Raw genomic sequence first — 57671 nt, 5'->3', positions numbered from 1 at the left:
AAAAGCAGAGGCTTTAATCAAGTTGAAGGTTTGATAAAGGATACTGGATTAGCATATCTGGATATTTTGGTTAAAAAAGAAGTGGAGGCTAGTTCTTCAAAAAATCGATCGGATCGCTTACTTGCAGAATTTCCCTTTTTATTGAAAGATGGAGTGAAGCTTCCAGAAAATATCTTACTCTTTGATGATATTTACACGACTGGAACTACCTTGAATCGTCTTAAAAGTATGTTTTTAGAAGCTGGTTGTCAGAATATTAAAACTTTTTCCCTCGCAAGATGAGGAAAAAGTTTGCAAAAAAAATATGAAAGCGTTATAATATAATTAGAAAAACAAATATGTTTAGAAAGAAGGTACTTATATGATTAAATATAGTATCCGTGGTGAAAACCTAGAAGTAACAGAAGCAATTCGTGATTATGTAGTTTCTAAACTCGAAAAGATCGAAAAATACTTCCAAGCAGACCAAGAATTGGATGCGCGTGTTAACTTGAAAGTTTACCGTGAAAAGACTGCTAAAGTAGAAGTAACCATTCCGCTTGGATCTATTACTCTTCGTGCAGAAGATATTTCTCAAGATATGTACGGCTCTATTGATTTGGTGACAGATAAGATTGAGCGTCAGATTCGTAAAAACAAAACTAAAATTGAACGTAAGAACAGAAATAAAGTATCTACAAGTCAACTCTTTACAGATGTTTTAGTTGAGGACTTAGATGTAGCACAACCAAAAGTTGTTCGTTCAAAACAAATTGATTTGAAACCAATGGATTTGGAAGAAGCTATCTTACAGATGGATTTATTGGGACATGACTTCTTTATCTATGTAGATGTTGAAGATGAAACAACAAATGTTATCTATCGTCGTGAAGATGGAGATATCGGTCTTCTAGAAGTTAAATAATCTTAATAATTAGTTTGTAAAAGTGGTTTACACTAGTGTAAACCACTTTTTAGTTTAGATATTTTACGATTATCTGAATATAGGGTTCCCTCTTTAAAAGTCGCTTTTTGGCTACATTTGTGGTATAATAATGCGCAAGAGGTTTGTAATGAAAAAAAATGAAATAAATCCCTTTTTTATGTATCTGATTGCTATGGTAACCTTTACGATTATGACCATTTTGATTGTGTTAGTAAAGGATAATCTTATCACTATAGCAAGTCTATTTTTATTTATTGTATTCTATGTTTTGCTATTTAATTTCCAGAAAAAATATTACAAAAAAACAGATATCGAGCAAATCCAGTATGTCAATCATCAGGCTACGGATAGTTTGAGTGCTCTGTTGGAGCAAATGCCTGTCGGGGTTGTTAAATTAAATATGAACAGCAGTGAGATTGAATGGTTCAATCCCTATGCGGAGTTAATTTTGACAACCGAGGATGGAGAAATTGATTTTCCTCAATTTCAAAAGATTTTAAAGAGTTCGATTTCTTCCCCAGGGGCTTATGCCATTGTTGGGGAGAAACGTTATGCAGTGCATTTGGATAGAAATTCGGGTGTCTTATACTTTTTTGATGTTTCTGGTGAGTATGAGGCGACTGCTGAATTGGTAACAAGTCGTCCTGTAATTGGAATTATCTCAGTTGATAACTATGATGATTTGGAAAATGAAACGTCTGAATCAGATATTAGTCATATCAATAGTTTTGTTGCAAATTTTGTTTCAGAATTTGCTGGGAAACATGCCATGTTTTCTCGTAGAGTGAGCATGGATCGCTTCTATTTATTTACGGACTATACCGTACTTGATCACTTGATGCAGGATAAATTTTCCGTGATTGATACCTTTCGTGAGGAAGCTAAGCAACGAAATTTGCCACTAACTATGAGTATAGGAGTTTCCTATGGTGATGGGAATCATGACCAGATTGGGAAGGTTGCTCTCCTCAATCTCAACTTAGCGGAAGTTCGTGGTGGTGACCAAGTAGTTGTAAAAGAGAATGATGAAACCAAAAATCCAATCTACTTTGGAGGCGGTTCAGCAGCATCTGTTAAACGTACTCGGACACGAACTCGTGCTATGATGACAGCTATCTCAGATAAACTTAAAAGTGTCGATCGAGTTTTTGTGGTTGGTCACAAGAATCTGGATATGGATGCTCTTGGCTCAGCGGTTGGGATGCAGTTGTTTTCGAGTAATGTACTGGAAGATAGTTATGTGGTTTATGATCCTACACAGATGTCTCCAGATATTGCTCGAGCGGTTAATTATTTGGAAGATGAGGGTGTTTCAAAACTTCTTCCTTTAAATCAAGCGATGACAATGGTTACCAAACGCTCCTTACTGGTGATGGTTGACCATTCTAAGACAGCTTTAACCTTATCCAAAGAGTTTTATGACTTGTTTACCCAGACGATAGTCATTGACCATCATCGTCGTGACCAAGATTTTCCAGATAATTCGGTCATTACCTATATCGAGAGTGGAGCTAGTAGTGCTAGTGAACTTGTAACTGAGTTGATTCAATTTCAAAACTCTAAGAAGAAACGTTTGAGTCGTATTCAGGCTAGTGTTCTTATGGGGGGAATGATGCTGGATACTAAAAATTTCACCTCTCGGGTAACTAGTCGAACTTTTGATGTTGCAAGTTATCTAAGAACGAGAGGGAGTGATAGCGTTGTCATTCAGGAAATTTCAGCCACGGATTTTGAAGAATATCGATTGGTAAATGAACTCATTTTGCAGGGGCAAATGGTACAGCCATCAATCCTGGTTGCTCAAGCTTTGGAGGATAAAGAGTACGATACGGTTGTTATTAGTAAGGCTGCTGATGCTATGCTTGCCATGTCTGGTATAGAGGCCAGCTTTGTACTTGCTAAGAATAGTCAAGGAGCAATCTCTATTTCTGCGCGAAGTAGAAGTAAGATTAATGTTCAGCGAATTATGGAAGTGTTAGGTGGCGGTGGTCACTTTAACTTAGCTGCGGCACGTTTGACAGATATGAGCCTGCAAGAAGCAGGAGATAAACTAAAAACAGTTATTTTTAATGAAACAAAAGAAAAGGAGTCAGAAGAATGAAAGTAATCTTTTTAGCAGATGTTAAAGGTAAAGGAAAAAAAGGTGAAATTAAAGAAGTGCCAACTGGATATGCACAAAACTTTTTAATTAAGAAAAACCTTGCTAAGGAAGCGACAGCTCAAGCAATTGGTGAGTTGCGCGGTAAGCAAAAATCAGAAGAAAAAGCACATGCAGAAATGCTTGCAGAAGCTAAGGAAATTAAAGCAAAACTGGAAGCAGAAGAAACAATCGTTGAATTTGTCGAAAAGGTTGGTCCAGATGGTCGTACATTTGGATCTATTACCAACAAGAAAATTGCAGAAGAATTGCAAAAACAATTTGGTATTAAAATTGATAAACGCCACATTCAAGTTCAATCACCAATCCGAGCAGTTGGTTTGATTGATGTTCCGGTTAAGATTTATCAAGATGTAACAAGTGTAATCAATCTTCGTGTCAAGGAAGCTTAATTTACGATTGGTTGACAATATTGTAAAAGGAAGGAAAGTCTGATGGCAGAAGTTGAAGAACTGCGTGTTCAGCCTCAAGATATCCTAGCAGAACAATCTGTTTTAGGAGCCATTTTTATTGATGAGACTAAACTCGTTTTTGTCCGAGAATATATCGATTCACAGGACTTCTTTAAGTATGCTCACCGTTTGATTTTTCAAGCTATGGTTGATTTGTCTGATCGTGGAGATGCTATTGACGCAACCACAGTTCGGACGATACTAGATAGCCAGGGTGATTTACAAACTATTGGAGGCTTGTCTTATCTGGTTGAGATTGTCAATTCAGTGCCGACCTCTGCCAATGCGGAATACTATGCTAAAATTGTAGCAGAAAAGGCTATGCTTCGACGCCTAATCGCTAAGTTGACAGAGTCTGTAAACCTAGCCTATGAAGCTTCTCAGCCTGCTGACGAAATTATTGCTCGCGCAGAAAAAGGCTTGATTGACGTTAGTGAGAATGCCAATCGAAATGGGTTTAAAAATATTCGTGATGTATTGAATATCAACTTTGGGAATCTAGAAGCTCGTTCTCAACAGACTTCAGATATCACGGGTATTGCGACAGGTTATCGAGATTTAGATCACATGACGACAGGTCTCCATGAGGAAGAATTGATTATTTTGGCAGCTCGTCCTGCAGTTGGTAAGACGGCCTTTGCTTTGAATATTGCGCAAAATATCGGAACCAAACTAGACAAGACAGTTGCTATTTTCTCTCTGGAAATGGGTGCTGAAAGTTTGGTCGATCGTATGTTGGCTGCGGAAGGTTTGGTAGAGTCGCACTCTATCCGTACAGGTCAATTGACTGAGGAAGAATGGCGCAAGTATACGATTGCTCAGGGTAATCTGGCTAATGCAAGTATCTACATTGATGATACACCAGGGATTCGGATCACAGAAATTCGCTCTCGTTCTCGTAAACTGGCTCAAGAAACAGGTAATCTAGGCTTGATTTTGATTGACTATCTTCAGCTGATCACAGGGACTGGTCGAGAAAATCGTCAACAAGAAGTATCTGAGATTTCCCGTCAGTTGAAAATCTTAGCAAAAGAACTCAAAGTTCCAGTTATAGCTCTTAGTCAGCTTTCTCGTGGTGTAGAGCAACGTCAAGATAAGAGACCAGTTTTGTCTGATATTCGTGAATCTGGATCTATTGAGCAGGATGCTGATATCGTAGCCTTTCTCTATCGTGATGACTATTATGAGCGCGGTGGTGAAGAGGAGGAAGGCATTCCAAATAATAAAGTAGAAGTGATTATCGAGAAAAACCGTAGCGGTGCTCGCGGAACGGTAGAATTGATTTTCCAAAAAGAATATAATAAATTTTCAAGTATTTCGAAGATGGAGGAACCAAGATGACAGACGCATTTACAGATGTGGCTAAAATGAAAAAAATCAAAGAAGAAATTAAGGCGCATGAGGGACAAGTGGTAGAAATGACCTTAGAAAATGGTCGTAAACGCCAAAAGAATCGTTTGGGAAAACTAATTGAGGTTTATCCATCGCTCTTCATCGTTGAGTTTGGAAATGTTGAAGGAGACAAACAGGCTAATGTCTATGTTGAATCTTTCACCTATTCAGATATTTTAACGGAAAAGAATTTAATTCACTATTTGGATTAAGCTTGAAAGTGGGAAGTTTTCTCACTTTTTTCTTTTTCTTTCGAATAATATAGATGAGGTCAACCTCAAAAATCTAATTATTTGAAGGAGAATGAATGACATTTACTAAAGCAGGACATAAAAAGGGAACTTTTCTCAGAAAGACAGCTGTAGGATCAGCTTCACTATTACTAGCAGGAGCTTTTTTATTTGGTGGAGGAACTGTTCATGCCAACCAGGCAAACAATGGATCACAGGCGCGTGGAGATGATTATCCCTATTATTATAAAAATGGGAGTCAGGAGATTGATAAATGGCGCATGTATTCTCGTCAGTGTACTTCTTTTGCAGCCTTTCGTTTGAGTAATGTCAATGGTTTTGAAATTCCGGCGGCTTATGGAAATGCTAATGAATGGGGATATCGTGCTAAACGAGAAGGTTATCGCGTAGATCAGCGCCCAGCAATTGGTTCTATCGCTTGGGATACAAGTGGACAGTATGGTCATGTCGCTTGGGTATCCAATGTTTTTGGTGATATGATTGAAATTGAAGAATACAATTATGGAGTCAGAGAAAGGTACAATCGACGAACGGTAAAGGCCAATTCTATGACTGGATTCATTCATTTTAAAGATGTGGGGAATACTAGCTCAGGAAATTATCAGTTATCACTCGTATCTAGTGGGACACATGTTTTTACAGAAAAAGCAGCCATTATGGATCAGCCATCACTAACAGCAACGATTATCGATTATTACTATGCGGGAGAAAGTGTTCATTATGATCAAACTCTTGAAAAAGATGGGCATAAATGGATTAGTTATATTTCACGAAGCGGGAACAGACGTTATATCCCCTTAACTAAAACAAGTAGCTCTAAAAATGGTTGGGAAAAAGAAGGAACTGTTTGGTATTATTATGAAAATGGTCAGAAAGCAGTCGGTTGGAAGAAGATTAATGGAAACTGGTATCATTTGCAAGCTGATGGTACAATGACGACAGGCTGGTTAAAAGATGGTTCTAAGTGGTATTATCTGAAGTCGTCTGGCGAAATGCAGACAGGCTGGTTAAAGGATAATGGAACATGGTACTATCTTGAAAGCTCAGGTGCTATGAAGGCTAGCCAGTGGTTTCAGGTTTCAGGGAAATATTACTATGTGAATGCATCGGGAGCTTTAGCAGTCAATACGACTATCGATGGTTTCCAAGTTGATAGCAGTGGTGCACGAGTAGAAAATCCAGCATCATAAGTGTTATTCAGTATTTGGGCTCTTCCTAATGGTATTTTTCCCTGCTTTCCTTTATAATGGGTGTATGGACAAGAAAAAATTATTACTAATTGACGGCTCTTCAGTTGCTTTTCGGGCATTCTTTGCACTTTACCAGCAACTGGATCGTTTTAAAAATGCTAACGGTCTTCATACAAATGCTATCTATGGTTTTCAACTTATGTTGAATCATTTGCTAGAGCGTGTTGAGCCTAGCCATATCTTGGTGGCATTTGATGCGGGGAAGACGACTTTTCGTACAGAGATGTATGCAGACTATAAGGGTGGTCGTGCTAAAACTCCAGATGAGTTTAGAGAGCAATTTCCTTTTATTCGTGAGTTGCTAGACCATCTTGGAATTCGCCATTATGAGTTAGCCCAGTATGAAGCAGATGATATCATCGGGACTCTTGGTCGTTTGGCTGAAAAGGATTCATTTGATGTAACTATCGTCAGTGGAGACAAGGACTTGATCCAGTTGACAGATGAACATACAGTGGTTGAGATTTCTAAGAAAGGTGTAGCTGAGTTTGAGGCATTTACACCAGAATATCTCATGGAAAAGATGGGCATCACACCAGCTCAGTTCATTGATCTTAAAGCCCTCATGGGAGATAAGTCGGATAATATCCCTGGTGTAACTAAGATTGGTGAAAAGACGGGTATCAAGCTATTGTTAGAATATGGCTCGCTTGAAGGTATTTATGAAAATATTGATGAGATGAAGGCATCGAAGATGAAGGAAAATCTCATTAATGACAAGGAACAAGCCTTCCTATCTAAAACACTGGCTACCATCGACACGAAAGCGCCGATTGAGATTGGACTGGATGACTTGTTTTATAGCGGTCCAGATGTGGAAAATCTTGGGAAATTCTACGATGAGATGGGCTTCAAACAACTCAAGCAGGCTTTAAATGTATCATCAGCTGATGTGGCTGAGAGTTTGGACTTTACTATGGTTGACAAATTCAGTCAAGATATGCTAAGTGCGGACTCCATCTTCCACTTTGAACTCTTTGGAGAAAACTACCATACAGATGACTTGATTGGCTTTGCCTGGTCTTGCGGAGACAAACTCTATGCTACAGATAAGCTGGAACTTCTGCAGGAGCCGATTCTTAAGGATTTTCTAGAAAAAACACCTCTGAAAGTATACGACTTTAAGAAAGCAAAAGTCCTCTTAAATCGCTTTGGTTTGGACTTGCAGGCTCCTGCTTTTGACAGTCGTTTGGCCAAATACCTTCTCTCTACTGTCGAGAATAATGAAATTTCAACTATTGCTAGTCTCTATGGTCAAACTTACCTAGTCGATGATGAAACCTTCTACGGTAAAGGTGTCAAAAAAGCTATTCCAGAGCGAGAGAAACTCTTGGAACACTTGGCTCGTAAGGTTGCTGTATTGGTTGAGACAGAGCCTGTTTTACTTGAAAAATTAAGCGAAAACGGACAACTTGACCTTCTTTATGATATGGAGCAACCTCTAGCCTTTGTCCTTGCTAAGATGGAAATCGCTGGGATCAAGGTCAAAAAAGAAACCTTGCTTGAGATGCAGGCTGAAAATGAGCTTGTCATTGAAAAGCTGACGCAAGAGATTTATGACCTAGCAGGTGAGGAATTTAATATCAATTCACCTAAACAGTTGGGTGTCCTTCTTTTTGAAAAACTAGGTCTCCCTCTCGAATATACCAAGAAAACCAAGACAGGTTATTCGACAGCCGTGGATGTATTGGAGCGTCTAGCTCCTATTGCGCCGATTGTCAAGAAAATCCTCGACTACCGTCAGATTGCTAAGATTCAATCCACTTATGTGATTGGTTTGCAGGATTGGATTTTAGCGGATGGCAAGATTCACACGCGCTATGTGCAAGATTTGACTCAGACAGGTCGTCTGTCTAGTGTCGATCCAAACTTGCAAAATATCCCTGTTCGTTTGGAACAAGGGCGCCTCATTCGTAAGGCTTTCGTGCCAGAATGGGAGGACAGTGTCCTTCTCAGCTCGGACTATTCACAGATTGAGCTACGAGTTTTGGCCCATATTTCTAAAGATGAGCACTTGATTAAGGCCTTCCAAGAGGGAGCTGACATCCATACCTCAACAGCCATGCGGGTCTTTGGAATTGAACGTCCTGAGGATGTGACTCCAAACGACCGTCGTAATGCCAAGGCGGTTAACTTTGGAGTGGTTTACGGGATTTCCGACTTTGGCTTGTCTAATAATCTGGGCATCAGCCGTAAGGAAGCAAAAGCCTATATTGATACTTACTTTGAACGCTTCCCAGGTATTAAAAACTACATGGATGAAGTGGTGCGTGAGGCGCGTGATAAGGGCTATGTGGAGACCCTCTTTAAACGTCGTCGTGAGTTGCCAGATATCAATTCGCGCAACTTTAACATTCGTGGTTTTGCGGAACGTACAGCCATCAACTCACCTATCCAAGGATCAGCTGCAGATATTCTCAAAATCGCTATGATTCAGCTAGATAAAGCCTTGGTAGAGGGTGGTTATAAAACCAAGATGCTGTTACAAGTACACGATGAAATCGTTCTTGAAGTGCCTAAGTCAGAATTAGCTGCCATCAAAAAACTCGTCAAGCAAACCATGGAAGAAGCCATTCAACTTAGTGTGCCACTGATTGCTGATGAAAATGAAGGCGTAACTTGGTATGAGGCCAAGTAAAAAATAGACTATTAAACAAAAAGAAATCCCCTTGAACATCATGGTTCAAAGGGGATTTTTGGTGAGAAAATTTTTGTAAGCAAAGATAAAATCGATTTTATCTAACTAATAGTAGCATTATTTGATTTGTTTCTTTTGTTCTTTTTTGGCAAGTACTGGTAGAATCACACCTAATCCAATCAGGATAATTGGGGTTAAGATGTTTGTAAGAAGAGAGAATTGCCAAGCAGTTGGATTCTCAGCATAGCTAATTTTTGGAACCATACCTAGGATACAAGCAAAGGCAGTGAAGAGGAAGCACCAAGTACCGATCACAAAGCCAATTTTAGGATTATTCACAAACTTGTATTCGGCATTTTTGTATGTTTTCCAAGCACGATTGAGCATCATGTAGGCAAGGAATACCCAGAGGTAACGCATTGGCATTACGATAGAATTAAGGTTGGTCATCCATTTTACAAGTCCGTCAATCTCTTGGATACCAAAAATTGGAAGGATGATGATAAGGCTAACGAGGACACCTGTAAGGAGGTAACCGTTAATGAGGACACCCTTTTCAGTACGTTTGCGAAGCCAGCTTGGGATGTAGTTTTCGTCAGCGTTATTGAGTAGGATTTGTAATGGTGCGTCAATAGAGAAGGCAAGTGCCGCGATTTGTCCGACCATATTTGTAAGAGCGTAAATCACAACGAAAAGATTTCCAACTCCCCAAGAATTTCCTAACATTTGGAAGGCTTGATAAGCACCATTACGCATGAGGTCTTCAGGGATGTTATTACCATCAAATAGCATTCCCATGGCAACTGACCCGAGGATAGCAGAGAGCCCCACCATGATTGCCATGACAATCATACCTTTTGGAAATTCTTTTGCAGGATTGCGAGTTTGATTCACATAAGGGGAAATTTTTTCACAACCACCAACTGCAAAGACCAATAGTGAGATGGTTGTAAAATAAGAAAAATCAAAGTTTGGAATGTAGGTGCTCAGTTGATCCATGTGCGGTGTCGCAAATTGGATGTCTGGTTTAATGAAAGGCAGACCGACAGCCAAAAGCACAAAGAGTAAAGACATAATCAACATAGCACTTCCTGCCAAGCTACCAATGACTTTCAGTGTTGTCAATCCTTTTGTAGAAAGGTAGAGGAAAAGTCCAAAGATTAGTAAACAGAGAATAACAATCCAGTGGATGTCAATCTGTTTTAGAAACTGTCCGTTACCTTGTAAGGCCCATCCGAGTGGAATAAGGATCCCTTGAGGTTTTTGTGCGAGATAAGGGATATGCACAACCCAGTAGGTCCAAGCGGCAAAGTAGGCGAGACGTTTGGTTGATGTTTTTTCAACCCAGTCACTAACACCGCTTCCGCTTTCCTTGAAGGTAGAACCTAGTTGTCCGACGATGAGTGAATATGGGATAAAGTAGAGTGCGAGGATTAAAACCCAAGATACGACTACTGAAATCCCCTGTTGAGAATAGTTGTTGATGACGTTTCCTAGTCCCCAAACCATGTTGAAAGCAATAAGAGAAACCATCAGCCAATTAAGTTGGTGTTGATCTTTTTTCATAATGTCTCCTTTTCTTATAATTTCAGTATATCATGATTTTTTGAAAGCGCCTAACAAAATTTGAAATTTACTATAAAAAATGTAGGGGGAATTTATCAGATGGAGTTTGTACTTGAGTAAAAGTTATACACAATCTGTGGATAACTTTGTGAAATAAAAAATTGCTTTCCAATTGTTAGTTTAGAAAAAAGAAATAAAATGTGTGAGTTGGGTACTAAGCTAGTCGGTTATAAAGACTGATAGAACAGTCTATTGAGGGTGTTTTACTTTAGAATGTCAAAAAAATGGTTGAGAGAAATCGTTTGGAAATATATGAAATTGATTTGAAAGTTATGCACAATCTGTGGATAACTTTGTGGAAGATTTACTATAAATCAGAAAATCCCCTTGTATATGGCAAAGGGATTTGATCGATTAGTGATTTGGTAACCAGCTGAGGGTAAAGTTGAGAGTTTGAGCATCTAGCAAATCCTGGTGACGGACACTCTGAACTTCTTTCTCATCCAGTTGACAGTTTTTTACAAAGTGGAAGTATTCATGATTTTGTTGTGTACGAATATCAAGCCACTGATTTTTATCTGCCAGATAGACACGAAGGTGGTCAAAGAGCGGAATCCCAAGATCATAGCTTGCTTTTCCTGGGCAAGTTGGGTAAAGCCCAAGAGCAGACCAGACATACCAGGCAGATAGACTACCGTTATCCTCATCGCCTGGATAAGCATCCCAGCCAGCTCGAAAGGCTTTTTGACGGAGAGTCTTGATTAAGAGACTGGTGTATTGAGGATAATTGCTATAGCGGAAGAGATAAGGGATGTGGAAACTTGGTTGGTTGGAAATGGCTAGTTGACCAAATGGCGCTGTTGCCATCTCGCTCATCTCATGAATTTCATATCCATAGCCCGTCGTTTCAAAAAGTGGGAGACTTTGACAAGCTTTCAAAAGATAGTTGCTAAAGGCTTCTTTCCCTCCCATTAGTTGGCTAAGTCCAGAAATATCGTGTAAGACACCCAGACTGGCTTGAATAGCTGAACACTCAGCGTAGTCACGGCCCCAACTATAAGGAGAAAAATCAGGACGGAAGTTGCCATCTACATCACGCGCCCTCATGTAACCCGTCTCAGAGTCAAATAGGTTTTGATAATTCTTAGCATATTGAGCATAGGCTTGTGCCAGCTCTTCTTGATCTAATTTTGCTGCGCAGGTAGAGATGCAAAAATCACTGTAAGCATAGTCCAGTGTATGACTGACACTTTCATGGAAGTCCGTGGATAGGTATCCTAGCTTTTGGTATTGGGCCAGGCCGTGTCGTCCGTTGATAGCTTTTGGATCTGCCTTAGTAGCAGTTTCAATCATGGCTTTGAGAAATTCTTCCTCAAGCTCAGGTGCCATGTTTTTGCAGGCGCTATCTGCAAGAAGACCATCAATCAAAGTGCCAGGCATCATTCCTCTTTCATCAGGGGCAAGCCACTTAGGAAGATATCCAGTGTCGCGGTAGCTATTGAGGAAGCCTTCAAGGAACTGACGATAGTGCTCTGGAATAATCAAGGCAAAGAGTGGGAATGAAGTGCGGAAGGTATCCCAAAAACCATTGTTGGTAAAGAGAAGACCTGGTTTAACTGTTCCTGAAGCGAGGTCCATATGGATGATTTCGCCCTGCTCAGTTACCTCGTAGAAGGTTTGAGGGAATAGAAAGAGTCTATAAAGACAATGATCAAAAAATGCTTGGTCTACTGACCCAGTTTCTACGACATCAAAGCGACCTAGAAGATTTTCCCAACTTGTCTTGGCGTCTTGTTTTGTTTCTTCAAAATCCTGTTTAGGAAGATTAAAGAGGGCCTGTTCTTTGGAAATAAAGGAAGTTGTTAGTTGAACTTGAGTTTCCGATCCGTCTAAGTCAATTCGCCAGTCCTGTCCCTCTTGCGTAATAGAAAGGATTTCTACAGAAAATCCGAGAGCAGTATACATGACGAGGGGACGTTTATTGGTTTCGGTTTCACCTTCTTGTCTCAGGGCCAGAGTTCGCTGATCGACTTGTTCAACTGTCAGTTCATCTGCTGCGTGAAGATAGAGGGAGAGTTCTTTTCCCTGTGTCTGTCTTAGTTGAATAGAAGCCCCGTAGCAAGTAGGACTTAGCTGCGTTTCAATCTGATAACGCTCAGAAAAAATCTTTAAAAAATGAGGATTAAAAATAGCACGTTCAAGATTATAAGAAGATTGACGATGAAAGAGAGTATCACCGCTGATTTCTCCTGTAATTGGTGTCAGCAAGAGCCAGGAGTAATCGCCAATCCAAGGGCTAGGTTGGTGGGTTAGTCGAATACCCTGAAAGATAGGAAGATGGGGGTCAAAAAACCATGATCCTTCCTGGTCACTAGTTTGGGGGACAAAGTAATTCATGCCAAAAGGAATACCTGTGTAGGGTAGTGTATTGCCTCGCGAAAAAGCATGTTTACTGGCTGTTCCAAATCGGGTGTCGATAGTTTCAAGTATAGGTTTCATAGCAGTTCCTTCAGTAGTTTTCTACATTATATCAGAAAAAGGAGACTTTTAGAAAGCGACTTCAAAATATAACAATTTTGTAGAATAATGACTAACATTTGTGTATATATTTTCTGGACTAAAAGCTATATACTGAAAATGAAAATTTGTTTGAAAGAGGCAAAATAGTTTATGGTATATTCAAAAGAAATTGTCAGAGAGTGGCTAGATGAGGTGGCAGAGCGTGCTAAAGATCATCCTGAATGGGTAGATGTCTTTGAACGTTGCTACACAGACACTTTAGACAATACAGTTGAGATCTTAGAAGACGGCTCAACTTTTGTACTGACAGGAGATATTCCAGCCATGTGGCTTCGTGACTCAACTGCTCAGCTGAGACCTTACCTCCATGTGGCTAAAAGAGATCCTCGTTTACGTCAAACCATTGCTGGGTTGGTCAAACGTCAGATGACTTTGATTCTCAAAGATCCCTATGCCAACTCCTTCAACATTGAAGAGAACTGGAAGGGTCACCACGAGACAGATCATACAGACCTCAATGGCTGGATTTGGGAGCGCAAATATGAAGTGGATTCGCTTTGCTACCCCTTGCAGTTAGCATATCTTCTGTGGAAAGAAACTGGTGAGACTAGCCAATTTGATGAAACCTTTGTCACAGCTACTAAGGAAATTCTTCATCTGTGGACGGTAGAACAAGACCACAAGAACTCTCCTTATCGCTTTGTCCGTGATACTGATCGCAAGGAGGATACCTTGGTAAATGACGGCTTTGGGCCAGACTTTGCTGTGACAGGGATGACCTGGTCATCCTTTCGTCCAAGTGATGACTGCTGTCAGTATAGCTACTTGATTCCATCAAATATGTTTGCAGTGGTTGTCTTAGGTTATGTCCAGGAAATCTTTGCAACATTGAATCTAGCTTATAGTGAAAGTATTATTGCTGATGCCAAACGCCTCCAAACTGAGATTCAAGAAGGGATCGAAAACTACGCCTACACCACTAACAGCAAGGGTGAGAAGATTTATGCCTTTGAGGTAGATGGTTTAGGAAATGCTAGTATCATGGACGATCCTAACGTGCCAAGTTTGTTGGCTGCTCCATATCTTGGTTACTGTGATGTCAATGACGAAGTGTATCAAGCAACTCGTCGCACTATTCTGAGCCCTGAAAATCCTTACTTCTACCAAGGAGAATACGCTAGTGGGCTCGGAAGTTCTCATACCTTCTACCGCTATATCTGGCCGATTGCTCTATCTATCCAAGGCTTAACTGCTACAGATAAAGCAGAGAAAAAATACTTGCTAGACCAACTAGTTGCCTGCGATGGTGGAACAGGTGTCATGCACGAAAGCTTCCACGTAGACGATCCGACTCTCTACTCTCGTGAATGGTTCTCATGGGCCAACATGATGTTCTGCGAATTGGTCTTGGATTACTTGGATATCCGCTAATGAGCTGTCGTTCGACAGATTATTATCAAGAATCACAAATATATTTTTAAATTTAAGTTAGAATGAGGTTTTACTCATGGAAAATGTTGTTGTACATATCATCTCTCACAGCCATTGGGATCGTGAGTGGTATTTACCGTTTGAAAGTCACCGTATGCAATTGGTGGAACTTTTTGACAATCTGTTTGATCTTTTTGAAAATGACCCTGAGTTCAAGAGTTTCCACCTGGATGGACAAACCATCGTCCTCGATGACTATTTAGAAATTCGTCCCGAAAACCGTGACAAGGTTCAGCGTTATATCGATGAAGGGAAACTCAAGATTGGACCTTTCTACATCTTGCAGGATGATTACTTGATCTCCAGTGAAGCCAATGTCCGCAATACCTTGATTGGTCAAGCTGAATGTGCAAAATGGGGCAAATCTACGCAGATTGGTTACTTCCCAGATACCTTTGGGAATATGGGGCAAGCTCCTCAAATCCTTCAAAAATCAGGTATTCACGTAGCAGCCTTTGGTCGTGGTGTCAAACCGATCGGCTTTGACAACCAAGTCCTCGAAGACGAGCAATTCACCTCTCAATTCTCTGAGATGTACTGGCAGGGAGCTGATGGTAGCCGTGTGCTTGGGATTCTCTTTGCTAACTGGTACAGTAACGGGAATGAAATTCCAGTTGATAAAGATGAAGCCTTGACCTTCTGGAAACAAAAATTGGCAGACGTCCGTGATTATGCATCGACCAACCAATGGTTGATGATGAACGGTTGTGACCACCAACCAGTTCAACGAAACTTGAGTGAAGCCATTCGTGTGGCAAACGAACTTTTCCCTGATGTGACCTTTGTTCACAGCTCCTTTGATGAATACGTTCAAGCAGTGGAAAGTGCACTTCCTGAACACCTATCAACAGTTACAGGTGAGTTGACTAGCCAGGAAACGGATGGTTGGTACACCCTTGCTAACACCTCTTCTTCACGCGTTTATCTCAAACAAGCCTTCCAAGAAAACAGCAACCTGTTAGAGCAGGTCGTGGAACCATTGACCATCATCACGGGTGGACACAACCACAAGGATCAATTAACCTATGCTTGGAAAGTGCTTTTGCAAAATGCACCACATGATAGTATCTGTGGTTGTAGTATTGACGAGGTTCACCGTGAAATGGAAACTCGCTTCGCCAAGGTCAACCAAGTTGGAAACTTCGTCAAAACAAACCTTCTCAATGAATGGAAACACAAAATAGCAACTCAGGAAGCACAAAGTGACCACCTCTTTACGGTTATCAACACTGGATTACATGACAAGGTTGATACAGTTAGTGTTGTAGTGGATGTTGTTACTTGTGATTTCAAAGAATTGCATCCAACTGAAGGTTACAAGAAGATGGCAGCTGTGACCTTGCCAGATTATCACGTTGAAGATTTGGATGGTCATGTCCTTGAAGCCAAGATTGAAGACTTGGGAGCAAGTTTTGGCTACACCTTGCCTAAGGATAAATTCCGCCAACCTTATATTGCACGTCAAGTGCGCGTGACAATCCCAGTCCACCTTGCTCCGCTTTCTTGGGCAAGCTTCCAATTGGTCGAAGGTCAAGTAGAATACCGTGATGGTATTTACCAAAATGGAGTCATTGATACACCATTCGTAACTGTGAGTGTAGACCAAGGAATCACAGTCTATGATAAGACTACAAACGAAGCTTACGAAGATTTCATCCAATTCGAGGATCGTGGTGATATCGGTAACGAGTACATTTACTTCCAACCAAAAGGGACAGAGCCGATCTTTGCTCAACTGAAAGGTTATGAAGTTCTAGAAAACAATGCTCGCTATGCTAAGGTCTTGCTCAAACACGACTTGACTATTCCAGTCAGTGCAGATGAAAAATTGGATGCTGAACAAAGAGGAATCATCGAGTTCATGAAACGAGACGCAGGTCGTTCAGAAGAGTTGACAACCATTCCTCTTGAAACAGAAATGACTGTCTTTGTGGACAATCCACAGATTCGCTTCAAGACTCGCTTTACTAATACAGCCAAAGACCACCGCATTCGTCTCTTGGTCAAAACTCATAACACACGCCCAAGTAACGATTCTGAAAGCATCTATGAAGTTGTGACAAGACCAAATAAACCAGCAGCTTCTTGGGAAAATCCTGAAAATCCACAACACCAACAAGCCTTTGTTAGCTTGTATGATGATGTAAAAGGGGTGACTGTAGCCAATAAAGGATTGAACGAATACGAAATCCTTGGAGACGACATCATGGCTGTAACCCTTCTCCGTGCTTCAGGTGAGCTAGGTGACTGGGGCTATTTCCCAACACCAGAAGCCCAGTGCTTGCGCGATATCGAAGTTGAGTTTGCAGTAGAATGCCACCAAGCAGGGGAACGCTTCTCAGCCTTCCGTCGTGCCAAAGCCTTCCAGGTTCCATTTACAGCTCTTCAAGTTGCAAAACAAGAAGGTAGTGTTGCTGCAACAGGTAGTCTCTTCAACCATCCAGCACTTAGCTTGCCACAAGTTTGTCCAACAGCCTTTAAGGTAGCTGAAAATGAAGAAGGTTATGTCCTTCGTTACTACAACATGAGCCAAGAAAATGTTCGTGTGTCTGACAAACAACAAACCATTCTTGACTTGCTAGAACGCCCATATCCAGTTCACTCAGGACTATTGGCACCGCAAGAAATTCGTACAGAATTGATTAAAAAAGAAGAAATTTAATTTCAAAAAGAAAACATAAACAGAAAGGAGGAGCGAAAAAGTAAGAACCAATTGCTAATTCGCTCCTTTTTACAGGTGAAAGAAATGACACTTGCAACCATTGATATTGGAGGGACTGGAATTAAGTTTGCCAGTCTAACTCCTGATGGAAAGATTTTAGATAAGACCAGCACACCAACTCCAGAGACTCTGGAAGAGTTGCTAGCTTGGTTGGACCAACGTTTGTCAGAACAAGACTATCGTGGGATTGCTATGAGTGTGCCAGGTGCAGTTAATCAAGAAACAGGAGTGATTGAGGGGATTAGCGCCATTCCTTACATCCATGGTTTTTCATGGTATGAGGCCCTTGCTCATTATAAGCTACCTGTCCATCTAGAAAATGATGCCAACTGCGTTGGACTCAGTGAATTGTTGGCTCATCCTGAGATTGAAAATGCAGCCTGTGTCGTGATTGGTACAGGAATCGGTGGAGCTATGATTATCAATGGCAAGCTTCACCGTGGTCGCCATGGTTTGGGTGGTGAGTTTGGTTACATGACAACCATCGAACCAGCAGAAAAACTCAACAATTGGTCGCAACTAGCATCAACAGGAAACATGGTTCGTTATGTGATTGAAAAATCAGATCAGTCAGACTGGGATGGCCGCAAGGTTTACCAAGAAGCGGCAGCCGGCAATGCTCTTTGCCAGGAAGCCATTGAGCGGATGAATCGTAATCTAGCTCAAGGGCTACTCAATATCCAGTATCTCATCGATCCAGATGTCATTAGTCTGGGAGGCTCTATCAGCCAGAACCCAGATTTTATCAAGGGTGTGCAAAAAGCAGTAGACGCCTTTGTGGAAAGATATGAAGAATATACAATCGCTCCAGTCATTCAAGCTTGCACCTATCACGCAGATGCCAATCTCTACGGTGCCCTTGTCAACTGGTTACAGGAGGAAAACCAATGGTAAGATTTACAGGACTTAGTCCCAAACAAGTCCAAACTATCGAAGTATTAAAAAATCACATTTCTCTACCAGATGTAGAAGTGGCAGTCGCTCAGTCTGACCAAGCTTCTATTTCTATCAAGGGTGAGGGTGGCCACTATCAATTGACATACCGCAAACCTCACCAACTTTACCGCGCTTTGTCTGTGCTCGCAACAGCTTTAGCAGAAGGGGACAAGGTAGAGATTGAGGAAAAAGCTGCTTACGAAGATTTGGCCTACATGGCGGACTGTTCGCGCAATGCCGTGATCAATGTCGCATCTGCAAAGCAGATGATTGAGGTCTTGGCTCTCATGGGCTACTCAAGCTTTGAGCTCTACATGGAAGACACCTATCAGATTGAAGGGCAACCATACTTTGGCTATTTCCGTGGAGCATACTCAGCTGAAGAGTTACAGGAAATTGAAGCCTACGCTCATCAGTTTGATATGACCTTTGTTCCATGTATCCAGACCTTGGCCCACTTATCAGCCTTTGTCAAATGGGGTGTCAAGGAAGTGCAGCAACTTCGTGATGTAGAGGACATTCTCCTCATCGGTGAGGAAAAAGTCTATGACCTGATTGACGGTATGTTTGCGACGTTATCTAAACTACAAACTCGCAAGGTCAATATCGGAATGGACGAAGCCCACTTGGTTGGTTTGGGACGTTATCTTATCCTGAACGGTGTGGTTGATCGTAGTCTCCTCATGTGCCAACACTTGGAGCGCGTGCTGGATATTGCAGACAAGTATGGTTTCCACTGCCAGATGTGGAGCGATATGTTCTTCAAACTCATGTCAGCAGACGGCCAGTACGACCGTGATGTGGAAATTCCAGAGGAAACACGAGTTTATCTAGACCGTCTCAAAGACCGTGTGACCTTGGTTTACTGGGATTATTATCAGGATAGCGAAGAAAAATACAATCGTAACTTCAGTAACCATCACAAGATTAGCCAGGATATCGCCTTTGCAGGTGGTGCTTGGAAGTGGATTGGCTTTACACCTCATAACCATTTCAGCCGTCTCATTGCTCTTGAAGCAAACAAAGCCTGCCGTGCCAATCAGATCAAAGAAGTCATTGTGACTGGTTGGGGAGATAATGGTGGTGAAACAGCCCAGTTATCAATTCTACCAAGCTTGCAAATCTGGGCAGAACTCAGCTATCGCAATGATTTAGAGCGTTTGTCAGATCACTTCAAGACCAATACAGGTTTATCTGTTGAGGACTTTATGCAGCTGGATCTTGCCAACCTCTTGCCTGATCTACCAGACAATCTCAGTGGTATCAATCCTAACCGTTATGTCTTTTATCAGGATGTTCTCTGCCCAATCCTTGACAAGCACATGACTCCTGAGCAGGACAAACCACACTTTGCCCAAGCAGCTGAGACTCTTGCTGAAATCAAAGAAAGAGCTGGAAACTATGCTTATCTCTTTGAAACTCAGGCTCAGTTGAACCAGATTTTAAGCAGTAAAGTGGATGTGGGCCGACGCATTCGTCAAGCCTATCAAGCAGGTGATAAAGAAAGCTTGCAACAGATTTCCAGAGAAGAATTGCCAAAACTCAGAAGCCAGATTGAATATTTCCATGCTCTCTTTAGCCACCAATGGTTGAAAGAAAACAAGGTCTTTGGCTTGGATACCGTAGACATCCGTATGGGAGGACTCTTGCAGCGGATCAAGCGAGCAGAAAGTCGTATCGAGGCTTATCTTGCTGGTCAAATTGACCGCATCGAAGAACTAGAAGTAGAGATTCTGCCATTTAACGACTTCTACGCAGATAAGGACTTCGCAGCCACAACAGCCAACCAATGGCATACTATTGCGACAGCATCCACTATTTATACAACCTAGAAATTTATCACAAATAGTTAAACATCTCCTTTTTAATACATGGAGATGTTTTTTGATTTGGAGATAGGGAAGGAGTATAATGAAGGTATAAGGATAGTGTGGAGGTTTGACCATGAGAAAACTACTACTAGTCCTAGGTGTGAGTGTGCTAGTTTTATCTGCTTGCCACAAGGCGACTGAAGATAGCGTAACTAATCCATCAACACCGAGGGAGCAAGAAACCAAGGAAGTAACCAACTATTTTCATTACCTAGCGGCCTCCTATCAAAAGGCTCTTTCCCACGAAAAAGAAGCCAAGGATACAGCTGTTCAATCACCTATGGCTGCTACTCTTGTAGCCATGGAAGAACTTCAACTATCTAATCCGACTGACCAAGCCTTGATTATGAAGAACTACTCGGATTTTCAGAAGCTAGTCCAGTACAATACCGAAAAATGGCAGGAAGAGTTTGCAAGCTGGGCTTCTTCTATGGGGCAGTCCTATCATAGACTAGAGCATAGAAATTTTGATGAAAAAAATGAACTCATTGAAAAATTAGAAACAACAACTGTTTCTCAGAAAAAAGTCAGATGGAATATTTTCGGGGTGTCCAGTGACAATGCCTATGATTACTTGGTTTTGGATGCCTACTATGACGATCAAGCCAGACATTTCTACCTATTTACACTCAAGGATGGGCAAGCGCAGGTTTTGTATGCTGATAAGACACTAGAAACTATCAGTGCTGTGAATTTTGAAGAGACTGAAAACACAGATTTAGCACAAGGTTTTAAGGAATTTCTATTAAAAACGGGCGTAACTACAGAGAATGAGCCAGATGCAGACAATAGTGCTCTAATAGACAAGATAAAAGTAGCCATGGAATCTTACTCAGATAGTAAAAGTGAAAAATTTAAGTCGACTAACCTAGCAACATATGGTCGTTATTATGGGCTTGCAGTCCCAGATCAGATTATGCAATTTGGGCAAGTCGATGGAGAGAATTATACCTTTAAATGGCATGGCTATACTGTTGGTGAAAAACGGTTTGAAATCTTAGCTTGTTATGTGAATGAAGCAGGGACAGAAGTGATTCTCTTTGGCTACAAGGATGGTCGCCCTACTATTTTACATACTGAAGGGCAACCTGAGATTGAGAAAAACGAAGCAGGTACCATTATAAATGCCCAGGTTCATTTTGCTAGTTTTCACCAACCGATATTGGAAGGAGTTTTCAATTAGTAGAGATGGGCAACTCCTCTTGCAAGCAAGACGTTTCTCGTGAAACATCCTTCTTATATAAAAAAGTTCTCCACATAAAATAATTTGTGGAGTTTTTTCTATAATTAGTAGTTTAAACTATCCTTAAAATAAGAGTATACTATTTTTGTAAACGTTATCAAATCTAAAAATTGTGAGATTATTAAGTTTTAGAAAAATAAAAAGGGAGGAAATTATGAACAAGTTTTCAAAAACTTTGAGAGATAATTGGATTTTTCTCTTAATGGTTTTACCAGGGACACTTTGGTTGATTCTATTCTTCTACATCCCAGTATTTGGAAATGTGGTTGCCTTCAAAGACTACCATATGACTGGTGAAGGATTCGTCCACAGTATTATAAATAGTAAATGGGTTGGACTAGATAACTTTAAATTCTTGTTTAGTTCGAAAGATGCCTTTGTCATCACTCGAAACACTGTGCTTTACAACCTTGGATTTATTTTTATCGGTTTGGTTGTGTCAGTTGGTATCGCCATTATCCTTAGTGAACTTCGCTCTAAGCAAATGGTTAAAATCTACCAAACATCTATGTTATTCCCTTACTTCTTATCTTGGGTTATCATCAGTTTCTTTACAGATGCTTTCCTAAATATCGATAAAGGGCTTATTAACCACACCTTGGAAACTCTTGGCATAAAGGGAATTAACTTCTACGCTGACATCAGTATCTGGCCTTATCTTCTCCTCTTCCTAGGTATCTGGAAAGGGTTTGGATATAGTAGTGTTATGTATTACGCAACAATCATGGGGATTGATCCAACTTACTACGAAGCAGCGACAGTGGACGGTGCTAGCAAATGGCAACGTATCCGCAACGTAACGATTCCTCAGTTGACACCACTTGTGACAGTATTGACCATCCTTGCAGTCGGAAACATCTTCCGTGCAGACTTCGGTCTTTTCTATCAAATCCCTCACAACGCTGGTCAGCTCTATAGTGTAACAAACGTATTGGACGTCTACGTCTTTAACGGTTTGACTCAGACAGCAGATATCGGTATGGCTTCAGCAGCGGGTCTCTATCAGTCAGTTGTCGGTTTGATTCTGGTTATCCTATCAAACTTACTTGCAAGACGTGTAGATCCTAACTCAGCCCTATTCTAGAAAGGAGGAGCATATGGCAAAAAAAATTCAAAAAGAAAAAATTGATAATGTTGGCATACACTCCTTCAGCAAGAAAGCAGATATCTTCTTTAGTATCATATCTGGTTTGCTAGCCTTCTCTTGTATCTTGCCTTTTATCTTTGTCATCATTATCTCAGTTACAGATGAGAAGAGTATTGTTCAATATGGATATAGCTTCTTCCCATCACAATTTGGATTAGATGGTTTTGAGTTTTTGACTCAGTTTAAAGATAAGATTTTACAAGCGCTCTTTATCTCAGTGTTTGTGACAGTTGTAGGTACATTGACAAACGTCTTTATCACTACAACTTACGCCTATGCCATCTCACGTTCAACATTTAAGTATCGTAAATTCTTTACAATCTTCGCTTTGCTTAGTATGTTGTTCAATGCTGGTTTGGTACCAGGTTATATCGTGGTAACTCAGTTGCTTCACCTTGGTGATACCATTTGGGCCTTGATTGTTCCGATGCTTCTATCACCATTCAATATCATGTTGATGCGTTCCTTCTTCAAGAAGACCATCCCAGAAGCAATCCTCGAATCAGCTCGTATCGATGGAGCTAGTGAAGCTCGTATCTTCTTCCAAATCTGTTTACCGCTCTCACTACCAGGTATCGCAACTATTACCCTATTGACAGCGCTTGGGTTCTGGAATGACTGGTTTAACGCCCTTCTTTACATCAAGAGTGATAACTTGTATCCATTGCAATATTTGCTCATGCAAATCCAAAACAACATGGATTACATTGCCAAGTCAGTTGGTATGTCAGGACAACTTGCGGTTGCCCTACCAAAAGAAACAGGTCGTATGGCCATGGTCGTTGTTGCGACTGTTCCGATTGCGATCCTCTACCCATTCTTCCAACGCTACTTTGTAAAAGGTTTGACTATCGGTGGTGTTAAAGAATAAGGAAGTCTAAGAAACAATGTTTCTTCTCTAACGCTGATTTTTCTGGCAAAGGAAAATCAACAATCTCAATTTGTTAATAACTTTAAAAATAAAAAAAGGAGTTTTTATAATGAAAAACTGGAAAAAATATGCTTTTGCATCTGCTAGCCTTGTCGCTTTAGCTGCTAGCCTTGCAGCTTGTGGAAACCTTAAAGGAAACAACCAAAAAGCTGCTGACTCAGCATCAGGTGACAAAACTGTTATCAAAATGTACCAAATCGGTGACAAACCAGATAACTTGGATGAATTGCTAGAAAATGCAAACAAAATCATCGGAGAAAAAGTTGGTGCTAAATTGGATATCCAATATCTTGGTTGGGGTGACTACGGTAAGAAAATGTCAGTTATCACTTCATCAGGTGAAAACTATGATATCGCATTTGCAGATAACTACGTAGTAAACGCTCAAAAAGGTGCTTATGCTGACTTGACAGAATTGTACAAGAAAGAAGGGGCTGATCTTTATAAAGCGCTTGACCCAGCTTACATCAAAGGTAACACTGTAAACGGTAAGATTTATTCTGTTCCAGTTGCAGCCAATGTTGCATCTTCACAAAACTTTGCTTTCAACGGCCCACTTCTTGAAAAATATGGAATTGATATCTCAGGTGTAACTTCATACGAAACACTTGAACCAGTATTGAAACAAATCAAAGAAAAAGCTCCAGATGTAATGCCATTCGCTGTTGGTAAAAACTTTATCCCATCAGAAAACTTTGACTACCCAGTTGCAAACGGACTTCCATTCGTCATCGACCTTGAAGGCGATACTACTAAGATCGTTAACCGTTACGAAGTTCCTCGTTTCGTAGAACACTTGAAGACTCTTCACAAATTCTATGAAGCAGGATACATTCCAAAAGACGTAGCAACTAGCGATACTTCATATGACCTTACTCAAGATACTTGGTTTGTTCGCGAAGAGACAGTAGGACCAGCTGACTACGGTAGCAGCTTGCTTTCTCGTGTTGCTAACAGAGACATCCAAATCAAACCATTTACTAACTTCATCAAGAAAAACCAAACAACTCAAGTTGCAAACTTTGTAATTTCAAACAACTCTAAGAACAAAGAAAAAGCAATGGAAGTGTTGAACCTCTTGAACACTAACCCAGAACTCTTGAACGGACTTGTTTATGGACCAGAAGGCAAGAACTGGGAAAAAGTTGCAGGTAAAGAAAACCGTGTTAAAGTCCTTGATGGATACAAAGGAAACACTCACATGTCAGGATGGAACACTGGTAACAACTGGATTCTTTACATCAATGAAAACGTTACAGATGAGCAAATCGCACAATCTAAGAAAGACTTGGAAACTGCAAAAGAATCTCCAGCTCTTGGATTCATCTTTAACACTGACAGCGTGAAATCTGAAATTTCAGCTATCACTAACACTATGCAACAATTCGATACAGCTATCAACACTGGTACTGTAGACCCAGAAAAAGCTATTCCAGAATTGATGGAAAAATTGAAATCTGAAGGTGCTTACCAAAAAGTATTGGATGAAATGCAAAAACAATACGACGAATTCTTGAAAAACAAAAAATCTTAAGAACAATTGATTTCGTGTATTCATTCCTAAAAGATGCGATCACTGCCTTGTCTGGATTTTTCCAGACGGGGTAGTGATTCTTTTTAGAGTAAATACATATAATTATATGCATTTTGAACCTAGGCATTTGCCTTACAAGCATCGTTGGTAATAAGTATATGAAAAAATACCATCTTATTTTCAAAACTAGTGCAATCTTATCCTACTTATTTTTCGTATATGGACTTTCTCAGCTAACACTTATAATCCAAAACTACTGGCAATTTTCTTCTCAAATTGGCAATTTTTTCTGGATTCGAAATCTTGTCAGTCTAGTCTTCATCGGACTGATGGTATGGATATTAGTCAAGACAGGTCATGGATATCTTTTTGTTATTCCTAAGAAAAAATGGCTGTGGTTTACAGTGCTGACAATTCTCGTAGCTGTGCTTCATATAACGTTTAATTTCCAAACGGCTAGACATGTTCAGTCTACCTATGAAGGTTGGGCTGTGTTAATCGGTTATAGTGAGACAAATTTTGCCGAGTTGGGACTCTACCTGTCCTTATTTTTTCTAGGGCCTCTGATGGAAGAGTTGATTTATAGAGGATTGCTCCAACATGCCTTCTTTAAAGATTCGAAATTTGGGCTTGACCTGATTCTTCCTTCGGTTTTATTTGCTCTTCCTCACTTTACAAGTTTTCCCAGTGTACTAGATATTCTTGTTTTTGCGACGTTTGGAATCCTTTATGCGGGTCTAACTCGCTATACCAAGAGTATCTATCCCGGTTATATCGTTCATGTTATCAATAATATCGTAGCAACCTTACCATTTTTGTTAACCTTTCTTCACCGAATATTTAGCTGAAACAAGATCTGAAAATGGTCTTGTTTTTCAATTTTCGGTCAAATAAATTGCATTCGCTTTCTTGGGAGAGTATACTGGTATAGTTGAATAAAAAATTCTGATAATTTAATCTTAGAAAAGAGAAGCAAATGTCAAAAGATATTCGAGTTTTACTTTACTATAAATATGTCCCAATTGAAAACGCAGAACAATTTGCGGCTGACCACTTGGCTTTCTGTAAATCAATCGGCCTCAAAGGTCGTATCCTAGTCGCTGATGAAGGGATTAACGGAACCGTTTCTGGTGACTACGAAACAACCCAAAAATACATGGACTATGTTCACAGCCTTCCAGGTATGGAAGACCTCTGGTTCAAGATTGACGAGGAAAGTGAGCAAGCCTTCAAGAAGATGTTTGTTCGCTATAAAAAGGAAATCGTCCACCTTGGTTTAGAGGATGATAACTTTGACAATGATATCAATCCTCTTGAAACAACAGGTGCTTACTTGTCTCCAAAAGAATTTAAAGAAGCCCTCCTAGATGAAGATACAGTGGTCCTTGATACTCGTAATGACTATGAGTACGACCTTGGACACTTCCGTGGGGCTATCCGTCCAGATATTCGTAATTTCCGTGAGTTACCACAATGGGTCCGTGATAACAAAGAAAAATTCATGGACAAGCGTGTCGTAGTTTACTGTACAGGTGGAGTCCGCTGTGAAAAATTCTCAGGTTGGATGGTCCGTGAAGGCTACAAAGATGTCGGTCAATTGCATGGAGGAATCGCGACTTACGGGAAAGATCCAGAAGTTCAAGGGGAACTTTGGGATGGGAAAATGTATGTCTTTGACGAGCGTATCGCAGTCGATATTAACCATGTTAACCCAACCATTGTAGGGAAAGACTGGTTTGACGGAACACCATGTGAACGTTATGTCAACTGTGGAAATCCATTCTGTAACCGTCGTATCTTGGCATCAGAAGACAACGAAGATAAATATCTCCGTGGTTGCTCACACGAGTGTCGTGTCCACCCACGTAATCGCTATGTTTTAGAACATGAATTGACACAAGATCAAGTCATCGAGCGTCTAGCAGAAATTGGTGAGAGCCTAGATCATTCTGAAGTTGTATAATAAACATTAACAGTCCTAAAGGGCTGTTTTTCTATGCTTTTGACTAAAAAATCTTAAATTTGTTTCTGCATCTTTCAGGAAAATGGTGTATACTATATGTAAACGATTTCAAAGGAGACCATTATGGTGAAGACATTTTTTATTCCAAATAAACAAAGTATTTTAGGACAACAGGAGATTTTAACAGCTAAGTCAGTCTTGGCCCTAGTAGATGGCTTGGAATCGCATAGTTATGATGCTGTCTATCTCCGTCAACCCCTTGATCGCCTTGAGTATATCGAGTGTGGTATCGTAGGTAAGTCTCAATTTCTCTTTAAAGTTCGATATCTAGATGCTCAAAAAGGCTATCAAGTAATCATTCCTGACTTGATTACAAGAGCTGACTGGGAGATTGTAGAAGGGCTCTTGCGGGCTTTGTCTAGCAAGCTTGGTGAAGCGGTTGAAGGCTTGGCAGACTTTGATTTGGAAAACTATTTTCAAGAAACGGTTAAGAGCTATCTAGCGGATAAGGCTGCTCGTTTGGCCTTTTGCCAAGGAATTCTATCAACTATTTACTTTGATAAGAAGGACTTAGAAAGCTTCCTAGAAGAAGATGGCTTGGCACGTTTTGAAGAGCTAGTTAAGAGGGTTCAAGGGTCTGATGCCTATCCTTCCAGCGCTAAATTCTATCCAGATGGTGAAGGTAAGGTTCATGGAATCTACCACCTGGCTCAGGGGGTTAAGACAATTTTGCCGAAAGGTCCTGTTGTTCCCGTGCCTTATGTTGAGCAGTTAGCTGGTAAGGACCTTGTCTGGGAGATTGACTTGGTGAAAATATCTGGAGATGGTTCTAAGCCTGAAGACTATGAAGCAGTAGCTAGACTGGATTATCAAACCTTCTTAGAAGCTCTTCCAAAAGAACTTTATCAGGACTTGGATGCCAACCAAATAGTGGTAGGACCAATCTTAGGGGAAGATTTTGAATCTTTAGCAAATAGATAAATAAGGAATCTGTGACAAAAGTTTCTATAAAGTTAAAAAGCGGACAAGATTAGTTTTCTGATTATCAGAATTCTGTCTTGTTCGCTTTTTTTGTTTTTAAAATTTTATAGTAATGATCCTCTAAAGTTAATATCTTTCAATCTCGCTACCTTTATCTTACATAAAAGCTAGGATTCGGAGATAGTCAGAAATCAGTGCCATTTCTGCTAGGAAAAAGAGAAATAGGACGCTTCCGTTGACGAGGACTGCGAAGAGAAGACGGTAGAAAGGATCAGTTTTACTATCCTTACTCGGTCTTGAGATGATGTAGAGGTTGCCAAGTAGGACCATACCTAGACTAATGAGGCTGAGAAGAGCTGCAAAGCGTAGGCCGTTAAAGAAGGCAAAGAAGCTAGCGACTCCTGTGAGTAGGATAGGAAGGGCGAAGAGCCTACTGTACTCTTGAAAGGCTCTTTCCAGTGTCCAATCGCTGTCCTGATCTACAAAACGTTTGACTACGAATCCACCCATAAGGATAGAAAAGAAGAATAAGCTTGTCGCTACCAAGATGGAGAAGATAGAAAAGAGATTCAGTGAAGGGAACTGCTCGACGGCATGAGAGTTGATAGCCGCCATATGGCCGTAGTAGTCATGCTTGATATGATAAATCGCACAGAAGAAACTAAGAGCAGAAAAGATAGTTAGGAGTGCAAAGGCATTATAACTATGTTTTTTATCTGTATCAATGCTTGCTGTCGGTTCTTTAAGGGCTCCTTGTAGCCAAACCCAAAGATCAGCCAGTTCTTCTTTGAAAACTGCAAATACTGCTGTTTTTGTAGATGCAGAATCTGGTAAAAATGGGCTTTCCAAAGACTTGCTAGTCAAAGATTGACTTTTCTGAGAAGCTTCTTTAACAGGTTCTTCTGACTCGTCTATCTTTTCTAATTTTTCAGCGAGCTCTTCAGTCTCTACAGTTTCCTCACTAGTTTCCTTATCTTCTGGGTTGGCTTGAGGATTTTCCTCAACTACTGGCGCCTCTTCTCTTGTCTCTGCATCTTCTTCAAGGAGAACTGAGTCGGATGGGCTATCTTTTTTATCATTGTTGGCTGTTTTTTCGAAATCAGCACTTTCAAACCATTCTTGAGTCATAATAGACCTCCCTTTTTTGATTAATTTTTGAGTAGTAACTACTAGTTGTCTTTATTCATGATTTCTATAAGAAAGCAAGCGATCTTATTATGGGAAATAGATACTTTGATTCGATTTTGCGACGAGGAGATCTTGCGTATCTTTTTTTTCTGTTTTGTAAGGGTTCGCTAATGCTTCACCTTTACTACCTCCCGTATGTATGTCACGTCTGTCTCGATGCCAGCGATAGATATCGCCATGTTCAGCAGAAAACTCAACATTGATTCGCTCAAGTTCCTTTTGGGATAACTCGAGTGAGATATCTTTTCTTGCCTCGAATTCCACTCTACCGTGCACTTGGATATCGTCTGCCTTGATATGTTCATGATCTGCTTGGATACGACTATCTGTTAGACTTGTTTCAAATACATTGACAATTCCAACTGTGATCAGTTGGCTATTTTTAATCTCGCTATCAGTGATACGAAGAAGATAGCCATTTGACAGAATCTTGGCATTGCTGAGTTTTGCATTGGCAATTGAAAGGACACGATGGTTTACCTGGGCAGTTAGATTTTTTAATTCTCTTTCTCTTGGTAATGAGAGAACAACTTCATCATTGCGGCTAGAAATTCCGCTTGCGATAAAGAGGATACCTTCGATACTAGAACCTATAGAGCGACGTGTAGTTGATTTGGTATCGGTTATTTCAAGACTTTTCTCTTTGATAGAGTGTTGAAGATTTTCTTTTTCAGAGATGGTCGGGTGATACTGAAGGTGAATCTTATCATCGTTTGACTCCGTAATGACGAGCGAATGTTCTGTTAGTGAGATGTTTAGATTTTCAATATCTTGATCAAAAACGAGCTCTTCCATTCGACTTTCAAATACTGGATTTTGAGACATTGTAAGGAGGCTTCTGACACCATCTGTTTGGATACCGATGATCATCATGGAAAAACCAATGATACTGGTAACAACACCAAAGATAAGAAATCCTTTTGTCCATTTACGCATGTCTTTCACCTCTCTTTCCTCTATTAAGAATCCATTGGATAAGTCGAAGGACTAGTAATCCAAAGAAACGTGCTACATAGGAAGTCGCTAGTAAGACTAGAGACGAAGCTCCGATCGCTAGTAAACCTCCACCAAAAATCAGTACAAAAGCAGATGTCGATTCAGCCAGAACGTAGAAGCTTTCAAATAGGAGAACGCCTCCTAGGATTAGTCCAGCTACTGATACAGCAAAGAAGGCTATAAGTACGCTGACAGCGGCGATAAAAATGCCGATGATAGACATGAGAAGAGCAATTCCGACCGGAATGCCGATAGGAGCTGCAAGAAGGGCTAGTAGAGCGATGCGTAAAATATGGCGGTCGTTCTTACTGGATTTTTCTTCATTGATCTTTTTATCAAGAAGTGTAGTCAGGACATCATGGGCAGCTTCTTTTGGACTTCCCAGGCTAGCGATAAGTTCCTCCTCACCTTCTGGACCAGCATCATCAAAAAGTTCTTTGAAGTAGTCCATGGCTTCGATGCGATCAGATTGAGGAAGCTTCATCAGATAGGCTTCAAGCTGATTCAAATATTCAGTTCTTGTCATGGCGAATGCTCCCTTCTATGATGCCATTGATGGTGTCAGTGTAGAGTGTCCACTCTTCTCTGAGTACAAATAGTTGCTCCTCCCCAATCTCTGTCAAGGAGTAGTACTTCCGCATCCGACCTTGATATTCGCGAGAGTATGTAGTCAGATAGCGGTTGGTATCCAGTTTTTTCAAGATGGGGTAGAGGGTGGATTCCTTTATTTTGGCAATGAGTTTAATGGTTTGGCTGATCTCATAACCATAGGAATCCCCTTGTTCTAGGATGGCCAAGATGAGAAATTCAATCAAAGCCGCTGATGTTGGAAAATACATGGGGCACCTCCTTTTTTAGTATGTAAAAATTTTATATATAATTATTCTACACATACATCATACATCTATTTGTAAGCCCTGTCAAGCAATATGTGTAAAATTTTTATATATAAAAAATCTCCTAGTAAAAACTAGAAGATTGGAGGCTGTTTTGCATTACTTTGAGGCAATACCTATCTGCAATCCTCATCATAAATGGGCGGAAGATAAAAATACTTGTCTTCAATCTTGATTTTGGCACAGAGGGTGCCGTTTTGATAGACATATCCGTTAAATGGAGGATAGCTATCCAAGTTTTCTAGGATATTCTCAGGCAAAGATCTGAAATTGTAATCCCTCAGAGCCCCAGAACCAATCAATCTTTCAGTCCGATAAGCCTTGATTTCTTTTTCATATTTTTTGAGAAATTCTTCTCGTTTCCTTTCAAAGAGAGCCAAATCTCCGTCATCTAACTCGTAATAGCGTTCGTAACCAGCAATCCAAGAAATATAAACACACAGTAAAGATTTTTCTATCTCAGGAGAGTAGCCAATTGTAAAGTAATTTTCTTTGTCAACCTGCCGATTTTCTACTGTGATAGTCTGTATAAAGTTAGTCATGATAATCTCCGTTTCAGGAATGAACTAGAAAGGCTTCTCATTTAAAAATCCTTTAGCTCATCAAAGATTTCTATAAATTTTTCTTTGTCCATTCCTAAATCTTCAGGTAGTAAATCTAAGATCTCAACTAGGGCACTATAGATATCCTCTCTCTCGATTGTTTCAATAAAACAGTTACGTTTGTCCATTTTATTGAAACCTTGAGTATATTCTCTTATGAGAACTTCTACGTTTGTCATAGTGTTCTCATTGGGGTTTTCTAGAAGCTTTATAAGGCTTGCTCTAGTCTTTCTATATAGAGAGGCTGCTTTTTTTGCATTTGCGGTTGAAATATTTTCTTGTCCATCCCATGAGCGAAATGGATTATCTAGGTTTTGGGCTAGCCATTCAGCTTTCCTCGGTTTTGTTATCCAAAGATTCAGTCCCTTGTCCTGTTGTTTTTTATAATATTTTTTGGCTACTTTAGCGGCATCTTCTGGTAAGCTACTCATCCAAAACATGCTTAATTGAGGTAAATCTTCTGGTTTTGGGATATCCTCTGCAGTAAAGCCAAACAAATCAACGGTTGAAAAATTGATTAACTCTTTTAACTCTGATAATTTATGGAAATTAAGAATATTACCAGGTTTCCCCCACAATCTCAATTCCCTAAGATTTGGATAGTTATTCAAGATTTGTGCAAAGTCTATTTCAAGGATGTTAGAACAATGGATGGCTCCCAAATCCTTTAATCCCAGCACCTTAGGCAGAGAACGATCAAGTTGTAATCGTAAGCTGGCTCCATGATCCTTTACAAGTATCTGACAATTGTCGCTCATGTCTCCTAATAAGAGTAGCTCCTCCAAATCATCATTCAATCTAAGTTCCTCTACACCTGTCAAATCAATGGAAAGTCGGTGTATGGATGTCTTAGAAAAATCCAGTTTTGTTTGTCCATGCTTTTCAAGAACTAGTTCTGTAATAAAAGGAGTCGATTGCAAATATTCATATATATTTTTGTGCCATTTAGTTAATTCTAACTTAGATAAACAAGGGAAGACCTTTAATTCTAATGCGTCTTCAAAAGGCGTCCACTCGTCATTGATATTGTGTTTAGAAATACGATACTCATTTCCTGCAAATGAAACCTTTTCCTTGCTTTTATCTGCTTTCTTAAATAAATCTCTTTTTTCTTTTGGTATTTCTTGCCATTTCAGTTGCCTATAAATATCGTAACCATTCCCCCAAAACATAGCATATGTGTTTGTGCTTTCGGTTGTTAATGGTCTTGTATTCCCAATAAAAATATAATTTGACGGTACATGAATATCAACATTACACAGATGTAAGTTTCTTTCCCAGTACATAAAATCTATATAGAGTGGCTTCAAAGAAGCTAGCTCTTCTTCTTTAATAGGTTGATCTCCTGACCAGTCTAATGACAACAGGACAGCCTGAGGCTTTTTCTCCCCCTCTTCGATCTTGGTTATCTGACAAGCTATGTATTTTTTTAGATGGAAATTGTAAACACAATAGACGTCCCCTGCTTTTGCTAGCATATAAATTTCTCCTTAAATGTTACTACATTTTCAATAGTCTTTTTAGACTTTTAAACAAATACTTGTTTGTAATTGAGTTAAAACAAGTAAAGTTCTTTAAGATTTTATTTTAGATAGATTTCTGGTTTCTCAATGACTGAGCCATCCTTCAATTTTGGGAATTGAAGGATTTTATGATGCAAAAGGCTAACCTCCTTGGAAGGTTTGATTGTTAGATATTCTAGCCTTATCAGATTAATGATTGAAGTTGCGTCCTTACTTTTTAGGATACCAGTAAAAAAGTTGAAATAGCGTAACTATGGTATATCATTTAAAAAGTTAGAGGAATCTACATGGATGTTTTTAGGGGCAAAACAATCCCCTTCAATTGAGAGAGTTTCGACTTCTTTGAGAGATAAATTGTATAGTTGTTTCCATCATGGTCTTCTTTATCAAATTTAAACGATAAATCTTCCTAGGTATATTATAGCATGTTTTAGCTTAACGAAAGTCTTGTGAGGAGGCCTTTCAAACCTTTTTAAAAGAAAAAAGCCAGACAGATGTCTAGCTTGAAAAGTGAGTTTATTGTAGAAATTCTAAAATTTTTTAGAGGATTTTATCCGCTCGATCCACCATAAAGAGGGCGATTGTCATGATGATATCAATTACTAGAAGAATCAGTACCGCTGGAACCCAAGACTGGAACATGTTAAAACTGTAACCAAAGAGAGTTGGTCCAAAGGCAGCTAGAATGTAACCACCGGTCTGGGCAAGTCCAGATAATTGAGCCGTTTTTTCAGGCGAGCTTGTTTTAATAGAGAAGCAAACCATGAGATAGGGGAAAAGTGCGCTACAGGCCGTGCCAATTAAGAGGTGAGCCATCAGCCAATAAAAGAAATTACTACTTGGGTATAAAAGCATAGCAATTCCTAACATACCAGCCAGAGAGATGACTGCTAACATGATTTGACGGTGACGATTGGACAAACGCGTCGTTAAACTTGGAATGGTCATGGAGAAGGGAATGCTAATTAGTGAAAAGATAGAAGCCAGAAGTCCGGCATCCGTATGAGCTAGCCCTGCACTGATGGCCATGGTTGGTAACCAGGTCATGCTGGTATAGAAGAGTAGGGACTGAAGTCCACCGAAGACAATAATAGCCCAAACTTGCTTGCTTTTTAGGATATTCTCTTTTTCTTTTTTCTCTTCATGCCCTTCTAGAAAATGATTGTGGCCATGGTTGGGGAACCAGACCAATAAGGTTAGCAGGCAGACCATGGACAGGCAGAGAATCAGCCCCTTCCAAGATGTTGCCTGAGTAATGGGTACAGAGAGGTAGGAAGCTAGTGCTGTCGCGATTCCCATAGTCGTCACATAAACCGTTGTCAGGAAGCTAATCTTTTGCGGGTAGTTTGCCTGAATCATGCTAGGAAGCAGTACGTTAAAAATAGCGACACTTGCTCCGATGAGTAAGGTTCCCAGATAGAGAAGGGGAAGATTGAAGATACGAATCACTGAACCGACTGTTAAGACGAGGAGACTATAGGTGAAAAGATGCTCAAGTCCAATCTTTTGAGCCAAACGCGTCGCAAAAGAGGAGAAAAGAGCAAACATCAAGAGAGGAAGGCTGGTCAAAACCCCAAGAGAACTGACCTCAACTCCTAAACCTTGAGCAATATCTCCCAAAACAGTTGGTAAGGCCGTAAAAGGAGCTCTTAAGACCGCTCCGATTAAGATAATTCCTAGAATAAAAAAGAGTGATCGTTTTTTCATGTGAACCTCAATAAACTGATTTTGATAACAGCTTATTTTAAGGCTTTTTCCAATAGATGTCAAGATGGTGTGAGAAACTCCGCTCCTTAGTTGAGCGAAATCATGGGTAAAAAGAAGGAGAGATTTACTAGTTTTTTCCTGGGATTCAAATAAAAATAGGAAAGTCTGAAAAATTGTGATAAAATAGTGAAAGAAAATATTTAGGAGACTGTAAGTGATTCAACAAATCGATAATTTAATCGTCTCTATTGTGATTAGTGCTTATAATGAAGAGAAGTACTTACCAGGCTTAATTGAAGACTTAAAAAGACAGACATACAATAAAGAAAATATTGAAATTTTATTTATTAATGCAATGTCTACGGATAAGACAACCGATATTATTCAGCGATTTATCTCTGAGGATACCGAATTTAGATCAATTAGATTGTATGATAATCCTAAAAAGAATCAAGCAAGTGGTTTTAATTTAGGGATTAAGAACTCTAATGGAGACCTTATTTTGAAGATTGATGCGCATTCCAAAGTCACAGAGGATTTTGTGAAGAATAATGTTGAAATCATCAATCAGGGGGAATATATCTGTGGGGGGCCTAGACCAACACTTGTGGAAGGTGAGGGTAAATGGTCACAAGCTTTACATATCGTTGAAGAAAATATGTTTGGAAGCAGCATCGCAGATTATCGAAACAGCTCTCAAGACAGATATGTGTCTTCAATTTTTCATGGCATGTACCGTCGAGAAGTTTTTGAGCAAGCTGGTTTAGTCGATGAACAACTCGGAAGAACAGAAGACAATGAACTTCATTATCGTATCAGAAATCACGGATATAAGATAAGATTTAGTCCCAACGTTTTATCTTATCAATATATTCGACCAACATTTAAAAAGATGCTCCACCAAAAGTATTCAAACGGGCTATGGATTGGATTGACAACTCATGTTAAACCAAAATGTCTATCTATTTTTCATTATGTTCCCTTTGCGTTTGTGTTAAGCATTTTTGTAAGTGCTATGTTACTACCTTTTTCTCCATTGTTTTTAGTGCTTCTGTTAGCAGTATATAGTTTACTTGTAATATCTTTGACGATACTTGCTTTATTGAAACATAAAAATGAAGTATTACTGTTAATGCCTTTTATGTTGTTTTCTATTCATTTTGCCTACGGTATAGGTACAATAGTTGGATTAATCAAAGGTTTTAAATGGAGAAAAGGTTATAAATACGAAATTCAGTATTTAAATTAAAATTTCTTAAGCGTGCTTAATTAAACATTTTCTCTGTGTAGGAGGATACCATTCACATGAATAAAAAAATGACAGATTATGTAATTGATCTGGTTGAAGTACTAAATAAACAACAAAAACAAGTCTTTTGGGGGATTTTTGATGCTGCCAGCATGATTTCCTCAATCATTGTTTCTTATATCTTGTTTTATGGATTGATCAATCCAGCTCCTGTGGACTATGTCATCTATACAAGCTTGACCTTCCTTTTCTATCAAATCATGATTGGATTCTGGGGGCTCAATGCTAGCATTAGTCGTTATAGCAAAATCACAGACTTTATGAAGATATTCATTGGAGTAAGTGTCAGCAGTGTCTTGTCTTATGTTATTTGCTACGCCTTCTTGCCACTTTTCTCAGTGCGTTTCATCGTTCTCTTTATCTTGCTCAGCACCTTCTTGATCTTGCTCCCACGTATTACTTGGCAGTTGATCTATTCAAGACGCAAAAAGAGTGATGGAGAAGGGGAACATCGTCGTACCTTCTTGATTGGTGCAGGAGACGGTGGAGCTCTCTTTATGAACAGCTACCAACATCCTACGAGTGATCTTGAGTTAGTGGGTATTTTGGATAATGATGAAAAGAAAAAAGGTCAAAAACTAGGTGGAATCCCAGTCTTAGGATCTTATGAACAGTTACCAGAACTCTCAAAACGTCATCAGATTGAAAAAGTTATCGTTGCGATTCCTTCTCTTGATCCATCCGAGTATGAGCGTATCCTAAAAATGTGTAACCAACTTGGCTTGAAGTGTTATAAGATGCCCAAGATTGAGTCGGTTGTACAAGGATTGCATCCTCAGGTAGGTGGTTTCCAAAAAATCGATATTACTGACCTTTTGGGACGTAAAGAAATTCAACTAGATGAGTCACGCCTAGGCTCAGAAATTACTGGAAAAACTATCTTAGTGACAGGTGCAGGAGGTTCTATCGGGTCTGAGATTTGCCGTCAGGTTAGTCGCTTTAATCCAGAGCGCGTGGTTCTCTTGGGGCATGGGGAAAACTCTATTTATCTGATCTATCATGAATTGATTCGTAGCTTCCAAGGAATTGACTATGTTCCTGTGATTGCAGACATCCAAGACTACGATCGCTTGCTTCAAGTATTTGAGCAGTACCAACCGGCCATTGTTTATCACGCTGCTGCCCATAAGCACGTGCCAATGATGGAACGTAATCCAAAAGAAGCCTTTAAAAATAATATCCTCGGAACTTACAATGTTGCCAAGGCAGTTGACGCCGCTAAGGTACCGAAGATGGTTATGATTTCGACCGATAAGGCCGTTAATCCACCAAACGTAATGGGAGCTACCAAACGTGTGGCAGAGTTGATTGTTACAGGATTCAACCAACGTAGTCAGTCTACCTATTGTGCAGTTCGTTTTGGGAATGTTCTTGGTAGCCGTGGTAGTGTGATTCCAGTCTTTGAGCGTCAGATTGCAGAGGGTGGTCCAGTGACTGTGACGGACTTCCGTATGACTCGTTACTTTATGACCATTCCAGAAGCTAGCCGTTTGGTGATCCATGCAGGAGCTTATGCCAAAGATGGAGAAGTCTTTATCCTTGATATGGGCAAACCAGTTAAGATTTATGATTTGGCCAAGAAAATGGTTCTTCTCAGCGGACGTACTGAAAATGAAATTCCGATTGTAGAAGTGGGGATTCGTCCAGGTGAGAAACTCTATGAGGAGTTGTTAGTATCTACTGAATTGGTTGATAATCAAGTCATGGATAAGATTTTTGTTGGTAAGGTTAATGTCATGCCACTTGAAGTCATCAATCAAAAGATTGAAGAATTCCGTGCCTTGCAAGGTTCAGAGTTGAAGCAAGCCATTATCGGTTTTGCCAATGAAACAACTCACGCTGATTCATAATAAAAGTAAGGTATTATCCCTAGAACTCTTTTTGACAGGAGGGAAGGGATAGTATCTTTTTTTTAGATTTGGAGAGACTTTCAGAGTTTTTTGAACAAACTTGTTATTGAATAGATATAGTAAATAAAAAATTAGGAGTAACTTATGATTCAGGCATATAAAAATTTCTTTAAAGGCTATGCAGATTTTACAGGCCGTTCAACACGTTCAGACTTTTGGTGGGTTTGGCTGATGAATAATATTTTGTTCCTACCCCTGTATATATTCTATTTTCAAATGGCCTGGAATGATGCTGGAGAAACAGATCCTATTTTAGGAGTAGCAATCATAAGTATTTATATGATTTTAGGTATAGTGTTCTTTACACCAAGTCTTGCTGTAAAAGTTCGTCGGCTAAGAGATGCAGGCCTTCACTGGGCTCTCATCTTCCTTTACTTCGTTCCAATGGGTGGTATTGCTCTATTAGTTCTGCTAGCTATGCCAAGTAAAGAAGTAGAAATAGTAACAATCAATAGATCTAAAGAGGTTGAAATCGAAGAAGTTTCCCCTTTTGAATAATTGGACGAATATGGGGAATGTCATTCTCCTCATTATGATCAGACAAAAAGCTCCCAAACCTAACTTTTAGGCTGGGAGTCTTTTGTTTAACGTTTTAATTGTAGATGCTGTAAAATGTCTGTTGGGTGGTGAGCAATCCAGTCAGGATTATAGTCCATGAGGTCTTTCTCCTCACCGAATCCCCAGGTTACCGCTAATTTTTTAATGCCAGTTTCTTGGGCGCCAATCATATCAAACTTGGTATCTCCGACAATAACGACTGTTTCGGGAGTTAGATGATGAGTTTCCAGAGCCTGACGAATGACATCTGCTTTATGTGGAGTTTCAGGGCTGGAACCATAAATGCCATCAAAGAAATGATAGATTCCAAAGTTTTTAGTCATATCCTGAGCGGTTGGGGTGTTTTTTGTCGTGGTGATATAAAGAGGAAACTGTTTAGCTAGTTCTACCAGTAAATCTTTGATATGAGGATAAAGCTGAGCTTCGTAAACACCCTTTTCTTTATAGTAGGAGCGATAAAGCTGGATAGCTTGCTCAATCTGCTCAGTTGGTAAGCAGGTGGCAAAGCTGGTTTCTAGCGGAGGCCCCATAAAACCACGAATAGTCTTGGCATCAGGGCTTGTCACTCCCAGTTGATCAAAGGTATAGGTGAAACCATTGTGAATGCCGATAGAACTGTCCACGAGCGTTCCATCTAAATCGAAAAAAATAGCGGAAATTGATGACATATACTCTCCTAGTTATTTTGAAATTATTCGCCGAAGATTTCTTTTTGGAGGCGACGACCAGTAGGTGTGGCAGCGAGTCCCCCTTCAGCAGTTTCACGAAAGGCAGTTGGTAAGCTAGATCCTACTTGATACATGGCGTCAATGACCTCATCAACTGGAATTTTGGATTCAATACCAGCCAGAGCCATATCGGCTGCGATGAAGGCGAAGCTTGCTCCCATGGCATTCCGCTTGACACAAGGAACTTCAACCAAACCTGCAACGGGGTCACAGATTAGGCCGAGCATGTTTTTGATAACGAAGGCGATAGCCTGGCTCGCTTGATAAGGTGTTCCACCTGCAGCTAGAGTTAGGGCAGCGGCACTCATGGCTGAAGCTGAACCGACTTCGGCCTGGCAGCCACCTTCGGCTCCCGAGATAGAAGCGTTGTTAGCAATCACGAGTCCAAAAGCACCTGCAGCGAATAAGAAGTCTAGTTGTTGTTCATGAGTTAGATTGAGTTTTTGAATAGCAGATGTGAGAACTGCGGGAAGACAACCTGCGCTACCTGCGGTCGGTGTCGCACAAACAAGACCCATCTTGGCATTGTGTTCATTAACGGCGATAGCGTTACGGGCGGCAGACAAGACAGTGAAGTCTGATAGGGTCTTTCCTTTTTTGATGTAGTGATCTAGTTTGGCAGCGTCACCACCTGTCAAACCGCTACGAGATTTATTCTCATTGAGTCCAAGTTCAACGGAAGCTTTCATGACTTCAAGGTTGCGCTCCATGAGAAGGATGACTTCTTCGCGTTCACGACCGGTTAGCTCAAACTCGGTCGTAATCATGAGTTCAGCAACATTGCCTTGAAAATCAATTTCGGCTTGTTTGACTAATTCTTTGATAGAGTAAAACATATTTTCTCCTATTGAAAGAAATTGACATTGTGCAGATGAGGAATTTTGCGAATTTCTTCGATAGATTCATCACAGTTGCGACTATCAACTTCGATAATCATAATGGCTTTCTCGCCAGCTTTTTCGCGAGTTACATTCATCTGAGCGATATTGATGTCAAAGCGAGAGAGGGCCTCTGTTACGTGAGCAATCATACCTGGAACATCCTGATGAACGATGATGATGGTAGGAGTGTTCATGTTGAGGGATACTGCAAAACCATTGAGCTCTGTCACTTGGATATTACCACCCCCGATTGAAATTCCTGTTACACTGATGGTTTTGTGCTCATTCTTAACAGTGATTTTCGTAGTGTTTGGGTGAGGGGCATTACTGTCTTTCTGGATAGTCCATACTATTTTGATGCCACGCTTGTGGGCGATTTCTAAACTATTTGGAATTTCTGGATCGTCTGTATCCATGCCCAAAATACCAGCAACAAGGGCTAGGTCTGTCCCGTGACCACGATAGGTCTTGGCAAATGAGTTAAATAGTTGGAATTCGACTTCTGTCGGAGTATCATCAAAAATGGAAGAGACAATCTTCCCAATACGAACAGCTCCTGCCGTGTGACTACTAGATGGGCCAATCATGACTGGCCCAATAATATCAAAGACAGATTGAAAACGAAGTGATTGCATCTGTTTCCCCTTAAAAAGATTCTTAACTCTATTATATCAAAGATTAGATGCAAGCGCTCAATTCCATGATAAAATATCTAAAAACCCCATAAAGCCTCTAAAATCAAGCCTTTTGTAACAAAAAGAGGCTATTTAAGTGAAATAAAACATAGTCTTGTAACATTTCTACATAAAACCGTCAAGAAATAGTAATAATAGTAGGGTATGATGGAAATATAAGAAAGAAGGAGAATCTTTTAATATGAAATCAACAACTAACAAAATTAAAACAGGACTTGTAGGAGTAGCAGCAGCACTTGCTTTCCTTGCACCATCACTTGCTTTTGCACAAGAAACAACAACTTACACAGTAAAATCAGGTGACACTCTATCAGGAATCGCTGAAAAATACAATACAACTGTTGAAAAATTGGCAGAAAAAAATAAGATTAAAGATATTCATTTGATCTATGTAGACCAAGTATTGGTTATTGATGGTGAAGCACCAGCAACTGCAACTACTTCAGCTGCGCCAGCAGAAGCTCCAGTAGCAGCACCTGCAGCTTCTGAAGCAACAACTTATGAAGCGCCAGCAGCAAGCGTAACTGTAGCAGAAGAAACTTCAGCATCAACTTCAACCGTCAGCGGATCTGAAGCAGAAGCTAAAGAATGGATCGCTCAAAAAGAATCAGGTGGTAGCTACACAGCTACAAACGGACGTTACATCGGACGTTACCAATTGACAGATTCATACTTGAACGGTGACTACTCAGCTGAAAACCAAGAACGTGTAGCAGATGCTTACGTTGCAGGACGTTACGGTTCATGGGCAGCTGCTAAGAACTTCTGGCTTAACAACGGTTGGTACTAAGAACTAACTAGCAGAATAAGATGCAAAAGTCGAGGGATTTCCTCGACTTTTTTATATTTCCTTTGCTTGATAACAGGTCTCTACTTCCTTTTTGAGGTGAGATAGCATTGAGGTTTCATTAGTTAACTCCAGAAGGGAGAAGCCCTTTTGAATAAGATGATCATTACTAGTACAAATACCTATTCGAACATAAGTGATTGCCAAAATATCGTATCTTTTCTTTTTCTTGGCATCCTCTAGTAAGGTGTAACAGATTTGTTGACAGGTATTTTTATCTTGATTGTACAAGTAAATGGTGGACAGATTGAGTAGGATTGTCATTCGTAATTCATATAAATGTCGATAGTTTTTATATTCTTCCAAGCGCTGCAAGATTTGTTCAGTGATGAGGTGGAGGTGTTCGATGGGAAAGCTAAAAAGTATGGTATTGAGGATTTTTAGGTCACCTTCATACCATGTATCTTGTTTTTCAATTTTTTCCCAAAGCTTTTTGACCGTTTGTTCCACTTGGATTGAAAGCTGTCCTGTTCCATGTTGACGGATATAAATAACAACTTCCAGCATATCTCTGATTTCCTCTATAGGGAGATCGTGATGGACCTTGAGATAGTCTTGGCATGTTTCAAATAAGTTGACTAGACTACTGGTACCAAAGATGGAACTCGTATTGAGATAGGTTTGCATGATTTCTGTTCGCTGGCTTGGCTGATAGAGATGGCAGATGTATTCAAACTCTTCAAAACTCATATTGATTTGACGGAGAAGAAACTCCATGTTTTCATATTTGGGAGTTGCCTTGCCACTTTCAAACTTGGAAAGGCTGGTTCTTGAAAGGCTATTTCCACAGACCTCTTCTTGTGTCAATCCTTTTGACTCACGTATGTCTTTATATACTTTCCCGAAATCATAGCGCATGATTTCCTCCTTTTCGTGAAAAAAGTTAACAGTAAATAGAATTCTATTAAATATATTGTATCATAAGAATATAGAAAGTAAATAAGAGGTATCATGTAGCTAGAAAATAATAGATTGGAGGTTGTTTCAATGCGTAAAAATAAAGATCTATTTCGGGTAATCATTGTCTTTGTGGCAGGGGTTATTTTGATTCTAGCAACACCAGTGTTATTTAGAGTTGTTATAGAACTACTGTCAAAATAAAATCTGCATTGATTAGATTCATTAGGATTTAAAATCATTACATGAGAGCTTCTGGATAAATTTAATTTGCTGTAAGATTTGCTTATTTCATCAATTGCTTTTAGTTAGAATCCTGATTTTTCATTTACCATATTTATATTCACAGAAGTTCTAATCAAGACATTAAAGTGGATATCATGAGAAGAAAATAAGAAAGGTGATTTTATCTATAGTAGGTAGAATCTAAAAAATAAATTATGATTCATTTAAAATTTTATATCAAATCCGTTCTTTGTTCATTGGTATTTTTTATCCTTTTAATTCTTTTTATTAAAAATATATATTACCCTGCTCTAAAGATAACTATTGAAGTTATTATGACGTTTTCGATAGGTAGTCTTTGTTATGCCATTTTTTGTAAAACAAATCGTGCTGCTTTTCTGCCAATTTCGGTTGTTTTATTTTTGCTGACACTCTATTTGATGGGAGCATAGTGTTTTAGCAGGAACTTTGTCAGTTTGCATTTTTTGATGATTGAAATTGCTACATTTGTATTAGGTTTATAATCAAGGAGTTAGGATAATTTTTTGCCTTGTGCGAACTAGAATAAGGATATTGTAAAATTATAATGCGTAAACTAATTATTTTCTTACTAATGCTCCCTCTTTTGGTCTTGTGGTTAGAGTTGTATGTCTTAGTGAATAATTTACCTTTGAATCGAGAAATTCCCCTTGATTTTATGATCAGTATGGGTCTTACTTTCTGTAGTTTGCTTATCTCAAAAATAGTTTTAGATCTACTATATGCATTGAAAGATGTATACAAGAAAGAAGGTCTTATTATGATTTTTCCTTTTATTTTTATAGGAAAGAAGAAAGTAAATGCGAGATTCTCACCCTATTTTTCATTCCATCGTAAAAGTTTGTCTACGGATGATTTAAAATTTAGAATTATATGGAGTTTCTTTCTTGAGATAGCCATTATCCTAGCATTTATTTTAAAAATTCCTTTTGCTATCATCATGCTTACTACAATATTTTTCTGGACTATAATGGATATCAACCATCTCGTTTTTAATAAGACGGAATTTCTTTTCAATCAAAATAAATGGCAAAAAGAAGATTCGTTTGACAGGGATTTGACCAATGCGTTAAAGGATAAAATACAAAAATCAGATTTAAGTTATTCTGATTTAATGTGTATTCTGCTGTATGATGCGATCAACCAATCCACCTTTTTAGCGAATAGTGACCTCTTTGAGGATATTTTGAAAACAATTGAAGATTTTCATAACACCCTTCTGTGTACAGCTCTTGTCGAGTTACTGATGTATGAGATTTCTATTAGTAACAATAACAACTGGTCCAACAAGCTTGATAAAATTAAGATACAGCTCATCAGAATCAATCAATTAAATTTTTTCTATTATATAGTCAATTGAAACAAGAATCAGACAAAAGAGCCTCGAAAAAAGTATTACAACTTGGCAATACCTTTTTGAGATGCTTTTTGATATGGGCCCATGTTTTCTCAATAGGATTGTACTCAGGTGAGTAGGGAGGAAGTGGTAAAAGTTTATGCCCAAATTCTTCACATAAGAGCTCTAGCTTACCCATTCTATGGAATCTTGCATTATCCATAATAATAACTGATGGTTTGTTTAATGTTGGTAAGAGAAACTTCTGAAACCAAGCTTCAAAAAAGTCGCTCGTCATCGTCTCTTCGTAAGTCATTGGAGCGATTAACTCGCCATTTATTAGCCCAGCAACCAGTGAGATACTCTGATATCTTCTTCCAGATATTTTACCTCTTATTAACTGACCTTTTAAAGAGCGACCATATTCTCGATAAAAATAAGTATTGAATCCTGTTTCATCAATATAAACAGGTGCTAAGTGCTTTAAACTATTAAAATTTTTAAGAAATAAAGCTACTTTTTCTGGGTCTTGTTCATAGTAGGTGTGATTCTTTTTTTTCGAGTGTACCCCATAGCTTTGAGAGCATAGTGGATAGTAGTTGGATGACAGCCAAATTCAGAAGCTATTTCAGTCAAATAAGCGTCCGGATTGTCAGTAAGATAGTTTTTAAGTCTATCTCTATCAACCTTTCTTGGTTTTGTTCCTTTTACTTGATGGTTTAGCTCTCCTGTTTTCTCTTTTAGCTTTAACCAGCCATAAATGGTATTACGTGAGATTTGGAAAACGTGTGATGCTTCTGTTATACTACCTGTTCGCTCACAATAGGAGAGAACTTTTTTACGAAAATCTAATGAATATGCCATAAGGAGATTATACCACATTATGTACTGTTTTGGGTTCAATTGACTATACAAGTTGGTTAAGAAATAATTTTAATTTCTGTATGAACAGAGAGTATCATAAGATGAAATCACGAAGGATATTTATTAGCAATAAGAAGATAATCTAGATTCGTCTTGTGAGTTCAATAAATGAAAATATTTCAACAAATTAGTTTTACAAATTTGTTCATTTATAAAACATGATTAGGCAAAAAAGAGCATCTTATCTAGGTGATGAAGAGATGAAAAGTAAGCTGTCTATAGTTAGGACACTATCCTAACCATGCCACGTTCAAGAAGGGAAATCTTATGAAGTTAGTATTACCAAATAATAATAGAAGTTGTGATATTAACGGGAACTTTTATCCCTGGGAAGGATTAGACAGATGAGTAATGTAGATAAGATTCGAAAAATACATATTATCGTTTGTTGGATGTATATATTTTTGTCATTTAAGCCGATAATAGGTAACACGGAGTATTTTTTACTTATCTTTTTAGCTTTCATCTACTCAATAGTATCACTACCTCTATATTCTGTGAAAAATAAAATAGTACCTATCTGCTTAGCTATAAATTCGGTTCTGTTAATGAGTTTCCCCGTTTTAATCAATAAGTTTTTCCCAGAAAGCTTTTCGACCTATATTGTATTAATAAGTGTCTTTATTACAGAGTTGATAATTTTTCATTTAATTGGTAAAGTTTTTGCTACTAAATTGACTAACGAATATAAGAAAATTAGTCAGTTTAGAAGCAAGGTGTCTCAATCTCCTTGGATAAAATATTTAGAGATTTCTAGTTTCATATTAGCTATATTTCCTTTTATTCTTCATGGTACAGTTGATATTTCTGTACTGACTCTTATCTTTTTGATAAAAATTTGTATAGATACTATGATAAAATTTTTATTTATCAGATTATTTGATACGAGTACTTTAATGAAGAGGAGAATATTTTTTCTTTTTGCATTGGATGTCATAGCTTACTTATTTTTAGGATATATTTTAGTGATTCAAAAAGCAGGATATCTGTTTTCGGTTTTACTTCTTTTCTCTAATTTTTCAATTCCATTTATCAAAGAAAAGGAATACGAATTATTTAAAAATAGTAAGTAATAGAAATATGGGTTAAATCTTAGAATAGCTTAAAATCAAATAAGATAAAGGGAAATAGCCTTATCTAGGTAACTAAGTACTACAAACACAGTCGAGGATCACTTATTAGGATTACACTTTAATTAGGCTTAATAAGAATGGAGTATTCCTATGGAAATCGTATGACTCTTAAGTTTCGAATACCTTAGTTCTCGTGATTTTGAGCTATTCTAGCTTTAGAATCCTTCAAAAAGTAAAATGTTAGGCAATAAAAGACTTAGAACAACCTCAAAACATTTATTTTATAGCAATTCTAAACTTAGAGTTGCATTGATATGTATGGATTTGACCTATTCGATGGTTAGGACAGCTCTATTCTGGGAAATCTGGACGATCAATGGTTTAGAATAGTATTTCGCCAATGGATTTTGTTGAAGGAGTAATTATTTTATGCTACTCTAAAATAAAACTGATTTAATGTAGTAAATGGAGAATCGTTACATGAAACATTTTTTTGCAGGAATTGGTGAGATAAGATTTATTAGTTATCTATTGTCTCTATGTGTAGGACTAGCCCCTCTTTTTCATATCTATGTTATAGGTTCTGAAATGAGTTTTGTGAAAATAGTATTATCTATTTTGGGTATTATATTTGTTTGTGTTTTAACTATTGCTCGAATTTATAGGAGTTTTTTCTATAAAGAATAGTTTGGATTTGAACTGTATCTAAAAACAGAGGTTGGTATAGTATCAGCCTCTTTCTTGTTTTCTTTTTTAAAGCGTGCTATAATGAATCTTGCTCAAGCGACCTTCAATCGTGAAGCACACACGACCTTCAATCGTGAATAAACGAATAGATGGGAGAACTACCATGAGTGATAACTCTAAAACACGTGTTGTCGTGGGGATGAGTGGTGGTGTCGATTCGTCAGTGACGGCTCTTTTGCTTAAGGAGCAGGGCTACGATGTGATCGGTATCTTCATGAAGAACTGGGATGACACAGATGAAAACGGCGTCTGTACGGCGACCGAAGATTACAAGGATGTGGCTGCGGTGGCAGACCAACTGGGTATTCCTTACTACTCTGTCAACTTTGAAAAAGAGTACTGGGACCGCGTTTTTGAGTATTTCCTAGCGGAATACCGTGCAGGACGCACGCCAAATCCAGATGTTATGTGTAATAAGGAAATCAAGTTTAAGACCTTTTTGGACTATGCCATGACCTTGGGGGCAGACTATGTGGCGACTGGTCACTATGCCCGTGTGGCGCGTGATGAGGATGGCATCGTTCACATGCTTCGTGGTGTGGACAATGGGAAAGACCAGACCTATTTCCTCAGCCAACTTTCGCAAGAACAACTTCAAAAAACCATGTTCCCTTTGGGACATTTGGAAAAACCTGAAGTACGAAAAATAGCAGAAGAAGCAGGACTTGCGACTGCTAAGAAAAAAGATTCGACAGGGATTTGCTTTATCGGAGAAAAGAACTTTAAAGAATTTCTCAGCAACTACCTGCCAGCTCAACCTGGTCGCATGATGACAGTGGATGGTCGCGATATGGGCGAACATGCAGGCCTTATGTACTATACGATTGGTCAGCGTGGGGGACTCGGTATCGGTGGTCAACACGGTGGTGACAATGCACCTTGGTTCGTTGTTGGAAAAGACTTAAGCAAGAATATTCTCTATGTAGGACAAGGTTTCTACCATGATTCGCTCATGTCAACCAGCCTAGAAGCCAGTCAAGTCCACTTTACTCGTGACATGCCAGAGGAATTTACGCTCGAATGTACGGCTAAATTCCGCTACCGTCAGCCTGACTCTAAGGTAACTGTTCATGTCAAAGGAGACAAGGCCGAGGTCATTTTCGCAGAACCGCAACGCGCCATTACACCAGGACAGGCAGTTGTCTTTTACGATGGTGAAGAATGTCTCGGTGGTGGCTTGATTGACAATGCCTACCGTGATGGCAAGGTTTGTCAGTACATTTAGATTGACAAATTTTCTCAATTTGCTACAATAATAAAAGCAATAGAAATGATGGTCAAAGCTCATGGATGTTGCAGGCTTTTTTGTCCTGCACTTCTTTGGAGTTTTGACTGTTTTTGTGTCGTTTAGAGGAAAGGAAAAAGATGATTCAACAAGACTTTCGGACAAAAGTAGAAAATACGGTTTTTGGAGTTCGGGCGACAGCCTTGATTGTCCAAAATCACAAGCTTCTAGTTACCAAAGACAAGGGCAAGTATTACACTATTGGTGGTGCGATTCAAGTCAATGAGAGAACGGAAGATGCGGTAGTCCGTGAAGTGAAGGAAGAACTGGGTGTCAAAGCTCAAGCTGGGCAACTAGCTTTTGTAGTTGAAAATCGTTTTGAACAAGACGGTGTCTATTATCACAATATCGAGTTTCATTATCTAGTGGATTTGCTTGAAGATGCCCCGTTGACCATGCAGGAAGATGAGAAAACGCAACCCTGTGAGTGGATTGACTTGGACAAGTTTGAGGATATTCAGCTGGTTCCAACCTTTTTAAAGACAGCCCTACCAGATTGGGACGGACAATTACGACACATCCATCTTAACGAATAGGAGAGAAAATGATGGTTAAGCTTATTGCCCATGTACTTGTTCATAGTGGTGGTGATTATTTACTCATTCAGCGTTCGGAAATTAAAAGAGGACAACCCAACGTTTATCCGACTTACTGGGATATTCCTGGTGGTGGGGTTGAAAAGGGTGAACTTCCGCGAGATGGAGCTCTTAGAGAATGTATTGAAGAAGCGGGAATTAGGCTAGACAGCAGTTCGCTCAAACTTCTTCACGAAGATAGTCAACTGGATACCTCAAAGGATATTGTCTTTACTCGCTTAGTTTATAAAGCAGAGTGGGTTGGGGAGAAGCCAATTATCAGATTAGATCCTGAAGAGCATACGCACTTTAAATGGGTTACCATGGATCAAGCTCTAGAGGAGGAGAAGTTAGTTCCCTATTTGCGAGAAATTTTTGAAAGGTTAAGAAATGACTTATAATTTTACAGAAGAATACGATATTATTGTAATCGGTGCGGGACATGCTGGGGTCGAGGCTTCCTTGGCTGCCAGCCGTATGGGCTGTAAGGTCTTGCTTGCGACTATTAACATTGAAATGTTGGCTTTCATGCCATGTAATCCCTCTATCGGTGGTTCTGCCAAGGGGATTGTCGTGCGTGAAGTGGATGCCCTTGGTGGCGAAATGGCCAAAACCATTGACAAGACTTACATTCAGATGAAGATGCTCAACACAGGGAAGGGGCCAGCTGTTCGTGCCCTTCGTGCGCAGGCTGACAAGGAACTTTACTCTAAGGAAATGCGCAAGACAGTTGAAAACCAAGAAAATCTAACCCTACGTCAAACTATGATTGATGAGATTTTGGTGGAAGATGGCAAGGTTGTCGGTGTTCGTACAGCGACCCATCAAGAATATGCTGCTAAGGCTGTTATCGTGACCACAGGGACTGCCCTCCGTGGGGAAATCATCATCGGAGATCTCAAGTACTCATCAGGACCAAACCATAGCCTAGCTTCTATTAATCTAGCTGACAATCTCAAGGAACTTGGACTCGAAATCGGCCGTTTCAAGACAGGAACCCCTCCACGTGTCAAGGCTTCTTCTATCAACTATGATGTGACAGAGATTCAGCCAGGGGACGAAGCGCCAAATCACTTCTCATACACTTCACGTGATGAAGATTATGTCAAAGACCAAGTGCCATGTTGGTTGACTTACACCAATGGTACCAGCCATGAGATTATCCAAAACAATCTCCACCGTGCACCTATGTTTACAGGTGTAGTTAAGGGTGTAGGACCTCGTTACTGTCCATCGATTGAGGACAAGATTGTGCGTTTTGCGGACAAGGAACGCCACCAACTCTTCCTTGAGCCAGAAGGGCGTAACACTGAGGAAGTTTACGTTCAGGGGCTTTCAACCAGTCTTCCTGAAGACGTGCAACGTGACTTGGTTCATTCCATCAAAGGTTTGGAAAATGCAGAGATGATGCGTACTGGTTATGCTATCGAGTACGACATGGTCTTGCCACATCAATTGCGTGCGACTCTGGAAACCAAGAAAATCTCAGGACTTTTCACAGCTGGTCAGACAAATGGTACATCAGGATATGAAGAAGCTGCTGGTCAAGGGATTATTGCTGGTATCAATGCGGCTCTGAAAATCCAAGGTAAGCCTGAGTTGATTTTGAAACGAAGCGATGGTTATATCGGGGTTATGATTGATGACTTGGTGACCAAGGGTACCATTGAACCCTACCGTCTCTTGACCAGTCGTGCCGAATACCGCCTCATTCTTCGCCATGACAATGCTGATATGCGTTTGACCGAGATGGGTCGCGAGATTGGTCTTGTGGATGATGAACGTTGGGCTCGTTTTGAAATCAAGAAAAATCAATTTGACAATGAGATGAAGCGTTTAGACAGCATCAAACTCAAGCCAGTCAAGGAAACAAATGCTAAGGTTGAGGAGATGGGGTTCAAGCCCTTGACAGATGCAGTCACTGCCAAGGAATTCCTTCGTCGCCCTGAAGTTTCTTACCAAGATGTGGTTGCCTTCATCGGTCCTGCTGCTGAAGAGTTAGATGACAAGATTATCGAATTGATTGAAACAGAAATCAAGTACGAAGGTTATATTTCCAAAGCCATGGATCAGGTTGCCAAGATGAAGCGCATGGAAGAAAAACGCATTCCAGCCAATATTGATTGGGATGATATTGATTCTATCGCGACAGAAGCCCGTCAGAAATTCAAACTTATCAATCCAGAAACCATCGGTCAAGCCAGCCGTATTTCGGGAGTAAACCCAGCAGACATTTCTATTTTGATGGTGTATCTTGAAGGTAAAAATCGTAGTATTTCAAAAAATTTAGAAAAAAAGGCTGACTAAAGACAAAGTGCTGAATTCTCTTTTAGGGAATTCAGTTTTTTTGATAGATTGCTTCTCTTTTTTTCGAATAAAGAGAAAAGGAGGAATGACCATGCTGACGGTAGAAGAAAAAAATTTTTTAGACCACTATAAAAATGCTTCCTATCATCGTTTTTATGAGATTGAGCGCTTCGCTAGTCTCTATCAAAAGTTAGACAAATGGCCACCACAGGCTGACAAGCTCTAGACTTTTTGATATACTAGAACAAATTAAAACATAGGAGAGAATGAATGAACGTATATGGCAGATTAGAAGAGGAACCAACTCCATCTTGGACGGGAATTCAGGATGATTTAGTTGGGAAAGAGGAGCGCTTCGAGGATGAACCAAGTTCATTTGCTCCCTTACCATTATTTAAGATCCTAATCTGGAGCACTCTAGTTGTACTTGTATCTGTAGTTCTTCCTTTCTTGCTAGGACTAACTAGCTCAGAGCAGGCACAAGATTTTTATATGGGATGGGCGATGCACCGGGGGGGAGATATCTACACAGACTATTTTGGAACGAGTGGTCTTCTCTATTACTTTTTACAGTATCTAAGCAAGGGTAGTATTTTGTTTGCAGCCTTTACTTGGCTTGCTCTAGTGGGTGCTGGGATTTTTCTTTTCCGTTCAACTTATACCTTGACGGAGGAGAACAAGCAGTCGCAACAAGTGTTGACCATCTTTTATCTTCTTGCTGGAGGACTTAGTTTTGGCGGTGGTTATGCCACCATTTTGGCCCTTCCATTCCTGTTTTACGCTCTTAGTTTAGTAACAAGGTATTTGGTAGAGTATAATCATGACAAAGGTTTCGTGCGTGTTGGGATTAGCTTGGCTCTAGCATTTTTCTTTGCCCCGCTAGTCACAACTTTATATGCTCTAGTCTTATCCTTTGCTTTGTTAGCCTTTAATATTGGGCGTGGTCGCTTAGTTCATGGGCTCTATCAATTTTTTGCAGCTGGTCTTGGGTTCTCACTTTTCTTTTATCCAATTGGTTACTATACGGCTTATAATGGGAGTTTTGGGAATGCTATCAGTCAAATTCTCTATCCAATTGATAGTTTGAATTTCATGTCCAATCCAGCCTTGCTAGACAACCTCCTTTTTTATGGATTGTTAACAATTGGTCTTGGAGGATTAAGATTCGTATTTACAGGGCTTTTCCAGTCTAAGCCAAGCAAGCAATACGTCTTATCTATTTTTGCTTCAGTAGCTATCTTATCGTTACTAGGATTGGAAATTTTCTCTACAGAACCGATTCACGGTAGTCGTCTAGCTACTTTTCTTCCTTTCTTGTCCATTCTTCTATTGACTCACATTCGAACTGGGGAATTAGAAGGAGCCAATCGCCGTAGAAGACATCGAGAAGTACCCTCAATATGGGCAATATTTCTTCAGGGTAATGTCTATTTGCCAGTGTTAGCTTTGGCCTACCTATTTTTTGCTCCTCTGGTAGCCCGTTATGTTCTTCACTCAGAACAATATCAAGAACGAACTCGTATAGAAACTACGGTTAAAGGACAAACACAGGCAACAGATCGTATTTATATATGGGATGATCTTACTAATGGTTATAAGACTAGTGAACGTTTAGCAGCTAGTCAGTTGCTATCACCAAAATTATATACTGGCCTTGATGCAAATCGTAGCAAACTTGTTAATGATTTACGTGATAATCAGCCTAAAGTGATTGTGGTCAATACCAAAACAGCTCTGTGGACAGAAGTAGAACAGCTTCTGGCAGAAAGTTATCAACCAGTTCAAAGTGAATTCAAAGACTTTAAACTTTACAAATTAAAATAAAATAATCAATATCTAGTGTAAATTTTATGAAAATATGAATTTTGACACTAGATATTGATTTTTATTTTTATAGTGATATAATACTTTAAGAAAGAAAATTTAAGAAAAGAGCCTGGATATGATTGTATTAGAAGAGAAAACAAACCCTGATCCAACCTTATTCGTCGAAAAGCGTGACGGCAGACGCGTCATTTTTGATGTAGATAAGATTGACAAAGCCTTGCATAAGGCTGCGGAAAAAGTCATGGATGTAACCCCCTTGGTAGAAAAGCGTCTTAATACTCTAGTTGAACGTATTGTAGAAGAGATTCATAGTCGCTTTCCTCAAGGTGTAAAAATCTATGAAATCCAAAATATCGTAGAACATGAGTTATTGGAAGCTAAAGAATATGCTTTGGCAGAGGAATATATCACTTACCGAACTCAAAGGGATTTTGAGCGCTCAAAAGCAACAGATATCAACTTCAGTATCCATAAACTTCTCAACAAAGACCAGGCAGTTGTCAATGAGAATGCTAATAAAGATAGTGATGTTTTTAATACCCAGCGTGATTTGACGGCAGGAATTGTTGGAAAATCAATCGGTCTTCAAATGCTTCCTAAGCATGTGGCTAATGCCCACCAAAAAGGGGATATCCACTATCACGATTTGGACTATAGCCCTTACACTCCGATGACCAACTGCTGTTTGATTGATTTCAAGGGCATGTTGGAAAATGGTTTTAAGATTGGGAATGCTGAAGTAGAGAGTCCTAAGTCTATTCAGACTGCGACTGCTCAGATATCGCAAATCATCGCCAACGTTGCATCAAGCCAGTATGGAGGCTGTTCAGCAGACCGTATTGATGAAGTTTTGGCTCCTTATGCAGAGAAAAATTACCAAAAACACCTCAAAGATGCAGAGGAATGGGTACTGCCTGACAAGCGCGAAGAATATGCCTGGAAGAAAACCCAAAAAGACATCTATGATGCCATGCAATCTCTAGAGTATGAGATTAATACCCTCTTTACATCAAATGGGCAAACACCCTTTACTTCCCTTGGTTTCGGTCTAGGAACCAATCGTTTTGAACGAGAAATTCAAAAGGCAATTTTAAACATTCGTATCAAGGGGCTTGGTTCAGAACACCGTACAGCTATCTTCCCTAAATTGATCTTCACTCTTAAAAGAGGACTTAATCTGGAGGAAGGTTCTCCTAACTACGATATCAAGCAGTTGGCCCTTGAGTGTGCAACTAAGCGCATGTATCCAGATGTCTTGTCTTATGATAAGATTATTGAGTTGACAGGTTCTTTCAAAGTTCCGATGGGATGTCGTTCATTCCTTCAAGGATGGAAGGATGAAAATGGAGTTGAAGTTAACTCTGGCCGTATGAATCTAGGTGTCGTGACGGTCAATCTCCCTCGTATTGCCCTCGAATCTGAAGGCGACCTGAACAAGTTCTGGGAAATCTTCAATGAGCGTATGAATATCGCTGAAGATGCTCTAGTTTATCGTGTGGAAAGAACCAAGGAAGCCACTCCAGCTAATGCACCAATTCTTTATCAATACGGTGCCTTCGGACGTCGTCTTGGTAAAGAAGAAAGTGTTGACGAGCTCTTTAAGAACCGTCGTGCTACTGTTTCGCTTGGCTACATTGGACTTTATGAAGTAGCGACAGTATTCTTTGGCAATAATTGGGAAAACAATCCAGAAGCCAAGGAATTCACACTGGATATTATTCGAGATATGAAACGTCGTGTAGAAGAGTGGTCTGATCAATATGGTTATCACTTCTCTATCTACTCTACACCGTCTGAAAGTTTGACGGACCGTTTCTGTCGTTTGGATACAGAGAAATTCGGTTCTATTCCAGACATTACAGATAAAGAGTACTACACAAATTCCTTCCATTATGATGTCCGTAAGAATCCAACACCGTTTGAAAAGTTGGACTTCGAGAAGGTTTATCCAGAAGCGGGTGCATCAGGTGGCTTTATCCACTACTGTGAGTACCCAGTTCTTCAACAAAATCCAAAGGCCTTGGAAGCTGTTTGGGATTATGCTTATGATCGTGTAGGTTATCTAGGGACGAATACTCCGATTGATCGTTGCTACAAGTGTGATTTCGAAGGAGACTTTGATCCAACTGAGAGAGGATTTGCGTGTCCTAACTGTGGCAATAGTGACCCTAAAACAGTCGATGTTGTTAAACGGACCTGTGGCTATCTTGGAAATCCGCAAGCGCGTCCGATGGTGAATGGTCGTCACAAGGAAATTGCTGCGCGTGTCAAACACATGAACGGTTCAACCATTAAAACAGCAGGGCATGAAGTAACAAATTAGAAAGAGATAGCATGGGAAAATATCAATTAGACGATAAGGGTAAGGCCTTGGTTCAACGATTCCACGAAAAGCATTCAAAGGGTGGAGTCAATAAAAAAGATCGAGTAGCCAGCCTTAGAGAACAATTTTTAAATAAGAACAAGAAAAAGTGAGAGTCCCCTCTCACTTTTCTCATAGCGGGAGGTAAAGATGATATTACGCAGACCAACATTGGCAGATAAAGAAACAGTTTTGGAGATGATGGCAGAGTTTGAACAGACTCAATCAGCCCACGATGGTGGCTTTTGGAATGCTGAGGGTTTTATTTACGAAGAGTGGTTGGAAAGTAACCAGAATCATGAAATGGGGATTAATTTGCCTGAAGGGTGGGTGCCTGATATTCAGTTAGTTGCTTTTGCAAAAGATGGTAAAGCAGTTGGATTCCTCAACCTTCGATTGCGTCTCAATGACTTCTTATTGGAAGAAGGTGGTCATATTGGCTATTCCATCCGACCGTCTGAAAGAGGCAAAGGTTATGCTAAGGAAGCTCTCCGTCAGGGCTTGCAAGTTGCTAAGGAAAAGAACATCCATCGTGCTCTTGTGACTTGTAGCACAGAAAATCTAGCAAGCCGAGCTGTTATCTTGGCTAATGGTGGAGAGTTGGAGGATGTTCGAAATGTAACGGAGCGCTATTGGATAGACTTGGAGTAGAAGTATGACATGGAATACACCAAAACCAGGCGAGTGGAAGAGTGAGGAACTTAGTCAAGGGCGTATCATTGACTATAAGGCTTTTAACTTTAAACAGTAGATGTTGTTAAACGAACTTGTGGCTATCTTGGAAACCCACAAGCTCGGCCGATGGTCAACGGACGTCATAAGGAAATTGCTGCGCGTGTCAAACACATGAACGGTTCTACTATCAAAACAGCAGGACATGAAGTAAGAAATTAGAAAGAAAGAGAGTGGGAAAATATCAATTAGACGATAAAGGTAAGGCCTTGGTCCAACGATTCCACGAAAAGCATTCGAAAGGTGGAAGCAGCAAAAAAGACCGAGTAGCTAGCCTTAGAGAACAGTTTTTAAACAAAAAACAAGAAAAAGTGAGAATTGCCTCTCGCTTTTCCTATAGCGGGGAGGGGAATATGGAACTACGCAGACCAAGATTAGCAGATAAAGAAACAGTTTTAGAGATGATGGCAGAATTTGAAAAAAGCCAATCAGCCCACGATGGCGGATTTTGGGATACTGAGGGTTTTTCTTACGAGAATTGGCTAGAAACTAACCTTAATAAAGAAATGGGAATAAACTTGCCTGAAAATCGCGTCCCATCAATTCAGTTCGTATTGTTTGATGAATCAGGTTATGCTTTAGGTTTTTTAAATTTACGATTGAGACTAAATGAGGGCTTGCTGAATTATGCAGGAAATATAGGATATTCTATTCGCCCATCTGAAAGAGGCAAGGGCTACGCCAAAGAGTCTCTCCGTCAGGGCTTGCAAATTGCCAAGGAAAAGAACATCCATCGTGCTCTGGTGACTTGTAGCACAGAAAATCCTGCTAGCAGAGCTGTTATCTTAGCTAATGGTGGGAAGTTAGAGGATGTTCGAAATGGAACGGAGCGCTATTGGATAGAGTTGGAGTAGAAGCATGACATGGAATACACCAAAACCAGGCGAGTGGAAGAGTGAAGAACTCAGTCAGGGACGCATCATTGACTATAAGGCTTTTAACTTTGTCGATGGAGAAGGGGTGCGCAATTCTCTCTATGTAGCCGGCTGCATGTTTCACTGTGAGGGCTGTTACAATGTAGCGACCTGGTCTTTCAATGCAGGAATTCCTTATACGCCAGAATTGGAAGAACAAATCATGGCAGACTTAGCCCAGCCCTATGTTCAAGGATTGACTTTGCTAGGAGGAGAACCATTCCTCAATACAGGTATTCTTTTGCCCCTTGTAAAACGCATTCGAGAGGAATTGCCAGAAAAAGACATCTGGTCTTGGACAGGCTACACTTGGGAAGAGATGATATTGGAGACGCCTGATAAACTGGAGCTCTTGTCAATGATTGATATCTTGGTTGATGGACGGTATGATAAAAGCAAGCGTAATCTCATGCTTCAATTCCGTGGCTCTTCTAATCAACGAATTATCGATGTACAAAAATCCCTCAAAAGTGGGCAAGTGGTGATTTGGGACAAGCTTAATGACGGAAAAGAAAGCTATGAACAGGTGAAGAGAGAATGAAGAAAAAAGACTTAATAGAACAATGTACTGACCCCAAAAAGTTAGACAATTAATTTAAGCAAAGGATTTAGTTCTG

50 protein-coding genes and 2 pseudogenes (1 of these 52 running past the window's edge) are annotated in these 57671 nt (G+C 39.7%); 38 read left to right on the top strand and 14 right to left on the bottom strand.

Going from position 1 to position 57671, the window contains the following annotated elements; translation table 11 throughout:
• From RQ973_RS04410 to polA, 8 genes are all read left to right on the top strand, one after another.
• Window positions 1-282, top strand: partial view of a ComF family protein gene (locus RQ973_RS04410; protein WP_311522904.1) — the end only. 381 nt of this gene lie to the left of the window's left edge; only the last 282 of its 663 coding nucleotides appear in the window; the start codon falls outside the window, past its left edge; its stop codon occupies window positions 280-282.
• A 79-nt stretch (window positions 283-361) separates the two neighbouring features.
• Window positions 362-904, top strand: a complete 543-nt coding sequence (gene hpf / locus RQ973_RS04405) for a ribosome hibernation-promoting factor, HPF/YfiA family (protein ID WP_049509978.1) — start codon at window positions 362-364, stop codon at window positions 902-904.
• A gap of 148 nt (window positions 905-1052) precedes the next feature.
• Window positions 1053-3026: a DHH family phosphoesterase gene (locus tag RQ973_RS04400; protein ID WP_311522902.1), complete on the top strand. Its 1974-nt coding sequence runs from the start codon at window positions 1053-1055 to the stop codon at window positions 3024-3026.
• A complete protein-coding gene (gene rplI / locus RQ973_RS04395) occupies window positions 3023-3475 on the top strand; it encodes a 50S ribosomal protein L9 (RefSeq protein ID WP_000864204.1) in 453 nt (150 codons plus the stop codon). The genes RQ973_RS04400 and rplI overlap by 4 nt, the downstream gene beginning before the upstream one ends.
• Window positions 3476-3517: 42 nt before the next feature.
• Window positions 3518-4876, top strand: a complete 1359-nt coding sequence (dnaB, locus tag RQ973_RS04390; RefSeq protein WP_000852500.1) for a replicative DNA helicase — start codon at window positions 3518-3520, stop codon at window positions 4874-4876.
• The gene (locus RQ973_RS04385) at window positions 4873-5139 is read left to right on the top strand and encodes a Veg family protein (protein ID WP_000128621.1); all 267 of its coding nucleotides are present in this window, start codon (window positions 4873-4875) and stop codon (window positions 5137-5139) included. Before dnaB ends, RQ973_RS04385 begins: the two co-directional genes overlap by 4 nt.
• 95 nt (window positions 5140-5234) lie before the next feature.
• Window positions 5235-6368 (top strand): SH3 domain-containing protein, encoded by a 1134-nt coding sequence (locus tag RQ973_RS04380; protein WP_311522900.1) that lies wholly within the window; start codon window positions 5235-5237, stop codon window positions 6366-6368.
• 64 nt (window positions 6369-6432) lie between these two features.
• The gene (gene polA, locus RQ973_RS04375; RefSeq protein WP_311522898.1) at window positions 6433-9066 is read left to right on the top strand and encodes a DNA polymerase I; all 2634 of its coding nucleotides are present in this window, start codon (window positions 6433-6435) and stop codon (window positions 9064-9066) included.
• 117 nt (window positions 9067-9183) lie between these two features.
• On the opposite strand, the gene RQ973_RS04370 is transcribed toward polA, so the two are convergent.
• Together RQ973_RS04370 and RQ973_RS04365 are read right to left on the bottom strand one after the other, a co-directional pair.
• A complete protein-coding gene (locus RQ973_RS04370; protein ID WP_311522896.1) occupies window positions 9184-10632 on the bottom strand; it encodes an amino acid permease in 1449 nt (482 codons plus the stop codon).
• A 414-nt stretch (window positions 10633-11046) separates the two neighbouring features.
• Complete coding sequence (locus RQ973_RS04365) at window positions 11047-13131, bottom strand: GH92 family glycosyl hydrolase (protein ID WP_311522895.1); 2085 nt, start codon at window positions 13129-13131, stop codon at window positions 11047-11049.
• A gap of 171 nt (window positions 13132-13302) precedes the next feature.
• Between RQ973_RS04365 and RQ973_RS04360 the strand changes: the two genes are divergently transcribed.
• The 11 genes from RQ973_RS04360 (at window position 13303) to RQ973_RS04310 (ending at window position 27971) form a co-directional block, all read left to right on the top strand.
• The gene (locus RQ973_RS04360) at window positions 13303-14583 is read left to right on the top strand and encodes a glycoside hydrolase family 125 protein (protein WP_311522894.1); all 1281 of its coding nucleotides are present in this window, start codon (window positions 13303-13305) and stop codon (window positions 14581-14583) included.
• Between the two features lie 76 nt (window positions 14584-14659).
• On the top strand, window positions 14660-17305 hold the full coding sequence (locus tag RQ973_RS04355) for an alpha-mannosidase (RefSeq protein WP_311522892.1): 2646 nt from the start codon (window positions 14660-14662) through the stop codon (window positions 17303-17305).
• 84 nt (window positions 17306-17389) lie between these two features.
• Window positions 17390-18259, top strand: coding sequence for an ROK family protein (locus tag RQ973_RS04350; protein ID WP_311522891.1), 870 nt, complete (start codon window positions 17390-17392; stop codon window positions 18257-18259).
• A complete protein-coding gene (locus RQ973_RS04345; RefSeq protein ID WP_311522889.1) occupies window positions 18253-20133 on the top strand; it encodes a beta-N-acetylhexosaminidase in 1881 nt (626 codons plus the stop codon). Before RQ973_RS04350 ends, RQ973_RS04345 begins: the two co-directional genes overlap by 7 nt.
• Before the next feature lie 112 nt (window positions 20134-20245).
• Window positions 20246-21355, top strand: coding sequence for a DUF4767 domain-containing protein (locus tag RQ973_RS04340; protein WP_311522887.1), 1110 nt, complete (start codon window positions 20246-20248; stop codon window positions 21353-21355).
• Between the two features lie 214 nt (window positions 21356-21569).
• On the top strand, window positions 21570-22499 hold the full coding sequence (locus tag RQ973_RS04335) for a sugar ABC transporter permease (protein WP_311522885.1): 930 nt from the start codon (window positions 21570-21572) through the stop codon (window positions 22497-22499).
• A gap of 13 nt (window positions 22500-22512) precedes the next feature.
• Window positions 22513-23433 (top strand): carbohydrate ABC transporter permease, encoded by a 921-nt coding sequence (locus RQ973_RS04330; RefSeq protein ID WP_311522884.1) that lies wholly within the window; start codon window positions 22513-22515, stop codon window positions 23431-23433.
• A gap of 109 nt (window positions 23434-23542) precedes the next feature.
• On the top strand, window positions 23543-25027 hold the full coding sequence (locus RQ973_RS04325) for an ABC transporter substrate-binding protein (protein ID WP_311522883.1): 1485 nt from the start codon (window positions 23543-23545) through the stop codon (window positions 25025-25027).
• A 158-nt stretch (window positions 25028-25185) separates the two neighbouring features.
• Window positions 25186-25875, top strand: coding sequence for a CPBP family intramembrane glutamic endopeptidase (locus tag RQ973_RS04320; protein WP_153224668.1), 690 nt, complete (start codon window positions 25186-25188; stop codon window positions 25873-25875).
• A gap of 128 nt (window positions 25876-26003) precedes the next feature.
• Window positions 26004-26990 carry a rhodanese-related sulfurtransferase gene (locus RQ973_RS04315; RefSeq protein WP_311522882.1) on the top strand — a complete coding sequence of 329 codons (987 nt, stop codon included), beginning with the start codon at window positions 26004-26006 and terminating at the stop codon, window positions 26988-26990.
• A 123-nt stretch (window positions 26991-27113) separates the two neighbouring features.
• A complete protein-coding gene (locus tag RQ973_RS04310) occupies window positions 27114-27971 on the top strand; it encodes a DUF4299 family protein (protein ID WP_311522880.1) in 858 nt (285 codons plus the stop codon).
• A 156-nt stretch (window positions 27972-28127) separates the two neighbouring features.
• Here RQ973_RS04310 and RQ973_RS04305 read toward each other — a convergent pair whose 3' ends face one another.
• The 7 genes from RQ973_RS04305 to RQ973_RS04275 all read right to left on the bottom strand — a co-directional run bounded on the left by RQ973_RS04305 (window position 28128) and on the right by RQ973_RS04275 (window position 34883).
• Window positions 28128-29099 (bottom strand): DUF6574 domain-containing protein, encoded by a 972-nt coding sequence (locus RQ973_RS04305; protein WP_311522879.1) that lies wholly within the window; start codon window positions 29097-29099, stop codon window positions 28128-28130.
• An 87-nt stretch (window positions 29100-29186) separates the two neighbouring features.
• Window positions 29187-30095, bottom strand: a complete 909-nt coding sequence (locus RQ973_RS04300; protein ID WP_311522877.1) for a DUF4097 family beta strand repeat-containing protein — start codon at window positions 30093-30095, stop codon at window positions 29187-29189.
• Window positions 30088-30681 (bottom strand): HAAS signaling domain-containing protein, encoded by a 594-nt coding sequence (locus tag RQ973_RS04295; protein WP_311522875.1) that lies wholly within the window; start codon window positions 30679-30681, stop codon window positions 30088-30090. The genes RQ973_RS04300 and RQ973_RS04295 overlap by 8 nt, the downstream gene beginning before the upstream one ends.
• Window positions 30668-30994 (bottom strand): PadR family transcriptional regulator, encoded by a 327-nt coding sequence (locus RQ973_RS04290; protein ID WP_006149048.1) that lies wholly within the window; start codon window positions 30992-30994, stop codon window positions 30668-30670. The genes RQ973_RS04295 and RQ973_RS04290 overlap by 14 nt, the downstream gene beginning before the upstream one ends.
• A gap of 173 nt (window positions 30995-31167) precedes the next feature.
• Window positions 31168-31593 (bottom strand): hypothetical protein, encoded by a 426-nt coding sequence (locus RQ973_RS04285; protein WP_311522872.1) that lies wholly within the window; start codon window positions 31591-31593, stop codon window positions 31168-31170.
• A 41-nt stretch (window positions 31594-31634) separates the two neighbouring features.
• On the bottom strand, window positions 31635-33131 hold the full coding sequence (locus RQ973_RS04280; RefSeq protein WP_311522870.1) for a gliding motility protein: 1497 nt from the start codon (window positions 33129-33131) through the stop codon (window positions 31635-31637).
• 585 nt (window positions 33132-33716) lie between these two features.
• Window positions 33717-34883 (bottom strand): MFS transporter, encoded by a 1167-nt coding sequence (locus tag RQ973_RS04275; RefSeq protein WP_311522868.1) that lies wholly within the window; start codon window positions 34881-34883, stop codon window positions 33717-33719.
• 214 nt (window positions 34884-35097) lie between these two features.
• Between RQ973_RS04275 and RQ973_RS04270 the strand changes: the two genes are divergently transcribed.
• The 3 genes from RQ973_RS04270 (at window position 35098) to RQ973_RS04260 (ending at window position 38600) form a co-directional block, all read left to right on the top strand.
• Window positions 35098-36132, top strand: a complete 1035-nt coding sequence (locus RQ973_RS04270) for a glycosyltransferase family 2 protein (RefSeq protein ID WP_311522866.1) — start codon at window positions 35098-35100, stop codon at window positions 36130-36132.
• 56 nt (window positions 36133-36188) lie between these two features.
• The gene (locus tag RQ973_RS04265; RefSeq protein WP_311522865.1) at window positions 36189-38042 is read left to right on the top strand and encodes a nucleoside-diphosphate sugar epimerase/dehydratase; all 1854 of its coding nucleotides are present in this window, start codon (window positions 36189-36191) and stop codon (window positions 38040-38042) included.
• Window positions 38043-38186: 144 nt separating this feature from the next.
• On the top strand, window positions 38187-38600 hold the full coding sequence (locus tag RQ973_RS04260) for a DUF805 domain-containing protein (protein ID WP_311522864.1): 414 nt from the start codon (window positions 38187-38189) through the stop codon (window positions 38598-38600).
• Between the two features lie 86 nt (window positions 38601-38686).
• On the opposite strand, the gene RQ973_RS04255 is transcribed toward RQ973_RS04260, so the two are convergent.
• Genes RQ973_RS04255 through sdaAB form a run of 3 tightly spaced genes read right to left on the bottom strand, consistent with a single transcriptional unit; the run spans window position 38687 to window position 40904 of the window.
• Complete coding sequence (locus tag RQ973_RS04255) at window positions 38687-39328, bottom strand: HAD hydrolase-like protein (protein WP_311522863.1); 642 nt, start codon at window positions 39326-39328, stop codon at window positions 38687-38689.
• A 23-nt stretch (window positions 39329-39351) separates the two neighbouring features.
• Complete coding sequence (gene sdaAA / locus RQ973_RS04250; RefSeq protein WP_049548862.1) at window positions 39352-40224, bottom strand: L-serine ammonia-lyase, iron-sulfur-dependent, subunit alpha; 873 nt, start codon at window positions 40222-40224, stop codon at window positions 39352-39354.
• Window positions 40225-40232: 8 nt separating this feature from the next.
• A complete protein-coding gene (sdaAB, locus tag RQ973_RS04245) occupies window positions 40233-40904 on the bottom strand; it encodes an L-serine ammonia-lyase, iron-sulfur-dependent subunit beta (RefSeq protein WP_001191178.1) in 672 nt (223 codons plus the stop codon).
• Window positions 40905-41145: 241 nt separating this feature from the next.
• On the opposite strand from sdaAB, the gene RQ973_RS04240 reads away from it, so the two are divergent.
• The gene (locus RQ973_RS04240) at window positions 41146-41754 is read left to right on the top strand and encodes a LysM domain-containing protein (protein WP_049548861.1); all 609 of its coding nucleotides are present in this window, start codon (window positions 41146-41148) and stop codon (window positions 41752-41754) included.
• Window positions 41755-41805: 51 nt separating this feature from the next.
• Here RQ973_RS04240 and RQ973_RS04235 read toward each other — a convergent pair whose 3' ends face one another.
• Window positions 41806-42669: a helix-turn-helix transcriptional regulator gene (locus tag RQ973_RS04235; RefSeq protein ID WP_049548860.1), complete on the bottom strand. Its 864-nt coding sequence runs from the start codon at window positions 42667-42669 to the stop codon at window positions 41806-41808.
• Window positions 42670-43516: 847 nt separating this feature from the next.
• Here RQ973_RS04235 and RQ973_RS04230 point away from each other — a divergent pair.
• Window positions 43517-44320 (top strand): annotated as a pseudogene (locus RQ973_RS04230) (hypothetical protein); the annotation flags it as partial.
• A 4-nt stretch (window positions 44321-44324) separates the two neighbouring features.
• On the opposite strand, the gene RQ973_RS04225 reads toward RQ973_RS04230, so the two are convergent.
• A protein-coding gene (locus RQ973_RS04225) for an IS630 family transposase (RefSeq protein ID WP_311522861.1) occupies window positions 44325-45172 on the bottom strand; the annotation gives its coding sequence in 2 pieces (ribosomal slippage) (window positions 44325-44854 and window positions 44854-45172; 849 coding nt in all).
• A gap of 404 nt (window positions 45173-45576) precedes the next feature.
• Here RQ973_RS04225 and RQ973_RS04220 point away from each other — a divergent pair.
• The 14 genes and pseudogenes from RQ973_RS04220 to nrdG all read left to right on the top strand — a co-directional run bounded on the left by RQ973_RS04220 (window position 45577) and on the right by nrdG (window position 57595).
• Window positions 45577-46305, top strand: coding sequence for a hypothetical protein (locus tag RQ973_RS04220; RefSeq protein WP_311522860.1), 729 nt, complete (start codon window positions 45577-45579; stop codon window positions 46303-46305).
• 480 nt (window positions 46306-46785) lie between these two features.
• Entirely contained in the window at window positions 46786-46992 is a 207-nt protein-coding gene (locus RQ973_RS04215) for a hypothetical protein (RefSeq protein ID WP_080980381.1), read from the top strand.
• 163 nt (window positions 46993-47155) lie between these two features.
• Window positions 47156-48277: a tRNA 2-thiouridine(34) synthase MnmA gene (gene mnmA / locus RQ973_RS04210; RefSeq protein ID WP_311518982.1), complete on the top strand. Its 1122-nt coding sequence runs from the start codon at window positions 47156-47158 to the stop codon at window positions 48275-48277.
• Window positions 48278-48417: 140 nt separating this feature from the next.
• Window positions 48418-48873 (top strand): NUDIX hydrolase, encoded by a 456-nt coding sequence (locus tag RQ973_RS04205; RefSeq protein ID WP_311518983.1) that lies wholly within the window; start codon window positions 48418-48420, stop codon window positions 48871-48873.
• 8 nt (window positions 48874-48881) lie between these two features.
• On the top strand, window positions 48882-49313 hold the full coding sequence (locus RQ973_RS04200) for an NUDIX hydrolase (protein ID WP_153224683.1): 432 nt from the start codon (window positions 48882-48884) through the stop codon (window positions 49311-49313).
• Window positions 49303-51219, top strand: coding sequence for a tRNA uridine-5-carboxymethylaminomethyl(34) synthesis enzyme MnmG (mnmG, locus tag RQ973_RS04195; RefSeq protein WP_311522858.1), 1917 nt, complete (start codon window positions 49303-49305; stop codon window positions 51217-51219). The genes RQ973_RS04200 and mnmG overlap by 11 nt, the downstream gene beginning before the upstream one ends.
• 91 nt (window positions 51220-51310) lie before the next feature.
• Complete coding sequence (locus RQ973_RS04190) at window positions 51311-51445, top strand: hypothetical protein (RefSeq protein ID WP_311522857.1); 135 nt, start codon at window positions 51311-51313, stop codon at window positions 51443-51445.
• Window positions 51446-51489: 44 nt separating this feature from the next.
• Window positions 51490-53043 carry a damage-inducible protein CinA gene (locus RQ973_RS04185; protein ID WP_311522856.1) on the top strand — a complete coding sequence of 518 codons (1554 nt, stop codon included), beginning with the start codon at window positions 51490-51492 and terminating at the stop codon, window positions 53041-53043.
• Window positions 53044-53161: 118 nt separating this feature from the next.
• Window positions 53162-55369, top strand: a complete 2208-nt coding sequence (gene nrdD, locus RQ973_RS04180; protein WP_311522854.1) for an anaerobic ribonucleoside-triphosphate reductase — start codon at window positions 53162-53164, stop codon at window positions 55367-55369.
• An 11-nt stretch (window positions 55370-55380) separates the two neighbouring features.
• Complete coding sequence (locus tag RQ973_RS04175) at window positions 55381-55521, top strand: hypothetical protein (RefSeq protein WP_000521611.1); 141 nt, start codon at window positions 55381-55383, stop codon at window positions 55519-55521.
• Window positions 55522-55558: 37 nt separating this feature from the next.
• A complete protein-coding gene (locus tag RQ973_RS04170; RefSeq protein ID WP_311522853.1) occupies window positions 55559-56059 on the top strand; it encodes a GNAT family N-acetyltransferase in 501 nt (166 codons plus the stop codon).
• Window positions 56060-56063: 4 nt separating this feature from the next.
• Window positions 56064-56150 (top strand): annotated as a pseudogene (locus RQ973_RS04165) (anaerobic ribonucleoside-triphosphate reductase activating protein); the annotation flags it as partial.
• A gap of 343 nt (window positions 56151-56493) precedes the next feature.
• The gene (locus RQ973_RS04160) at window positions 56494-56994 is read left to right on the top strand and encodes a GNAT family N-acetyltransferase (RefSeq protein ID WP_311522911.1); all 501 of its coding nucleotides are present in this window, start codon (window positions 56494-56496) and stop codon (window positions 56992-56994) included.
• Between the two features lie 4 nt (window positions 56995-56998).
• Window positions 56999-57595: an anaerobic ribonucleoside-triphosphate reductase activating protein gene (gene nrdG, locus RQ973_RS04155; protein ID WP_311522852.1), complete on the top strand. Its 597-nt coding sequence runs from the start codon at window positions 56999-57001 to the stop codon at window positions 57593-57595.
• Window positions 57596-57671: the final 76 nt, after the last annotated feature.

Origin of the sequence: uncultured Streptococcus sp., from assembly GCF_963511325.1 — a bacterium.
Classification (GTDB): domain Bacteria; phylum Bacillota; class Bacilli; order Lactobacillales; family Streptococcaceae; genus Streptococcus.
This window is presented reverse-complemented; position numbering and strand designations above follow the sequence as displayed.

Bases quoted from the DNA above. Each gene is read 5' to 3' on its own strand.
- RQ973_RS04345 (WP_311522889.1), top strand. From the start codon at position 18,253: ATGGTAAGATTTACAGGACTTAGTCCCAAACAAGTCCAAACTATCGAA.
- sdaAB (WP_001191178.1), bottom strand. From the start codon at position 40,904: ATGCAATCACTTCGTTTTCAATCTGTCTTTGATATTATTGGGCCAGTC.
- RQ973_RS04255 (WP_311522863.1), bottom strand. From the start codon at position 39,328: ATGTCATCAATTTCCGCTATTTTTTTCGATTTAGATGGAACGCTCGTG.
- RQ973_RS04310 (WP_311522880.1), top strand. From the start codon at position 27,114: ATGGTGAAGACATTTTTTATTCCAAATAAACAAAGTATTTTAGGACAA.
- RQ973_RS04325 (WP_311522883.1), top strand. From the start codon at position 23,543: ATGAAAAACTGGAAAAAATATGCTTTTGCATCTGCTAGCCTTGTCGCT.
- mnmG (WP_311522858.1), top strand. From the start codon at position 49,303: ATGACTTATAATTTTACAGAAGAATACGATATTATTGTAATCGGTGCG.
- RQ973_RS04175 (WP_000521611.1), top strand. From the start codon at position 55,381: ATGGGAAAATATCAATTAGACGATAAGGGTAAGGCCTTGGTTCAACGA.
- mnmA (WP_311518982.1), top strand. From the start codon at position 47,156: ATGAGTGATAACTCTAAAACACGTGTTGTCGTGGGGATGAGTGGTGGT.
- sdaAA (WP_049548862.1), bottom strand. From the start codon at position 40,224: ATGTTTTACTCTATCAAAGAATTAGTCAAACAAGCCGAAATTGATTTT.
- RQ973_RS04385 (WP_000128621.1), top strand. From the start codon at position 4,873: ATGACAGACGCATTTACAGATGTGGCTAAAATGAAAAAAATCAAAGAA.
- RQ973_RS04305 (WP_311522879.1), bottom strand. From the start codon at position 29,099: ATGACTCAAGAATGGTTTGAAAGTGCTGATTTCGAAAAAACAGCCAAC.
- RQ973_RS04220 (WP_311522860.1), top strand. From the start codon at position 45,577: ATGAGTAATGTAGATAAGATTCGAAAAATACATATTATCGTTTGTTGG.
- RQ973_RS04295 (WP_311522875.1), bottom strand. From the start codon at position 30,681: ATGACAAGAACTGAATATTTGAATCAGCTTGAAGCCTATCTGATGAAG.
- RQ973_RS04370 (WP_311522896.1), bottom strand. From the start codon at position 10,632: ATGAAAAAAGATCAACACCAACTTAATTGGCTGATGGTTTCTCTTATT.
- nrdG (WP_311522852.1), top strand. From the start codon at position 56,999: ATGACATGGAATACACCAAAACCAGGCGAGTGGAAGAGTGAAGAACTC.
- RQ973_RS04340 (WP_311522887.1), top strand. From the start codon at position 20,246: ATGAGAAAACTACTACTAGTCCTAGGTGTGAGTGTGCTAGTTTTATCT.
- RQ973_RS04400 (WP_311522902.1), top strand. From the start codon at position 1,053: ATGAAAAAAAATGAAATAAATCCCTTTTTTATGTATCTGATTGCTATG.
- RQ973_RS04280 (WP_311522870.1), bottom strand. From the start codon at position 33,131: ATGCTAGCAAAAGCAGGGGACGTCTATTGTGTTTACAATTTCCATCTA.
- RQ973_RS04200 (WP_153224683.1), top strand. From the start codon at position 48,882: ATGATGGTTAAGCTTATTGCCCATGTACTTGTTCATAGTGGTGGTGAT.
- RQ973_RS04320 (WP_153224668.1), top strand. From the start codon at position 25,186: ATGAAAAAATACCATCTTATTTTCAAAACTAGTGCAATCTTATCCTAC.
- nrdD (WP_311522854.1), top strand. From the start codon at position 53,162: ATGATTGTATTAGAAGAGAAAACAAACCCTGATCCAACCTTATTCGTC.
- RQ973_RS04355 (WP_311522892.1), top strand. From the start codon at position 14,660: ATGGAAAATGTTGTTGTACATATCATCTCTCACAGCCATTGGGATCGT.
- RQ973_RS04265 (WP_311522865.1), top strand. From the start codon at position 36,189: ATGAATAAAAAAATGACAGATTATGTAATTGATCTGGTTGAAGTACTA.
- RQ973_RS04285 (WP_311522872.1), bottom strand. From the start codon at position 31,593: ATGACTAACTTTATACAGACTATCACAGTAGAAAATCGGCAGGTTGAC.
- rplI (WP_000864204.1), top strand. From the start codon at position 3,023: ATGAAAGTAATCTTTTTAGCAGATGTTAAAGGTAAAGGAAAAAAAGGT.
- polA (WP_311522898.1), top strand. From the start codon at position 6,433: ATGGACAAGAAAAAATTATTACTAATTGACGGCTCTTCAGTTGCTTTT.
- RQ973_RS04335 (WP_311522885.1), top strand. From the start codon at position 21,570: ATGAACAAGTTTTCAAAAACTTTGAGAGATAATTGGATTTTTCTCTTA.
- hpf (WP_049509978.1), top strand. From the start codon at position 362: ATGATTAAATATAGTATCCGTGGTGAAAACCTAGAAGTAACAGAAGCA.
- RQ973_RS04350 (WP_311522891.1), top strand. From the start codon at position 17,390: ATGACACTTGCAACCATTGATATTGGAGGGACTGGAATTAAGTTTGCC.
- RQ973_RS04215 (WP_080980381.1), top strand. From the start codon at position 46,786: ATGAAACATTTTTTTGCAGGAATTGGTGAGATAAGATTTATTAGTTAT.
- RQ973_RS04190 (WP_311522857.1), top strand. From the start codon at position 51,311: ATGCTGACGGTAGAAGAAAAAAATTTTTTAGACCACTATAAAAATGCT.
- RQ973_RS04300 (WP_311522877.1), bottom strand. From the start codon at position 30,095: ATGCGTAAATGGACAAAAGGATTTCTTATCTTTGGTGTTGTTACCAGT.
- RQ973_RS04170 (WP_311522853.1), top strand. From the start codon at position 55,559: ATGATATTACGCAGACCAACATTGGCAGATAAAGAAACAGTTTTGGAG.
- RQ973_RS04260 (WP_311522864.1), top strand. From the start codon at position 38,187: ATGATTCAGGCATATAAAAATTTCTTTAAAGGCTATGCAGATTTTACA.
- RQ973_RS04240 (WP_049548861.1), top strand. From the start codon at position 41,146: ATGAAATCAACAACTAACAAAATTAAAACAGGACTTGTAGGAGTAGCA.
- RQ973_RS04365 (WP_311522895.1), bottom strand. From the start codon at position 13,131: ATGAAACCTATACTTGAAACTATCGACACCCGATTTGGAACAGCCAGT.
- dnaB (WP_000852500.1), top strand. From the start codon at position 3,518: ATGGCAGAAGTTGAAGAACTGCGTGTTCAGCCTCAAGATATCCTAGCA.
- RQ973_RS04315 (WP_311522882.1), top strand. From the start codon at position 26,004: ATGTCAAAAGATATTCGAGTTTTACTTTACTATAAATATGTCCCAATT.
- RQ973_RS04205 (WP_311518983.1), top strand. From the start codon at position 48,418: ATGATTCAACAAGACTTTCGGACAAAAGTAGAAAATACGGTTTTTGGA.
- RQ973_RS04235 (WP_049548860.1), bottom strand. From the start codon at position 42,669: ATGCGCTATGATTTCGGGAAAGTATATAAAGACATACGTGAGTCAAAA.
- RQ973_RS04185 (WP_311522856.1), top strand. From the start codon at position 51,490: ATGAACGTATATGGCAGATTAGAAGAGGAACCAACTCCATCTTGGACG.
- RQ973_RS04330 (WP_311522884.1), top strand. From the start codon at position 22,513: ATGGCAAAAAAAATTCAAAAAGAAAAAATTGATAATGTTGGCATACAC.
- RQ973_RS04275 (WP_311522868.1), bottom strand. From the start codon at position 34,883: ATGAAAAAACGATCACTCTTTTTTATTCTAGGAATTATCTTAATCGGA.
- RQ973_RS04360 (WP_311522894.1), top strand. From the start codon at position 13,303: ATGGTATATTCAAAAGAAATTGTCAGAGAGTGGCTAGATGAGGTGGCA.
- RQ973_RS04160 (WP_311522911.1), top strand. From the start codon at position 56,494: ATGGAACTACGCAGACCAAGATTAGCAGATAAAGAAACAGTTTTAGAG.
- RQ973_RS04290 (WP_006149048.1), bottom strand. From the start codon at position 30,994: ATGTATTTTCCAACATCAGCGGCTTTGATTGAATTTCTCATCTTGGCC.
- RQ973_RS04380 (WP_311522900.1), top strand. From the start codon at position 5,235: ATGACATTTACTAAAGCAGGACATAAAAAGGGAACTTTTCTCAGAAAG.